Below are 53,515 nucleotides of genomic sequence, written 5' to 3'. Positions count from 1 at the left end.
CAGGTGAGTCGGGCGCCCCTTCGGCCACGATCCCGCTTTCAGGCCAGACCCCGTCGGGCGGCGCGAAGATCGCAGCCGTGCCGCAGTTTTCATCCACCGCCGGGCACCAGAGCGCTTCGCCCACGGTGGGGGCCTGCACGGTCACGCATTGGTTTTCCAACGCGCGCGCCATCGCACCGATCCGCACCCGATTAAAGCCCGCGAGCGTGTCGGTGCAGGAGGGCGCGAGGATGATCTCCGCCCCGGCCTCCGCCAGCGCGCGCGCCAGCAGGGGGAATTCGCTGTCGTAGCAGATTGTGACGCCGATCTTGCCGAGCGCGGTTTCGAAGAGCACCAGCCCCTCGCCCGCGTCGACATGCCAGATCTCGCGCTCGAAGCGCGTCATGATCGCCTTGTCTTGATGCCCGATCAGTCCGCCGGGGCCGAACAGGCTCGCCCGGTTCACGCGCTTGGTGCCGTCGATGACGGGTCCGGAGGGGGCGAGAATATGCAAGCCATGCTCCGCCGCGAGGCCTGCGAACAGCGTTTCCATGTCCGCCCGCAGCCCGGCCACATGGACCAGCGCGGCTTCCAGATCGCCCGCGACCTCTGCGCCGCCGAGGCTCGCCAGTTCCATTGCGCCATATTCGGGAAAGACCAGAAGCTGCGCGCCCTGCCCTGCGGCCTCGGCCACCCAAGCCGTGACCTTCGCCGCATAGCCCGCCCAATCCTCGAACCAGTCGAGCGGATAGGCCGCCGCCGCGATCGTCACCTCGCGGCTCACAGCGTGCGCCCCCAGAATTGCAGCGCCTTCTCGGTCTGCTGATCTTCACCGAGATCGGTCCATTTGAACCGCGCTACGACGCCCTCCATCGGCGCATAGCCGCGCTTGCGCCAGAACCCGTCGAACGGGCGGTAATCGGCGGGCTTGAGCGGATGATCGTCAGGACGGATCACAGAGCAGAAGACCGAATGGCGGCGCCCCAGCTCGCGCGCATGGGCCTCACGGTGATCGAAGAAGGCGTGCCCGAGCCCCTGCCCGCGATAGTCGGGCAGAAGAACCGACTCGGCACAGTAGAACACGTCCTGAAGCTTCAGCCCCGTGCCCGCGAACGGTGCCGCGAAATCGCCCGCGTGATCTTCCAGCGGCGTGCCTGTGGCCGCACCCACCAGCGTCGCCCCGTCGAACGCGCCGACGACCACGGCGGCCTCGCTTTCCCGGTAGCTCTGGACATATCGCCGCTCATACGCCAGCGACCCGTCGTAGATATATGGCCAGTCCCGAAACACCGCGATCCGCAGCCGCGCCACGTCGTCGAGCGCCGCATCCAGCGCCTCTCCGGTCAGCCGCCGCACCTCCATCATGAGACCTGCGCGATCCAGTCGGCGAGGTTGTAATAGGTGACGACGCGCGTGATCTTGCCCTCGTCGAGCGTGAAGAACGCCGCTTTCATGGACCTGATCTTTTCTGATCAGGTCCATTTTCCTGCTTCATCGTGGCCGGTTTCACGACAGGATCAGTCCCGCCGCCAGAGCCTTCCACTCCACAAGCTGACACCGGACGGACCTTGAGGTCCTCGCTACCGGCCAGATTCTTGAGGTTGATCGCCGCATTGATGTCGCGATCGTGCTGCGCGCCGCAATTGGCGCAGGTCCATGAGCGGACCGAGAGCGGAAGAACCTCCGCTTTGGTATGACATGCCGAACAGGTCTTGCTGGATGCAAAGAACCTGTCGGCGGCAACAAGAGTGCCGCCCAGACGTGCGAGCTTGTAGCTCAGCTGCCGACGGAACTCGAAAAACCCCATATCGGAAATGGCGCGGGAAAGATGCCGGTTCGCCATCATGCCGCGGACATTGAGGTCCTCGATGACCACTGTGCTGGCTTCACGCGACAGCTTGTTAGTGAGCTTGTGCAACCCATCGTGGCGGATGTTGCGGATGCGTGCATGGAGCTTTGCAATCCGGGCACGAGACCGTGCCCGATTTTTCCCGCCCTTTTGTTTTCGCGCATGAGATCTCTGCAGTCGTGCGAGCCGCTTCAGGTTGCGACCCAAGGATTTTGAACCGGAGAACTTGCGGCCGTCGCTCAAGGTGGCCAGATCCGTAACGCCGAGATCGACGCCGATGACCGCCCCTTCGGGGCGAGGTGTAAAGCTGTGATCGATCTCAACCGCAATCGCCGCGAACCACCGGCCCGCCTCCCGCGAGATGGTGACGGATTTCAAGGTTGGATTCATGTCGGAACCAAAGCGCAGGGCCTCCCGCATAGACACCCAGCCAATGCGCGGCAGTTTCAGGCGTCGCCCTTCGACACGGAATGTCCCGGGGCCATTGTCCGGCCGAAAGCTCTCACGACAGAGATCTTTTGCTTTGAAGTTGGGATAGCGGGAGCGCCCCTCGAAGAAACCCTTGAACGCGGCACCAAGATTCTTGATCGCCTGCTGTGGAACCGCTTTGGGCGCATGCAGCATCCAGGGGTATTCAGCCCGCTTGATGGCATTGAGTTCGCGTCGTAGCGCAGCCTCGGAAGGCTTGGGCAGGGAATTGTTTTCGCAATGCGCGGTATATTGGGATTTCCATCGGTCGAGAGCCCAGTTCCAGCTGAACCGGGCGATGCCGGCGCATTGCGCAAACAGTGCGTCCTGCGCCTTGTCTACATCGAGGGCGATGCGGTGAACTGTCATGATCCGGGTAGAGATCGCTGCTCCATCAAGCGCCATCATCGCCTCCTTCAGCCGCGGCCTTGATGTCGGCGATCAATTTCGCATTCTTGCGGGAGCGCGCACCGTAGAGCCGCGCACTGAAGACCGTGACGATCTCAAGCACGTCCCGGGCGAGGTCCTCTTCGAAGCTGGTATCTTCACCCTGGTTCAGGATCACAATCTCGACGTTCTTCGCCTCGCAGATCGCGAAGACGAGCTCGGCGCCGAAGCGCAGCAAACGATCCTTGTGAGTGATGACCAGTCGGCCGACGCGATCCTCGACAATGTCTTCGAGTAGGCGCTTGAGGCCCTTCTTGCGATAGTTCATGCCAGAGCCGAGATCGGTGAGCACCTCGTAGGTCCAGCCCTGCCCGGCGCAATAGGCCTCGAGAAGCTGCGCCTGGCGCTCCAGGTCAGGTTTCTGGTCATGGGAGGAAACGCGTGCGTAGGCAACCGTGCGCCGAGCAGCGTTATCCTGCTGCCGATGGAGCTCCGGCTGAAGTTTGGCGAGGTCATAGCGGCGCCGCCCACCCTCGGTTACGAGGTCGGGTTTGAGCTTGCCGCTCTCATCCCATCTGCGCAAGGTGAGCGGAGTCACGCCCAGGGCCTTTGCGGCCTCGCCAATACTTACAAGCCTCTTCATCATTTAGATAATATATGATGCGAAAAGCATAAGTCAAATGGAAGCTGTTAAAGCCCCCACCGGCAGAACATAGCTTTGCCCATGCGCCTCGGGCAGCCCGTCATCCGTCTCCAGATAGACGCCATTCACGATGAACTCCGCCGCCGCCCGCGTGCCTGAGTCATTGGCCATGATGACCATATCGGTCAGCTGCTCGCGATAGCAGCGGCTCATATGCTTGTTGAATTCGCGGAACGCCTCGATCCCGTGGCGGATCTTTCCCTCGTTCACATGATGCGCGAAAGGCTCGCCCAGCTGGGCCTCCATCCCTGCCGTATCGCCTGCATTGAAGGCATCGTAATAGCGGCTGATCGTGTCGAGAGTGCGGGCGCGCGGCATGGCCATTCTCCGTAAAGCTGTCTGGCCTTGAGTGCCACGCGCCACGCGCCGCGTCAAACGCGGTCAAAGGCGCCGTCGCGGGTCACCCCAATGCGGCTCGCACGATCCCGGCCAGCGGCGTGGTCGGGCGGCCGATCAGCCGCGACAGGTCGTGGCTGTCATCGAACAGCGCGCCATTGGCGGCCTGCGCATCCGAATCCGCGATGATCGCGGCGAAGGGGCCGGGCAGCCCCATCGTCTCGAGCAACGCGCGATACTCGGCCTCGGCGAGGTGCGAGACCTCGACCGCGCGACCGGCCTGCGCGGCGATCTCGGCGGCCAGCTCGTCGAGGGTGAAACCCGCATCGCCCGCCAGCTCATAGGTCTTGCCCTGCAAGCCGGGATCGAGCGCCACGGCGGCCAGCGCCTCGGCGTAATCCGCGCGCGCGGCTGCCGCGATCCGGCCTGCGCCCGACGCCCCGGCGATCGTGCCCGACTGCGCGGCAGAGGCGATCGCGCTGTCGTAATTCTCGCCATACCAGCCATTGCGCAGCAGCGTATGGCTCAGCCCCGATGCGGCCAGCGCCGCCTCGGTCGCCACGTGCTCTTCGGCGAGTTGCATTTTCGAACGGTCGGCATGCAGCAGCGACGTGTAAAGGATATGGCCGACCCCATGCGCCTTGGCGGCCTCGATCACGTTGCGATGCTGCGGCGCGCGCTGGCCGACCTCGCTCGACGAGATCAGGATCAGCGTGTCGATGCCGGCCAGCGCGTCGAAACTGTCGGGGTCGGAATAGTCGAACCGCCGCGCGGCGCCCGTCAGCTTTTCAGGGCTGCGTGCCAGTCCGATCACATCGGTCGCGCCGCGCGCGGCCAGTGCGGCAAGGGTGAGTTGGCCAAGATGGCCGGTGGCTCCGGTAACGGCGATGGTCATGGCGACCTCCTTTTGTCTTTCGCTGAAGTGAAAGCTGCGCTCTTTACTGCGCAAAAGGAAGTACCTACATTTTGGTAAGTGTTCAGCAGCCCCGCACAGGAGCCTCCGCATTATGCAACAGACCGACCCCGCACTGCCCGTCGCCGATGTGTTCAACGCCGATTGCCCCTCGCGCATGATCCTGTCGCATGTCAGTTCGCGCTGGGGCGGGCTGGTTCTGGTCGCGCTGCGCGACGGGCGGCTGCGCTTTTCCGAGTTGCGTCGCAGGATCGGCGGCATTTCCGAGCGGATGCTGGCCCAGACCTTGCAGGTGCTCAAAGCGGATGGACTGATCTCGCGGCGCGATCATGGCGAGGTGCCACCGCGCGTGGATTATTGCCTGACCGAGGCGGGAGAGGCGCTCGCGATCCGCTATTTCGAGCTTGCGCATTGGATCGAAGCGAACCTGAGCCGACTTGGCACGCAGCCTGCACAGTCTGGCAGCTGATCAGACGGTCGGCTCTCCGAAACGTTCAATGAGATGGCGACGGATCTGGTCGCGGGTGTCGCGATAGGCGGCGAGCTTGGCCTCGCGCGTCTCGCCTATCCCGGTCGGATCGAGGATCGGCCAATATTCCACATCGAGATGGAAGAACCGCGTCAGCTCCAGCGCCTGACGCTGCGAGGCAGGCGAGAGCGCGATCACCAGGTCGAAGGCCGACAGATCGTCGCCCCATTCCTGCAACTCGGTGAAAGACCGCGCGCGGTGACGCTCCAGATTGACGCCGATCTCGGCCATCACCGCGATGGTGAAGCCGTCGATCTCCAGATCGGCCTTCACGCCCACCGACTGCACGTAGCATTCGGTGCCGTAGAATTTCTTCATCATCCCCTCGGCCATCGGGGAGCGCGTGGAATTATGATCGCACGCAAAAAGAACGGAGTTGGGGATCTCGCCCATCCGTTTACCTCGGGGCGAGAACGGCAACGAGGGTGAAGAGGCGCCGCGCCGTGTCGATGTCGATCTCGGCCTTGCCTTCAAGGCGTTCCTGCAGAATGCGCGCGCCTTCGTTGTGGATACCGCGCCGGGCCATATCGATCGCTTCGATCTGGCTGGGCGGCAGTTTCTTGACCGCCTCGAAATAGCTCTCGCAGATCTGGAAATAATCCTTCACCGCCTGCCGGAACGGGCCGAAGGACAGATGAAATTCCGCCACTTTCGCGCCGCTCTCGGTTTCGGTGTCGAAGACCAGCCGCCGATCGCGCACGCCAAGCGTCAGCGCGAACGGCCCTTCTGGTGCAGGTTGCCCGTCGCGGCCCGGGATGTTGAAGCTGTTATCCTCGAGCAGATCGTAGATCGCGACCTTGCGCTCCTGCTCGATCTCGGGCGAGGGCGCGGGCAGCCCGCCCGTGTCCAGCTGGATATGCGAAATCCGGGCCATCACCCCTCCCCTTCGTCATTGAGCGCATCGAGCCGCGCACGCACCGACAGCCCATGCGCCTCTAGGCTTTCCGATTTCGCCAGAACCTCGGCCGAAGGGCCGATCGCCTTCAGCGCGCCGGGCGTCATCTTCGCCAGCGTCGTGCGCTTGATGAAATCCATCACCGAGAGGCCCGAGGAGAACCGCGCCGAGCGCGCCGTGGGCAGAACGTGGTTCGGCCCACCGATATAATCGCCGATCGCTTCGGGCGTGTAGGCGCCAAGGAAGATCGCGCCGGCATGGGTGATCGCCTCGGACAGCCAATCGGGATCGGCGACGCAAAGCTCCAGATGCTCGGGGGCGACCCGGTTCGACAGCTCGGCCGCCTCCATCAGATCGCGCGCGACGATCACCGCCCCGAAGTCGCGCCAGCTCGCGCCCGCAATCGCACGGCGCTCCAGCGTCTCGAGCCGTTTCTCGACCGCCGCAACGACTGCCTTGCCGAAGGCCTCGTCGGTGGTGATCAGGATCGCCTGTGCGCTCTCGTCATGCTCGGCCTGGCTCATCAGGTCGAGCGCGATCCAGTCCGGGTCGCCCGTGCCATCCGCGATCACGAGGATTTCCGACGGGCCCGCGATCATGTCGATGCCGACGCGCCCGAAGACACGCCGCTTGGCCGCCGCCACGAAAGCGTTGCCCGGCCCGGTGATCTTGTCGACCGCCGTGATCGTCTCGGTCCCGTAGGCCAGCGCGGCAATCGCCTGCGCGCCGCCCATCCGGTAGACCGTATCGACGCCCGCCAGTTGCGCCGCCAGCAGCACCAGCGGATTCACCGCCCCGCCCGGCGTCGGGCAGGCCACGACCAGGCGCTCCACACCGGCGACCTTCGCTGGGATCGCGTTCATCAGCACCGAAGAGGGATAGCTCGCCAGCCCGCCAGGCACATAGAGCCCCGCCGCCGAGACCGGCCCCCAGCGCCAGCCAAGCTCCGCCCCGCTCGCGTCGATCCAACGCGCGTCATGCGGCATCTGGCGTTCGTGATAGGCGCGGATGCGCTCTGCCGCCAGTTCCAGGGCCGCGCGCTCTTCGGCGGGCACCTTGGCGACCTCGGCCTCGATTTCCTCGGGGGAGAAAGCCAGCGTCTCCGGCGTCAGCTCCAGACGGTCGAATTTCGCGGTCAGCTCGATCAGCGCCGCATCGCCCCGTTTCCGGATATCCGCGATGATATCGGCCACGACAACATCCACATCGGGGCTGTCCTCGCGCTTCATCCCCAGAAGTTCGACAAACCGGGCCTCAAAGCCCTCTTCGCGCGTGTCCAGAAAGTGCGGCATCGACAGTCTCCTATTGCGCTCTTCGGATTAGAGACTCCCGCCCTGCCCCGCAAGCACGACACTGCCCGCAAGGGCAATTCCACTTCGACTTGGCGTAAATATCCCCGCCGGAGGCATCCCCCGCAGCAGAACGCGGCTTACTCGGGATGATGCGGCACCTTGCCGGAAGGCGCACGATAGGGCCGCTCGACATCACGCAGATCGACATCGAGACATTCGACATCCGCCGCCAGCGCGCCATCGCCCGCCAGCGTCAGGGTCACGCGACCCGCGCCGTCTTCGGTCTCTTCAAAGGTGATATCGAGGATCGAGAGCACCACGTCGCGATCCGAACGATCGATCCCCATGCTCGAAACATGGGTGACATCCGAGATCACCAGCAAGGACCGCACCCGCTCATAGGGGCGCTTCTCGGCCTCGGCCTGCGCCTTGTCCTCCCAGCGGAACCGGTTGATCAGCAGCGCGAGACGCCGGGACTTCGCCTCCCAGGCGATCTCGGTGATCGGCAGCACGGCATCCTGCACCAGCGCCGCGATCACGGAGAGGTCGTCGCGGGTCTCGGCGCGCAGCGCGATCGCGCCTTCGCCACCATCTTCGAATTTCGCGTCACGGGTCATTGGGTCACCTCTGCATTCGATATGGGGAAGACGGCGGGGATTGCCAGCCGATCAATTCGCTTTCACGCGCTCGATATGCGCGCCGACGCCTGCCAGCTTCTCCTCGACGCGCTCATAGCCGCGATCGAGGTGATAGACACGGCTGACGACGGTCTCGCCTTCCGCGGCCAGCCCTGCGAGGATCAGCGACACGGAGGCCCGCAGGTCGGTCGCCATCACCGGCGCCCCTTTCAGCTTCTCGACGCCGTGGACCGTCGCATGACCGCCATGGACGTCTATATTCGCCCCCATCCGCACCAGTTCGGGCGCGTGCATGAAGCGATTCTCGAAAATCTTTTCTTCCAGAACGCTGGTGCCCTCGGCGGTGCAAAGAAGCGCCATCATCTGCGCCTGCAGATCGGTCGGGAAGCCGGGGAACGGCTCGGTCGTCACGTCGACCGCGCGGATGCGGCCATTCTTGCGCGCGACCTTGAGGCCAGTATGGGTCTGCTCGACCGAGATGCCCGCCGCGTCGAGCTTCTCGCAGAAGCTCTCCAGCAGATCGATTCGACCGCCCAGGCACTCCACCTCGCCGCCGCAGATCGCGGGTGCGAGCATATAGGTGCCGAGCTCGATCCGATCCGCCACGACCGGGTGAGTCGCGCCGTGCAGGCGGTCCTTGCCCTCGATCACGATCTCGGAGGTGCCGTCGCCCTCGATCTGCGCGCCCATCGCGCGCAGGCATTTCGCCAGATCGACGATTTCCGGCTCGCGGGCGGCGTTCTTCAGCACCGAGGTGCCCTTGGCGAGTGAGGCGGCCATCAGGAAGTTCTCGGTCGCGCCAACGGAAGCAAAGCGCATCTCGTGGGTGGCGCCTTTCAGCCCGCCCTTCGCTTCGGCATGCAGATAGCCGTCCTTCAGCTCGATCTCCGCTCCGAGCGCCGCGAGCGCGTCGACATGGATATCCATCGGGCGCGCGCCGATCGCACAGCCGCCGGGCAGCGACACGACCGCATGGCCCAGACGCGCCAAGAGCGGCCCCAGCACCAGATTCGAGGCGCGCATCTTGCGCACGATTTCATAATCCGCGACCGGGTTGATCTCGCCATGACACGAGGTCGCCAGAACCTTGCCGTCCTGCAGTGCGGTCACTTCCGCGCCGAGGCTCGCCAGCAATTCGGTCATCGTGCGGATGTCCGACAGGCGCGGCGCATTGGTCAGGGTCAGCGGCTCGTCGCTGAGCAGCGTGGCCGGCATCAGCGCGAGACAGGCGTTTTTCGCCCCCGCGATCGGGATTTGGCCGGAAAGTGGCCCGTTGCCGCGTACGACGATGCTGTCCATGTCAACTGCCCTCGGATTCGTTGTTATTCGGCGGCTTGGATTCGGATTTGCGGGCGCGCGCCTGCGCCTTGCGCCGCTGCAGATTCGCGCGCAGCGCCTGCGCCCGACGCTCTTCGCGGCTCAATTCCGCATCGCGGGACGTGCCCGATCCATCTTTCTTTCCGCCTGTCATGGCGCCTCGTTTAACCCGCCTGTGAAATCCTGTCGAGAGAGAGCAAGATTTGCCCTTGCACCCCCGCGCGATTGCGTCTAAATCCCCGCCACGGTCGAAGCGACGGACCGAAACCGGCGCTGCTGTAGCTCAGCGGTAGAGCACTCCCTTGGTAAGGGAGAGGTCGAGAGTTCAAGTCTCTCCAGCAGCACCACAACTTACCGGATTTCGAGGCAATCGCCCGCACAGTTATCCGCACAGTTATCTCCTTTCGATGATTTCAAGCGCCCGCTCTTGGTGGTGCGGGCTATGGTGCCAGTAGTGCTTTCGAATCGTCTCAGGCGACGTGTCGAAATACTCGGCAGCATCTTCAACGCTCAGCCCCTTCATCACCGCCCAAGTGATCGCGGTATGCTTGAGAACGTGAGGTGTTACGCCTTCAATCCCAGCCCGCTCAGCAGCGCGCCGGATACCTGTCTTGATGCTCGCGATCGGCTTCCCTCGGAATGAAACGACATGCGTTCCACGGTAGCCTTTCCATCGCAGCAAATGGCCGCGCAACTGACGCGGCGCACGGATGCGACCGCGCCGCTTGTTTGTCTCGGCTTGCCCCTCAGCGCGAAAGCGGATCACTCCGGTATCGAGGTCAACGCGGGTCCAGATAAGCTCTAGGATCGCGCTCGCGCGCCGCCCGGTGTAAATACTCAGAATGATGAAGCGGCGCACATGAGGCTCAGCGCACCAGATCAGCGCCGCCACCTCTTTGCGCGTCAGCCACCGATCACGCGGTTCGCCAGCTTCGGGCAAGGTGACTGCAATCGGATGGATCAACAGGCCTTCGGAGTGCGCGTGATTGAGTGCCGCTTGCAAAACGCCCAGTTCGCGCCGGACGGTTGAAGGACTAGCGGAAAGCGTCCGCGTGATCGTCTTCCCTGTCTTCGTGGTTGTCGTGGTGGTGCGAGGCTTCGCGCGCTCGCGCTCGTAAAGGCGGCAGGTCGAGCCTTTCACTGCGTCACAGGTCAGATCCGCCCAAAACGGCGCGAGAGCTTGGACGGAATAGGCGAGCGTTCCCGCCGCGCCAATTTTGGCCCCCTTGTCGTCAACGTATCGAGCCAGCACCTCACCCACGGTTAATTCGCCCGGATGGGCAGGACCGCGCCGGGCTTCCGGCTGCCTTCCGGTGAGGTATTCAGCGAGTGCCTTTTCAGCCTCTCCACGCTGGCCAAAGCTAAAGCCTGTCCGCTGCATCCGGCTTCCGTCTCGGATGATCCATTGCCCTTCATCCTTTCGGAAATAGAGGCGCGCGGGCTTTCGTTGTCTGGGCATTGCAGAAACTCCTCAATAGCCTGACGGTTCGTCAGGTAGTTCCGGCCAACCTTCACCGCCCACAACCGCCCATCCCGGCGAGCCTTCCGCAGCGTGTTTACCGTAACGCTGGAATGAACCTTGGCCGCCGCTTCGGCCAAGGTCATCATTTCAAGATTGTCGGGATGAGGATCGTGCATCAGGCCGCCTTCTCCGCGCGCTCAGCACCTCGCGCCTCGATCATCTCAGCTTCGGTGAGCTGATCGCCAGCAGAGCCGCCGATGCCGACCCACTCCATCGCATGGTGATGGTCGATCGTATCGAGCTTCGCGAGAGCCATCCGGGTCAATGCGATGGTCCAAATCCTGTCCGGGTGTTTCGCGTCTAGGTCATTGAGGTTGTCAACGGCCACGAGAAGCGCTCGCAGTTCGGTGAGCTGTTCGTCGGTGCGCTCGTAATTGTCGCGTTGGTTCGGGGGGATCATGCCGCGCTCTCCGCAGCCTCAGTCAGTTCAACCGAGGGTTTGAGCCGCTGCAAAATCTCGCTGTTGAGACTGCGCCCGTTCTGGGCAGCAGCAGCTTTCAGCGACGAGCGCCAGCCATCCGGCAAGCGGAGCATAAATTTAACAGTCGTGTCTTTTTCCTGAGCCATGATACCTCCGATGTGTCGAGTCGATATCATCTATATGTAGCGACTCGACATCATTGCGTCAATGCGCTTAAGCTGGCAACTCGACACCATAGTCAAAATGAGGCGTGCAGTGGCTGAGTATCCGAGCGACAAACAGGACAAGTTCATGCTCCGCCTGCCCGACGGACTGAAGGACAGGATCAAGGCTAAAGCGGACGAACACGGTCGCAGTATGAACGCGGAAATTGTCCAGCTACTTGAGAACGAATATCCGGCTCCAACGGATGTATTGCATTTGCACGTGGACGATATTCGGAAGCTTCTCGATATCTACGAGAAAGAGACTGATCCCAAAAGGAGACTGTACCTACAGTTGGTCATCTCTGATTTGGTTACCGCAGGAAACGACTTCCAAATTGTCTTCGATGAAGACGGAAATTTTTAATTCGGAATTGGAGAGACCACTTGAAACCAGTCACTATTCCGCAAGAACGCCGAGCAGAGTTCGAGAAACATCTAGCGCGGCTTGAATGGCTCAACGGCGAGATGGATCGCCTCGCTAGCTCCTACAAAAACGGCGACATAGACGCCGAAGTGTGGTTCAATCAAAATCAACCGTTGCTTCACGAGCAGTGGGAAATCATTGAGAAGATCAAAGCCTTTAACGATTAAGGCGGGAAGACCGCCCCAGACATTTCGGGAGCTATTACATGATTACGCAAGATTATAAGCTCGCCCGGTCCATTCTCAATTTCATCGCTTTCGTTGGGTGGTTCGGCCTTCTCATGGGGGTGGCGCTCGTATTCATCGCGTTCGCCGCGTCTGACGGTGAGGTGATTTATTCAATCTATGGCGGCAGCGTGGCGATAGCCGGTCTCGGGCTTGTCCTTGCCGCGCAGATCGCAAGCGCACAGATCGACACCGCCGAGAACACCCGGAAGCTGGTCGAGCTTCTGTCGGCAGAGCGCGGCGCGTAGACCGACTTGGATAAGGGGCGGGGTGCTCTCCCAAGTTGGGATTGCGTTGCGCCCACGCGCGCGTGGGTGCAACTCCTGTGTGCCAACTTGACACACGGAGCGTCCAACGCGCGCGGGTCAGCCTTCCAAGTTGGAAGAGAGGCTTCCCGCCAAGTTGTCGGAAACCGGTTTGTGCCAAGTTGCCACAAACGGCTGATCGACAAGTTGTCGGAGAGCGTGAGTATCAAGTTGCTACTCAGCGCGCGGCTCAGCCCCCACGCTTCCGCAGCCGATACGCGCGCGCTTTGCACACGTCCGAGCAATACTTGCGCTGAGGGATCGGGTTCGGAATCAATGTCCCGCAAATCTGGCAGGGTCGAGGCTCAGCCGCGCGCTTGCTGTTGATCGCGCACGATATGCTGCAATGAACCTGATCGCGGTTCTTCGGACGGAACACCTTGCCACATGCGCCGCAGGTCCGCCTCTCAGCGTAGAGCTTTGGGTGACACCTCGGGCCGCAATATTTCGCATCCTTGCGCGTCTCCACGGGGATAGGCTCGCCGCACCGTTCGCAGCACCGGCCCGCTAAAGCCTCGTGCCTCGCTTCGCGCTCCACTCTGTTTTCGTCGGCCTTCTTGCAGCGCCGAGAACAAAACTTCTTATCCGACCGGCGCTTGCCCATATCGACGCCGCACACGACGCAGAGCGCCCTCATATCGAGCGGGTCGCCATCCTTATTGCCGTGTCCTCGTTCGCCCGTCTCAGGTTTATCAGCCTTTGATGGTGAGACGCTTTGCACAGGTCGCTGCAAAACTTCGGCCTGCCATCTGGCAGAGGCTTGTGACAGCGAGCGCAGGAAGCCCGCTCGATTATCGTTCCTGCCTCCACGGTCCATTCCGGTTGCCCCTCATTCCAAGTTGGACGCTTCGCGCCAGCAGCGCGGAACGCCTCGGCCAGTATCTCCCGCGCGATCAGATCAGCGCTTTCCCATCCCCAGCCCTGCAAACACAGATCGGAGCGCAGGCCCGCCCGCAACGGCCCTTCCAGCCCCCAGAGCGAGCCGGTCGCCCCCGCCTCGAAAGCAAGGCGGATCACGTCCACAAGCTCTTTGACGATGTTGTCATATCGCCCGCGCCCGAGCTTGCCGCGCCGAGCGTCCCGCGCCTGCCGTTCAAGTTTGCGCTGTTGGACCAGAGACACCAGCATCACGCGGCCCCGTCGTCTTTCCCCCAGTTCACCAGCTTCAAAGCTTGGTCAGGGTCAACGCCCGCTTCCTTCGCCATGCCGAGCGCCTGCACCACGGTTGCGGCCGCACGCGCCCGCCCGCCTGCGTCATAGGCTTGGAGCGGTCGCAGCGTGTCTATGTCCACCACCGCGCCGAGCTTCTCGGTCGCTTCCTCGGCCATCGACATTGCCAGCGGTTGCAGGGTCCATTGCGCGAGGTGGCGCTGCGCCTCCCTCACCATCGGCCCGGTTGTCGCAGAGCTGGCCAGCCCCGGCAGAACGCCGAAGGCCATCTGCACCGCGTCCCGCGCCGCCGAGAGGGTTTCGCGGGTCATTGCTTTGGAAAGGTCGGGGGTCACGTCCGAGGCTTTCCAATCCTGCACCGGCGCAGGCCCGCCCGCCGCCGAGACATTGACGCTTTCACGGATCAGCACATTGCCCCGGTTGCCCCGGAAGCTGCCCGCCATCGTGTTCATGTCCGTATCGGGCATTTCCGGCATAGGCACGATTTGCGAGCCGAGCGGCATATTCTGGAACGCCTCGGCCAGCGCGGTTTCAACGTGGTGCAACAGTCCCGCCGTGAGGCCCGAGCGGCGCAAGGGTGCCTGCCCCGAGTAAGGCGCGTTCACGTCGCTGCCGATACGGAAGTGCAGAACCTCGCCCGCAAGGGCGGTCATGGTCCGCCCGCCCCCGGTATCTGGCAGGGTCAGGCGATAGGCCACCGGCTGCGCAAGGCGGGTCGTCAAATCCCAATCGGTCGCCGGGATCAGCCGATCTTCCGCGATATAGAACACCGCTTCACCGCGTAGCGCCAAGGCCCGCGCCGCAAGCGCCAGATTGCGCCGGGTCAGAACGTCCGTTCCCTGCACGTCCGCGAGGCTCAGCCCGCTTTCCCAGAGAGACACACAGCCCTGCACCGTCGCGGTGAGTTCCGCCGCGCCATCCCGGCCCGTGATGTAAGCCGCGCGCGAGGTCATTACCTGCGACGTGTAGCCCGTGCCGGTCGCCCGCGTCTCAGCCTTTCCGAAGATCCGTTGCAAGAGGCCCATGTCATGCCCTCCGATATGCGCGCAGCAGGTCAGCCGCGCCGCTGAATTGCATCGCCCGCGCGATATGCGAGGGGGTGAGCGTCACCGCTTCGGATAGCTGCCCGACAGTGACGGTTTGCGCGCTGGCCCCGGTCGGAGCCGGAGCGGTTGCCAGGTATTCAGCCAAGCGCCGGAACGCTTCGGAGACAGCCGCAGGAAGATCGCCGCCGCCCACCGTTGCCGTGATCCGATACGGCCCCGAGCCGCGCAGGTCATAGCCGCCGAAGGGTGACGCGCCGGGGGTGAAGGCCACCCACTCGCCCGCCTGCCATTCCTCCACCGTGTCGAGGGTCGCCGGGGTCAAAGGCGGTTGCCAATCCCCTGCCCCTTCCACGATCCAGACCACGCCGCGCACGGTCCAGCGATGCGCGCAATACGCCTCGATCCGTTGCCAGAGCGCCGCCGCGTCGAGCGCCTGCGCCGCGTCCGACAGCCCGGAAACAGTCGGATAGCTCGCCGGGATTTCTTCGGTTTGTCTCAGCGTCACCGCCATCAGAGCCTCCACCGGTTAAGGGTGCGTTGAAGCCCTGCGCCCTCGGGCAGCCAAACTGCCGAGCGCCCTTCGGGCTTGTCTTGCGGTTGGTCTTGTGGCTTGTCGCCGGTGAACAGCTCCAAGAGCGTTTCCTGATACGCGGGCTGAGTCACAATGCTCAGCTCAAAGAGCAGAGCCTGAAATACCGTGCGGATCATCGCGCGGCCTTGGCTCGGGTCTTCCGCCACGATCTTCTCAGCGTTTGGCACAGTCACCGGGGGCGGGATGCGAAAGCCGGGGGAAATGCCCCCGACCAAGCCCGCTTCATACTGCGCCAGAAAGTCTTTCCACCACGTCGAGGCTTGAATTTCGGGCAGGATTTCCGCCTCGAATGTCAGCGCCTCGTCGGTATCGGTGAGGGTCAAGCTGCCCGCCCCTTTCGAGGCGAGCGGCTTGTCATAGCTATGACCGATCAGCAGGTGAATTTCGGCCTTGGGATCGTTCACCCGATAGCCGAAAGCCTTGGGGGCGAAGACTTCCTTTTGAGGTCGCCCCCGCTTCCCGCCATCGCTCAGGACGGCGCGTTTGCCGTAGGGAAAGCGGCCATGCAGCGCCATTGCGCCAGATGCCCGCTTGCGGATTTCCAGCCCGCCGCTATGGCCGCCCCAGTCCATTACGCCGCCGCCAAGCCGGTGAGGATGCGCAGTTGCGAGCCGCGCGCGACGGTCACGTCAGCCGTGACAAGCCCGGTCAGCCGCAGCCCGCCCGACTGTGCGTCGGAATACGGATCACGGATCAGGTCCACCGCGCCCCAGATGCCGAGGAAGGCCGGAGCAATGCCGCCCGCCGAGGTCGTCAACACCGCCGTTGTGTCGAGGGTGTTCGACAGCGCCGGGTTCCCCACCTTCGCGACCAGCCGGTCAAGCTCGGTAACTGCCGTGCCGGTGACGAATTGGTCATCCAGATCAGCCCAGACACTCGGGCCGAAACCGATCTTCACATCGGTCGGAGCCGATGCCGCGTTGCCCTCCATGAAGGCCACCACCTCGGCCCGGATCGCCGCCCACGTCGCCGCCGCGTCAATCGCGGTCGAGGTGATGCCGTAGGTCGCGGCCCCAGCCACCACGCCGAGCGGTTCGCCGTCCGCGCCGGTGCCGGAGAAACAGGCCTTGTCCAGCTCCACGCCGATCACCGAAGCGAGGTCGCGCCGGATTGCTTGCTCCAGCCCGCTGCCGGTCTGTTTCAGCGCCTTGCGGGTGATCCGCATATGCGCGCCTAGGGTGTTGTTCGGAGCGAGCGATTTTTCCGCCGTGGCAAATGCCGAGGGTCCGGCCACGTTGCCGCCTTCGGTCGCAGCCCAGCCCGCCACCGCGCCAGCGGTCGCCACCGGCCATTCGGTCGAGCCGTGGTCAATGTTGATCGTCTGGAAGCCAAGACGCGCGGCCACCGAAGCCGGGAACAGCCGGTCGATAATCGGGCGCGTGTTCATCGGGTCAGGGGTGCCGGTCGAGACGGTTTCGCCTGCGCGCTGTTCCAGAGCCATGAGAGGCACGGGAACGCCGCGATAGCCGCCAGCGTTGCGCAGCTCTTGCACCACCTCAGCCGTGCGGCCATCGAGGGCGCGGCCTTCATCGAGGGCCAGCACCGCTTGGCGCAGCTCATAGCCCGACACCAGATCAGACCATTCACGGCCCGAACGGGTCTCGAGTTCTTCGCCAGCCTCGCGCCGCTCGCTGTCCTCAGCGATCAGCGCTGCGCGATAGCGGGTTTCGTTGCTCCGATATTCCACGTCGAGGTCATTCATCGAACGCAGTTCGGTTTCGTCGGGGGTTTCCTTCCCCGACAGTTCGGCCAGCTTTTGGCGGATTTCCGATTGCCGCCGCTGGATCTTCACAGAATCAAGCATGTTTTACCTCTTTGCTCGAAGGGTTGCGCTGCATGTCCCGCAGCAAATCGCGCCACCGTTGACGCTCGGGGGATAGTTCAGGATGCCCAGCCTCGATCCGGGTCTTCGCGCCGTGGCACGGGCCGCAGAGCGTTTGCAGATTTTCGAGGTCGAACGCCTTTTCAGGCGCATCACGCACGGGCCGAATGTGATCCACTTCCAGCCGGTAACGAGAGCCGCATTTGACGCATTGGAAACCGTCGCGCCGCTTCGCCATCAGGCGCAGCGCAGGCCAGCGCCGATCGCGATAAACCCATGTGCCGTATCGTTTGAAGGTTACGCCCACATCACCCTCCCCGCTCTTGGAGCCGGTCGGCTGAGCATCCGCGCGCCTTCGGAGACGGCCAGCATTGCCGCGCAGGCCGCATCAATCCGGCCCATGCTGCGCCCCTTGGCGGGCTTCGCATTGCCCGCAGGGTCGGTCAGCACCACCGCTTCCGCGAAGGCGTGGCGCAACAGGTAGCTTTCGGGAGACTTCACGCGCCCGTCGAAGACATGCCGCCGCAGCCGTTCCACGTCTTCCGAGCCATCCTTAAATCCCATGCCCCGCCAGACCACCGGTGCACGGCTTCCGGCCTTGTCCAGAGCCTCGCCCATCTCAGCCGCCTTGAAGCGGTCGCAGACAATGCAGGCGACATTCTCGGCCACGGCACGGCGCAAGACGCCTTCGATCCATTCGACAATCGGCACAGTCCTATCGCCCAAGGTGAACAGCTCATGCCGCTGCGCCATCTGGCAATAGAGGTCGCCCACCGCGTCGGATTGCCCGCGCGCGTCCAGCCCCGGCGCACCGGGAAAGGTGCCGTAAGCCTCAAGCCGCCCCGTCTCGGGCCAGAAATAGGCCGCTGCCGACATGGACGCAGAGCCGCCCAGGTCGAGGCCGATCACGCATGGCCCCTCTTTCGGGGGCAGGTCCGTCACCTCGCACTTGAGCCAATCATCAAGGCCCAGCAGCACGTCGCGGTTGTCTTCCTGCACTCGCTCATTGCGCGACAGCAGCCGGAAGCGCGACAGCGCAGAGCCGCCCCGCTCAAGAGCGAGCGCCGCGTCAGCCTTGAGGCGGTCGAGGCTCGGGCCGATGCCGTATTTCGTGCCGGGGTTCGCGACGATCAGCGAGGCCACATCATCCGCAGGCAAGCCCTTTTCGGGCCGGTGTTCCTGCCGATAGACGCCCGGCGCGTCACGGTCGAGCCAGAGGCTAAACGGGTGCGCGTCAGAGCTTGCCGAGGTCGAGATAATCAACGCCCGCCCGTCACGCTTTGACAGGCCGGTGAGCAAGGCCGCTTCCAGTTCGTCACCCTGAGCCAAGGGCCAATGGCCCCGCTCATCGAGAATTGCCAAGGTCGGAGAAGTGCCGAGGGCTGATTTGCCATCCGCCGAGATAGCCCGGAGAATGTGCGGCCCCCGTTCGTCGTCATACTGTATCTCAAACCGGGGCTGACGCCGGATCGTGATTGCCGCCTGCATATCTTCGGGCAGGGTCCGCGTCAGGCTCGCGACGTAGTGCCAGCAGATTTGCGCCTGTTGCTGCGTCTTGGCAGCGATCAGGATTTCGCGCTCCGCCGCATCGCTCCACGCGCCGACCAGCTCGCCCAAGGCCAGCACCGCCGACAAGGTGGATTTACCATTGCCCCTGCCAACGCTCAGGACGCCCACATTGATTTCGGGCGCGAAGGCCCCGTCAATGAATTGGCGCTGATAGGGAGCCAGCTTGATAGGCTCACCCGCAAGACGCCCGGTCGGAACGCTCAGAGAGGCCGCAAAACGCTTGGCGAGGGTCGAGGGTTTAGCCATCTGCGCCCCCCGTGTGTGTAGAATGGCTACCCCGCTCCGCGAGAGCCCTCCCCCAACTGAAACCGGGGCATTGGGACCGCTCACCACGCATCAGGCAACCGCGACGATTTCGTATGCCGCGACCTGATCGGGATCAGCGCCGAGCCGCTTCACATCGGTGATGGAATAGGTCTTGCCGCCCACCGTGAGGTCATCCACCGGCAGCGGCACAACACCCTCGGCCACCTGCATGACGCCAATCCATTCGCCACCTTGCAGCAACAGCGGGTTGGTGAGGTTCGCATTGAAGCCCGTTCGCGCGACCTGCACCTGCGTGTTCGTGATGGTGGTGGTGCCGGGGTCATAGGGGCTACTCGCCGTTGTCTCGCTATGCGTCAGCGTGGCAGGCCCACCGTGCGCAGCGATGAGGCGATCAGCAGTAGCTCGGGCGGATGCGTTGAGGGTCATGGGGCTATGTCCTGATTTGGGTCAGTTTAGCTTACCTATTATCACCGGTCAATATTGGGTCAGCATTGCTTACATATGTGCGCAAGATAGACTCCGGCCACCCGCTCCTTCCCCCCGCTTAAAGCACGATCAGCGTTTGCCGATCTTGGGTGAAGGCCCGACGCTTCCCCGATCCGTATCCACGTGATGCCACATATCGAGGGCCAGCCGCTTCCCCGCAGGCTTCTCACCTGCCCCGCCCTTTGCAGCCTTGCGCCGGTGCGGTCCCCGATCGTCTTCCCTCGCCTTCCTTGGCTCGGTATCCCGCCGGTGGGTTTCGTTGTCACGTTTCTGAGCGTCCTAGTCGGAGCCGGTTGCGCTCGGAGTGGGTTAAAAGTTCCCGGATCGTCTTTTCCCGTTGATCTGGCTCAGCGGTCAAAAGCGAGGGCGGGTGAAGGGATATGCCCGGATCGAGGCCGGTTTGCTCCGATGAATGAAAGCCCCCGCACCGCGCCCGAGGCACGGGGGCGAGGGTTCATCAGCGGGCGTCAGCTACCAGCCCGACCATGCCCTTATCGGTGAGCCGCTGGCGCACCTGATTTGCATGTCCGGGGGAAGTGCAGACGATGGTTTCGTCGTCCTCTCCGAAGCGGTGAACCACGATCACGGTTGCCCCGTGTTCGGCCCTCACTTCAAAGACGCCATCGGGCTTCAAAAGCAGCAGGTCTTCGAGGTTGTTCGGGTCAAATCTCAGCATTGCGCAGCCTCCCGAGCGTGAAGGCGTGCGTGATGCTTTCGGCAGAGCCATTGAACGGCCAGCGGGCGCGAATAGTCCTCGTGGTGAGCGTCCACCTTGTCGCAGCCACAGACCGCGCAAGGCTCCTTAACAAGCTCCCCGTGACGGAGGGCGCGTTGCACGTCGAGGTGCGCGCGATAGCGGCGCGGATGCTTTGCACGCCACGCCTGTTGCCGAGTGCGTTTCTCGTTCATTGCGCCCCCTCCAAGTGAGAGTGCGCCCGCACAGAAACCGCACAGAAACCCGTGAACGCCGGGAGAACATCGGCCAATTCAGGGAATGCGAAATTGCGTGATTTACGCGGTTTCGAGCGTGAACAAGTGTCTTGGTAAGGGAGAGGTCGAGAGTTCAAGTCTCTCCAGCAGCACCACTTCCCCCTCCCCGATTAAAACCACCGCCTAATCGGCGCGAATCCCGTAGCGGCTGATCTTGTCGTTGAGCGTGCGCCGCGCGATGCCGAGCGCCTGGGCGGCCCGTTCGGTATTGCCCCGGCAGCGTTCGAGCGTGGCGCTGATCTCGCGCGCCTCATAGGCCGCGACCTTGTCGGCGAGGCTTTGCGGAGCCGAGGGTGCCTCGGTCGGCGCATCGGGCAGATCAAGGCCTAGCGCGAAGCGTTCCGCCGCCGCTTTCAGTTCGCGGACATTGCCGGGCCAGGGGCGGCGCTTGAGCTGTTCGCGCAAGCTATAGGGCAGGTCCGGGAGATCACGGCCATAGCGGCGCGCGGCAAGCTCGGCGAAATGGCGAAACAGCAGAACGATATCCTCGCCCAGAGAGCGCAGCGGATCGAGCGTGATCTCGGCCCCGGCGAAGCGATAGAACAGATCGGCGCGGAAGCTGTCATCGAGCGTGCGCGCGCGCAGATCCGATTTCGTCAGAGCGATGATCCGCAGGTCGAGCGGGCGCAGACGGTTTTCGCCCAGCCGCTCCACCTGACGTTCCTGCAAGGCGCGCAGCAATTTCGGCTGCACCGCCGCCGGCATAGCCTCGACCTCGTCGAACACCAGCGTGCCGCCCGAGGCCGCCTCCAGCTTGCCGGGCTTGTCCTGAGCGCCAGGGAAAGCGCCCGCGACATGGCCGAAGATCTCGATCTCGAACAGCGTCTCAGGCAGCGCGGCGCAATTGAGCGCTACGAACGGCCCCTGCGCGCGCGGGCTGGCCGCATGAAGCGCACGGGCGACGAGTTCCTTCCCCGTCCCGGTTTCCCCCGTCACCACGAGGTCGATCTCCAGCGGGCCGAGCGCCGCGATTCGCGAGCGCAGCGCCGCGATCGCCGCCGACTGACCAAGGATCTCCGCCCCGTCGCGCCGCGCGATCTCGTCTTGCAGCCGCCCCAGCTCGGCCCGGGTCGCGCGGGCCCGAAGCGCCCGGTCGACCACCGCCAGCAGATGTTGCGCGTCGTAGGGCTTCTCGAGAAAATCCTCCGCCCCCAATTGCATCGCCTTCACCGCATGCGAGACATCGCCATGCCCGGTTATCATCAGGACCGGCAGATCGGGGCTGCGCGCCTTGAGCGCCTCGAGCAGGCCGAACCCGTCGATGCCAGGCATCCGCAGATCGCTGACCACCAGATCGGGCAAAGCGGGCGCATCGAGCGCCGCCTGCGCATGGGCGAACCCCTCGCAGTCATAGCCGCCCGCCTCGATCAGATCGGCGAGCGCCGCGCGGTGGTCGTCATCATCCTCGACGACATGGATCAATGCGGTCATACCGGCTCCTTCTCGCGCACCCGTGTGAGCGTCACGATCATCTGCGTGCCCGCCGCCGGCGTCGAGCGGATATCGAGGCGCCCACCGATCTCGGACAGGATCGCCTGTGAGATCGCAAGGCCGAGGCCAAGTCCCGACCCCTCCTCCTTGGTCGAGAAGAATGGCTCGGTCACGCGCGGCATGTCTTCCGGCGCGATGCCGGGGCCGTTGTCACGGACGCTCAGGTGCAGTTCTTCTTCCGCGCCCTCCAGACGCAGCTCGACTTCGGGCGCGGGCTGGCCCTCGACCGCATCGAGTGCATTCAGCAGCAGGTTCACCAGGACCTGTTCCAGCCGCACCCGTCCCGCATTGGCGAAAAGCAGACCATCGGGGACAACCACGCGCGGCTTAATCCCGAGCGCTCTAGCCCGCGGCGCAACCAGTTCCAGCGCGCTTGCCGCTACGGCGCCGATCTCGATCCGCTCCAGCGCGGCGGTGTCTTTGCGGGAGAAGCTTTTCAGGTGCTTGATCGTGCGCTGCATCCGGCGGATCAGGTTGCGCGCAGTCTCGATGCGGGCGACCGTCTTCTCGGTGCTGCGCGCGGCGCCCATCTCGGCGGCGGCAAGGGTTGCCTCCATCGCGGCAAGCGGCTGGCTCACCTCATGCACGATCGCGGCCGACATCCGGCCAAGCGCGGCCATCTTCTCGGAATGGATCAAGCCTTCCTGGGCGGCGCGCAATTCGGCTTCGGTCTGGCGGCGGGCCTCGATCTCGCGGCCAAGAGCGCGGGTGCGCTCGGCCACCTTGCGCTCCAGCATCTCGGATTGGCGCAGGCGCAGCGCCACGAGCTGCCGCCGCTGCGCCTGCGTTTTCGCCAGCGCCAGACCGAGCACCGAGGCCAGCGCCGCCGTCACCCCCGCGATCAGCGCCGAGAGCATCGCGGGCTGCACCGGGGCTGCGGCCACCACCGTCCAGCCATCGCCAAACGCTGCGGTCTGGCTGCGCAGCCGCGCGCCGCTCGCATCGAACATCCACGCGGCGTTGCCTTGCATCAGCGGCCCCTGTGTCGCCGGATCGCGCCCGGGATAGGTCTTCAGATCCGCCAGCCGCGCGCGCGCCTCGGGGGCGAGCGGATGGAGCGGGTGATAGAGCCAGTCGGGATTGCCCGAGAGGAACACCACCCCATCGGGATCGGCCACCGCCACCGCCTGCCCCGCCTGCGCCCAGGCCTGTTGCAGCGGGTCGAGATCGACCTTCACCACCACCACACCGGGCGGACCGTCGCGATCTCCGATCCGCGCAGAGAGGAAATAGCCCGGAACCCCGGTCGTCACGCCGATCGCGTAGAAGGCGCCCTGCCCGGTGGCGATCGCATCGCGGAAATAGGGACGGAAGCTGTAATCGTGGCCTACGAAAGAGGCCGGGCTGTCCCAGTTCGACGCCGCAAGCGTCACCCCCTGCCCGTCCATCAGGTAAAGCTGATCGGCCCCCGAGAGCCCCAGAACCTCGGCAAGGTAGCGGTTCGCCGCGAGATCCGCGCCGGGCGCATCGGGCGTGCGGATCACCGCGCGGATGCGGGCATCCTGCCCGACCACGGCGGGCAGGTAGCGGAAGCGGTCGATCTCGGTTTCCAGCGCGCGCAGGGTCAGGATCAGGCTGCGATCGAGCCGCGCGTCGATGCCCGACAGCGCGATGCGCCATGCGCCCACCGCCGCCGCGACGGAGATCGCGCAGACCGCGATCACCCGCCAGAATGTCATGCGCGCGGCAGGCTTGGCCATGCGCCCTCCCTCTCGATCGCTCTTAGCCGTCGCCCGGCTCGGCGGGGCAAGGCGCGATCCGGATCGGTGCCTCGCGCACGGCTCCGATCACCTGACAATCGACCGAGCACAAAGTCCAGCCCGAGACCGTCGCCCCCGAGGCTGCCAGTTCCAGATCGGGCACTTCGGGGCCGGTCGTGTTCCAGACCCACCAGCCATCCTCGAAATGACCGCCCGGGCCCGGCTCCATCCCCGCGCCCGATCCTTTCACCGCCGCGCCGACGAGGCGCAGCGTGTCGTGGTCGGTCACCTGCCAATGTTCGCGCCAGCCCTCTTTCTCGACCGAATGGGTCCATTCCAGCGAAAACTGGCCCGAGGGCGCCAGCGCGATCATCGCAGCCCCGACCATGAGGCAGGTCGCGCTCATGCCGCCGCCCGCGTGCGGCGCAGCCAGAGGGTCGCGCCAAAGCCCGCGACCAGCGCGAAGCCGATCTCATCGGTCAGCGGCAGCGCCGCGATCAGGGTGAAGCCCGCGACCATGGCGAGTGCCCGCTCCCAAAGAGCCAGCGGACGGCCCAGCCAACCGATCACCGCGACACCCCAGAGCGCGAGCGCCAGCAGCGCCTTGATGATGACATAGGCGACCGCGGGCCAGTAGCCGATCTCGGCGGCGAGCGGGCCGCCATCCTGCAGCATCAGCGCGGGCGTATAGACCGCCATGAAGGGCACGACGAAGCCTGCGGCGGCGACCTTGATCGCCTCGAAGCTGATACGCAGCCCGCTTTCCTTCGCGATTGGCGCAGCGGCAAAACAGGCAAGCGCGACGGGTGGTGTGAGATCCGCGAGAATGCCGAAATAGAAGACGAACATGTGGCTCACGATCAGCGGCACGCCGAGATCGAGCAGCGCCGGACCCGCGATCGAGGAGGTGATGATATAGTTCGGGATCGTCGGGATCCCCATGCCGAGCACGATACAGGTGATCATCGTCAGGATCAGCGACAGGAACAGGCTCGACTTGCCGACGCCCACGATGAACTGGCCGAAGGTCGTGGCAGCCCCCGTCAGCGTCATCACCCCGATGATCACGCCGACCAGCGCGCAGGCGATACCGACGGGCAGCGCGGTGCGTGCGCCATCGGCAAGGCTGTCGCGGCAGATTGCCAGCGTCTCGCGCCCGCCCTTGTTGAAGGCGTTGATCGCGACCAGAACGGCCACCGCGCCCAGCACCGCCCAGATGCCGATCTCGAAAAAGGCGGCGGCGACCAGCGCAATCACCACCCAGAAAATCATCCGCAGCACCTGGTTCGGCAGCCCCAGCGCGACCGAGCCGCCGAGGATCAGTAGACCCGTCAGCGACAGGCCCACCGTGCCCGCGAACAGGGGCGTGTAGCCCGAGAACAGCAGGTAGACGAGCACCGCCAGCGGCAGCAGCAGATACCAGCCTTCCTTCAGCGCCTTGCGCGGGGAGGGCAGCTCGGATTTGGCAAGGCCGCGCAGGTCACGCTTGCCCGCCTCCAGATGCACCATCCAGAAGGCGCCCGCGAAATAGAGGATCGCCGGGATCAGCGCGGCTTTCACTACCTCGACGTAATCGACGCCCAGCGTCTCGGCCATGATGAAGGCGACCGCCCCCATCACCGGCGGCATGATCTGTCCACCCATCGAGGAGGTCGCCTCGACGCCCCCCGCGAAGGCCGGGCGATAGCCGAAGCGCTTCATCAGCGGGATGGTGAACTGCCCGGTGGTAACGACATTGGCCACGCCCGAACCCGAGATCGTGCCCATCAGCCCCGAGGACAGCACCGAGACCTTCGCGGCCCCGCCCATCTTGTGGCCGACCATGCCAAGCGAGACATCGGTGAAGAGCTTGATCATCCCGGCCTTCTCAAGGAACGAGCCGAAGAGGATGAAAAGGAAGATATAGGTCGCCGAGACATAGGTGGGGATGCCGTAGATCCCTTCGGTGCCGAAGCTCATCTGCTCGATCACCTGCTCGAACGCGTAGCCGCGATGGTTGAGCGGCGAGGGCAGGTATTGCCCGAACATCGCATAGGCGAAGAACGTGCCTGCGATGATCGGAAGCGCCGGGCCCATCAGCATCCAGGCAGCGGTGAAGACGGTGATCAGAAGCACCACGCCGACCACGAGATCGAGCGTGTTCGGATCGCCCGCGCGCAGCAGGAGCGGCGTGTATTCGATCCATTGATAGGCGGCGACGGCGACGCCACCGGCAGCCAGAAGGTAGGCGACGGAACGCCCGAGCGGGCCATAGCCCTTGGCAAGCGAGAGGAGCGGGAAGCCAAGCGCCAGCAGGAAGCCCACATGGACCGCCCGCGCAATCTGGCTCGAGGGGTTGATTACATGCGCGGCGAAGGCGATCTGCCAGACCGAGAAGGCCACCGCGAGCCAGAACAGCACGCGCCCCTCGCGGCTATGCGGGAACCCATCTGCCAGCGGGTCATGCACCACGGCATCGACCGCCGCTTCCTTATCCATATCCATCACTCTCTCCTCCCTCGAAAGGCGAGGGCGACCCGCCCGAGCGCGCCGCCCTCCCCATGTGTCTGCGCGGCGTTACTTCAGGATACCGATTTCCTTGTAGTAACGCTCGGCGCCCGGATGCAGCGGGATCGGAAGCCCCTGCACCGCCGCCTCGGCCGAGATGCCATTGGCCGCCGAATGCGCCGCCTTGAGCGTGTCGAGATGCTCGAAGAGCTGCTTGGTCATCTGGTAGGCTTCCTCATCGGACACGCCTTCGCGGGTCACGAGGATATTGGTGATCGCCACGGTCGGCACGTCCGCGTCCTGGCCCGGATAGGTGCCCGCCGGGATCACGCCCGCCTTGTAGGGCGCGCCCAGTTTCTCGGCGATATCGGCCGGGATCGCGACGAAGGTCACGTCCTGCGTCGTCGAGAGGTCCTTCAGCGCCGCGTTGCCGAGACCCGAGGACTGGAAGGTCGCGTCGAGCTGGCGGTTCTTCATCAGTTCGACCGATTCCGAGAACGGCAGATACTCGACCTTGCCCAGATCGTCATAGCTCATGCCCGCCGCGTCGAAGATCTTGCGCGCGTTCAGCTCGGTGCCCGATTTCGCGGCGCCGACCGAGAGGCTCTTGCCCTTGAGGTCGGTGATCGTGGTGGCACCCGCGTCCTTGAGGGCCGCGACCTGAATGAAGTTCGGGTAGATCGCCGCGATGGCGCGCAGCTTGCCCAGCGGCGCCTTGAAGCCCGCCTCCGGGTTGCCCTCCCACGCATCCTTCACCGAGTCGCCCAGCGCGAAGGCCAGCTCGCCCCGGCCCTGCTGGAGCAGGTTGAGGTTCTCGACCGAGGCCTTGGTCGACTGCACCTGCACGCGCGCGTCGGGCATGGTTTCGCCATAGACTTCCGATAGCGCCACGCCGAGCGGATAGTAGACGCCCGAGGTGCCCCCGGTGAGGATATTGATGAAGTTTTCGGCTTTCGCGACGGGCGCGCTCAGCGCCACTGCCCCGGCGATCAGCGCGCCGAGCTTGATGTTCTGGAACATCCTTTCCTCCCATATGTCATTGCCCGCATTGAAAGCGGGACTGGCTCTAGGGTGCCCGGTTTCGCGCAGGGATCAATTCAACTCACACCGCTGCGACAAGAAAGCTGGCAGATCTCTGCGCGGGCTCTGGCGGGGTTCTGCCACGAGCGCCGCGCAAAGCCGATATGCCGGGCAATTTCCGCCCCTATTTCGCTGGGCGCTTGACGCAACGAGCCCTATCTGCTCGGAAGCACCTGATTTCCGTCTTCAAAGCCCCCTATGCGCTCATTGCCTCCCTTCCGATACGCCCCCGACCGCTGGCCTCCTGCATTGCGCTGGACCGTCCTCCTCGCGGGCTCTGCGCTTCTGGCCTTCGCGCTGAGTCTCGCGCATCTCTCGGCGGCGCTTCTTCTGGGGCCGATGGCGGTCGCGATCGCGCTTGCCGCGAGCGGCGGGGCGGTGCGGCTGCCGCCTCTGGGCTTCATCGCGGCGCAGGGTGTCGTAGGCGTGATGATCGCCTCGAAGCTTCCCGCCTCGATCCTGCCCGAGATCGCCCGCGACTGGCCGATCTTCCTCGCCGGGACGCTCTCCACCGTGCTCGGCGCAAGCGCGCTCGGCTGGGTGATGGCGCGGGCGGGCGGCTTGCCGGGCACGACGGCGATCTGGGGTTCCTCCCCCGGCGCGGCGACCGCTATGACGCTGATGTCGGACGACTACGGCGCCGACATGCGTCTTGTCGCCGTCATGCAATATACCCGCGTCGCCTGTTGTGCGATCGCCGCCACCGCTGTCGTGCAGATTTTCGGCGTGGCGCAGGCGAGGGATGTCGGCGCGGCACTCGCCGAGCAAGACCCGATGGACGTCGTCGCCGCAGTCGAGACGCTCGCGCTCGGGATCGGGGCGGCGTTTCTGGGCGTGCGGCTGCGCATTCCGGGCGGCGGGCTGCTGCTGCCGATGGCCTTCGGCTTGATCGCCAGCGCCACGGGCCTTCTGGAGATCACCCTGCCCCAGACCGTGCTCGCGATCAGCTATGCGGTCGTCGGCTGGGGGATCGGGATGCGCTTTACCCGCGCCGTGCTGCGCCATGCCGCAAGGCTGCTGCCCCGCATCCTCGGCTCGATCATCGCGCTGATCGCGCTCTGCGCGGCCTTCGCGATGGGATTGGTCTATTTCGCCGGGATCGAGCCTGTGACCGCCTATCTCGCCACCAGCCCCGGCGGGGCGGATTCGGTCGCGATCATCGCGGCGGGCACGCAGGTCGATGTGCCCTTCGTCATGGCGATGCAGATCGCCCGCTTCCTGCTCGTGCTGGTCGCGGGCCCCGCACTCGCCCGCGCATTGTCACGCAGGCGAGGCGATGTCTGAAGACCCGTTCACTCTCTGAACTGGGTGTCCCCGTGATTATAGGGCTGCTGCTGGATCATCAGCACGCCGGAATTGTCGTCGGGATCGTTGTCGTAGTGATCCTTCTCGGTCACGCCCGGCAGCTGCCCGAACGCCTTCGACAGTTTCAGCGGCGAGAAGGTGAAGGGCGCCTTGTCGTGCAGCCACGGCATGTCGCGCAGCGCGCTCGATACCGAATCCGCGCACATCATCTTGTTGACCGAGCCGTTGCGCTCCACGCGGGCCATCAGCTGATCGGCCTGCGCCATCGTGATCGGAAGCTTCTGGGCGCGGACATACCAGCTCTCGCGGGCATGGTAGTCGATGTAGAATTTCCGCATCTTCTCGGTAATGCCGAAATGCACATCGTGGCGCTCGGGCGCCCAGGGATGATTCCAGGTGCCTGCCGGATCGAAGATGATCCGCTCGCGCCCGTTGATCAGCAGCGCCGAATGCCCGCCCGAGCCGGTATTGGTCGAGATCACGGTATAGAGCGTGACCGAAGGCGGCTCGTCGGAAACATAGCGATATTTGGCGACCTCGGCATCCGAGGCATAGATGTTATCCGCCCCGCAGCCAGCCAGAAGAAGCGGCAGCATCAGGCAGACAAGAAGCACGCGCATCATCTGCCCGATCTCCCGTTCCCAAGCGTGTCTTTTTCAGCCGCCGCCGGTCGCGTCAGCCGCCTACGAGAGCGAGAAACACCAGAAAGCAGATGATCACAATCACCGAAATCGTGACGAAGCGAACAAAACCGCTGAATGTTCTCTCCTGGTCACGAATGTCCATATTGCCCGGTTTATACTCGGCCATTGCGCGTTCTCCCTTTTGCGCTGTCTCCCAGAGGGAAAACTAGCCGAGCCGCGACAAGCTGTCACGCCTCGTCTTGAGGGTTCGCACTGTCAGACGCATTTTCTTCCTCCAGCGCGCGGGCGAGCCGGAAGCCGATCCGGCGCGGCGCTTCGTCTGCGACCGGTTTCGGCTGCGCGATCAGCATCACGTTGAGCTGGTTCACCCAATGCCCGGGAACCCCGTCCTTTAGGGCGGGGAGGGATAAGGCAGTTTTATGCCGTCGGCGTTCTCTGTTTCCGCACATAGTCGCGGATGACATCGAGGGGCGGCCCGCCGCAGCTGGCGGCAAAGTAACTCGGCGACCAAAGGCCCTTCGGGCTGCGGCGCCGCAAATCTTCACGGTCGCGCAGCAATAGCCGCGACCCGACCCCTTTCAATGAGTTGACAAGCTTCGCAACCGGCACTGTTGCTGGATACTCCAGCAACAGATGCATGTGATCGTCCTCGCCATCGCATTCAACCACAGTGGCGCCGAAGCCTGCGGCGACTTTCTCGAAGGCACCTTTAAGACGCTGATGAGCATCAGCGTCAAGAAGACCACGCCGGGACTTGGTTACAAAGACCAAGTGGACATGAAGGTAGCTAACAACTTGTCTTCCCGATCTATATTCCATATTGAGAACCCTAAGACCAAATGTTATAATTTGACTATGCAGACGATCCGTGGCCATGTCTACCGGCTCAAGCCGACGCCGGAGCAGGAAGTCCTGCTCGCGCAGACGGCTGGCGTCACGCGCCTAGTCTACAATCTGGCGCTAGAGCAGCGGCGAACATGGGGCGGTCGGCCTTTTGCCGGCGGCGATCCAAGGAATTTCGGTGCGAAAGGTCTTTCGCGCGAGCTTTCAGAGCTTCGTAGCGACTTCGACTGGATCCGTGCCATCAGCCAGACTGCGCAGAACCAGGCCCTGATCGATCTCGATCGAGCCTATGCGAATTTTTTCGAGGGGCGGGCCGGATATCCGCGCCCGCGCAAGCGGGGCGCGGCGGACAGTTTCCGCCATGTTGGCCGCGAGATCGCGCTGCGAAAATTGAACGCAAAATGGTCAGAGGTCCGCATCCCGAAGATCGGCTGGATCCGCTATCGCGACACCCGTCCGCTGCGCGCCCGGGCCGATGGCACGGTCGAGATCCGCAACGCGACGCTCCGGCGCCGCCCCGACGGCGGCTGGGAGATCTCGATCGCAACCCGCTGCGAGATCGAAGAGCGGCTGGTTCCGGCCGCCGCCGTGGGCATCGATCGCGGCGTGGCCGTGCCCTACGCGCTTTCGACCGGGGAGATGGTCCATCTTCCGAAGACGGTGAAGCGGCGCCGGGCCGCGATCCGCCGCGCCCAGAAGACGCTGTCGCGCCGCAAGCGGGGATCGGCCCGCTATGCGCGGGCGCGCCGCCGCCTGGCCACCCTGCGGGCGCGGGACGCCCGGGCCCGGGCCCACCTGGCCCATGTGCTGTCGCGCCGATTGGCGCGGGGTCATGGGCTGGTGGCGATCGAGGATCTCAAGATCGGCGCCATGACCCGTTCAGCGCGCGGCACGGCGGAGGCGCCGGGGCGTAACGTGGCGCAAAAAGCCGGGCTGAACCGGGGGATTCTGAACGTCGGCTGGCATGCGCTGGAGCGCATGCTCGACTACAAGCTCGAGGAAACGGGAGGGATCCTGATCAAGGTCCCGGCCGCTTACACCAGCCAGACCTGCGCCGTATGCGGCCATGTGGATGCGAGGAGCCGCGAGAGCCAAGCTCTCTTCGCATGCACCGCCTGCGGCGCGCAAACCAATGCCGATATCAACGCGGCGAAGAATATCCTGGCCCGGGCCCTCGCCCGGGACGAGGATCGACGGGGGAACGCTCCGTTGCTGGACGTGGAGGCTCAGGCATCAGCCGCCCATGAAGCGTCAACTCATCTCGGCCCGGAGCGGTTCGATGCCGCATAGGGCCGAAGTGGAAATCCCCGCCCTTCAGGGAGGGGAAGATGTTAAATGCTGGATGAGCTGCGTGCGCGCGCCGTATTCGTCGGTGCCGTCGAAAGTGAGGATGTCGGGGTCGAAAAAGCCGATCCCCTCGATCTGCAACACCCCCGCCTCGCCGCCGGTGAGACCAAGCACGACCTCCTCGTCTTCCTGCAACTGCTCTTCGAAGTTCTGGATATAGAGCAGGACCCGCTCATAGGCCCATTGCGCCGGGCTCTTATCCTCGGGCCGTCCGCGCGCCAGTTCGGGCGGAAGCGGTTTGACCTCGGCGGTCTTGGGCGCGTTCTCCGAGGTATGCACCACCTTCGCGTTCGGAAGGGCGGCTTCCTCATGGGCTTCGGCGGTGGTGCGTATCTCGGTCATTTCAGGCTCCAGAGCCAGGCGCCGTCCTCTCGCAAGGTGCGGCTCACCTCCCCTTTGTGCCAAAGATGGTTGAGATGCGCCATCGCTTCGACCATCGCGAGCCCATGGGTGCTCTCGTCGATCTGGCGTTTGAACAGCGGCGGGAAGCACTCGCAGGCGGTGCGCGGGGTCTCAAGGTGCTTGCGCAGACGTTTCAGCGCGCCCTCGTGGTTCTCGATCATCTGGCGCAGGCGCAACGGCAGCCCGGTGAAGGGCAGCTTATGGCCGGGCAGCACGAGGTGGCGATCCTCCGCGATCTCGGCAAAGCGCGCGCAGGAGGTCAGCCAATCGGCCAACGGATCGGCCTCGGGTTCGGTCGCATAGACGCCGAGATTGGCCGAGATCGAGGGCAGAAGCTGATCGCCGCCCAGAACCAGATCGTCGTCAAAGCTCCAAAGCGTCGCATGTTCGGGCGCGTGCCCGTCGCCCATCTTCACGGCCCAGCGCCGCCCGCCGAGGGTGATCTCATCGCCCTCCACGATCCGGGTGAAGCCAAGCGGCAGCGCATGCACGCAATCGGCGAAGTTGAAGGGCCGTTCATTGGCGCGCTTGTCCAGAAGCGCCGGACTCATTCCGGCGCGCCGGTAATAGGCAAGCGTTTCCGCCACGGGCCGATCCTGCGGGTCGAGTTGCAGCATCCGCGCAAACAGCCACGAGGTCCGGGTCGTGATCAGCTCCGCGCCCTGCTCTTGCAGCCAGCCCGCCAGCCCGATGTGATCGGGGTGGTAATGCGTCACCAGAACCTTGGTGATCGGCTTGCCGCCCAGCGGACCATCCATCGCCGCCTGCAGCGCCGCGCGGCATTTGCGCGTGTCGATGCCGGGATCGACCAGCGCCCAGCCATCGCCCTCATCGAGCGCAAAGCAATTGACGTGATCGAGAGCCATCGGCAGCGGCAGACGGATCCACATCACCCCGGGCGCGACCTCGATCGCCCCGCCCGGCTCGGGCGGCTCCGCCCAAGGGTAGCGGATGCCATTCGTCGACACGGGAGCGCCGTCGCCCCTCATGCCTCGAGATCTTCGACGCTCAGCGCGTAGAGCCCTTCGGCTCCTTCCTTTGCCTCGGCCAGCGAGGCCGCATAGGCAGGCATCAGGCGGCGGATATAGACGGCAGCCAAGTGACCACGCGCGGAATCGCGGCCCTCGGCCATCGCGGCGCGCAGGTGGTAATAACCACCCAGCACCCGCGCGAAGGCGTCGAGATAGGGCACGGCCCCCGCGAAGCGGTCCTGCATGCCTTGGCTGACCATCCATTCGGTGTGCTCGCGCAGTTCCTCAGCGGCCTGCCAGACGTCTTCGGCCAGCACCGGGAAGGCCTCGCGCGCACCCTGCGCCTCGTCCTCGATCTCCTGCAGCAGACGGAAGGCGGCCTTGCCCTCGTCCATCATCTTGCGGCCCACAAGATCCATCGCCTGAATGCCGTTGGTGCCCTCGTAGATCGTGGTGATCCGCACATCGCGGAGATATTGCGCCGCGCCGGTTTCCTCGATGAAGCCCATGCCGCCATGCACCTGCACGCCGGTCGACGCCACGCGAATGCCCATATCGGTGCCGTAAGCCTTCGCGATCGGCGTCAGCAGCGCCGCGCGGGCCTGCCAGTTCGCATCATTCGTCGCGCGCCCCATGTCGATCGCGACGCCACAGGCCAGCGCGATCGAGCGTGCCGCGAAAATCTCGGCCTTCATGCCCGCCAGCATCCGGCGCACATCGGCATGCTCGACAATCGGCGCAAACTGCACCCGGTCCTTCGCATAGGCCAGCGCCTGCTGATAGGCGGCCTCGGCCACGCCGATGCCTTGCGCACCCACGTTCAGACGCGCGTTGTTCATCATCGTGAACATCGCGGCCATGCCCTTGTTCTCTTCGCCGACGAGCCAGCCGGTCGCGCCCTCGTAGCTCATCACGCAGGTGGGCGAGCCGTGGATGCCCAGCTTGTGCTCCAACGAGACCACTTTCAGCGAGTTCGCCACGCCGGGCTTGCCCGCGTCATCCGGGATCAGCTTCGGCACCATGAAGAGGCTGATCCCCTTCGTGCCGGGGGCCGCATCGGGCAGCCGCGCCAGCACCAGATGACAGACGTTCGAGACGCAATCATTGTCGCCCCAAGTGATGTAGATCTTCTGGCCCGAGATCGCATAGGTGCCATCATCGTTCGGCACCGCCTTCGTCTTCAGCGCGCCCACATCCGAGCCCGCCCCCGGCTCGGTCAGGTTCATCGTGCCCGACCATTCGCCCGAGATCAGCTTGGGCAGATACAGCGCCTTGATCTCGTCGGAGGCGTGATGCTCCAGCGCCTCGATCTGGCCCTGCGTCAGCAGCGGGTTGAGCTGCAGCGACAGATTCGCCCCCGACAGCATGTCGTTGAAACCGACGTTCAGCGCCTGCGGCAGCCCCATCCCGCCATGCTCCGGGCTTGCCGCGATACCGATCCAGCCGCCCTCGGCCAGCGCCGCGAAGGCCTCCTTGAAGCCGGCGGGCGAGCGCACAACGCCATTCTCCAGTTTCGCGGGCGTCAGATCGCCGTCGCGATTGGTCGGCGCGATCACCTCGTCGCACAGTTTGCCGCCTTCGGTGAGGATCGCTTCGACCATATCGGGGGTCGCCTCGGCGAACATCTCGGTTTCGGCCACCGGTGCGAGCGGCACGACGTGGTCGAGGATGAAGCGAATATCGGTGACGGGGGAACGGTAAGTCATGGGTCTCCTCCGGGCAGCTTGGCAATTGCCGCGCGCGCGTCTATGTCCTGTCGGGTTGCCGATACCCTACCGCAAGGGCAGCCCCCTTCAACTCCAACGCTGCGTCACGACTGCATGAGCCAAGACACGAAACTCCTTTCCGCCGATGCCGAGGGCTATGCGCAGGCAGCCGCCCTGCTGCGCGCGGGCGAGCTGGTCGCGATGCCGACCGAGACGGTCTACGGGCTTGCAGGGGACGCGCGCAACGACCGCGCGGTGGCGGCGATTTTCGCGGCGAAGGGGCGTCCGAAGTTCAATCCGCTGATCGTGCATCTGCCGTCGATCGAGGCCGCGGAAGAGATCGCCGTGGTCTCCGACGATGCACGCCAGATCGCCGCGCGCTACTGGCCGGGACCGCTTACGCTGGTCCTGCCGCTGCGCCCCGAGGCCGGGCTCTCCGATCTTGTGACGGCCGGGCATGACACGGTCGCGATCCGCCTGCCCGCGCATCCGGTCGCCCGCGCGTTGCTGACCGAATTCGGCGGGCCGCTGGCCGCGCCCTCGGCCAACCCATCGGGCAAGATCAGTCCGACCACGGCGCAGCATGTGATGGACGGGCTTGGCGGCAAGATCGCGGCGGTGATCGATGGCGGCCCCTGCGAGGTCGGGGTGGAATCCACCATTCTCACGCTCGATCCGCCCGCGCTGCTGCGCCCCGGCGGGGTCGCCGCCGAAGAGATCGAGGCGCTGATCAGCCAGCCCCTGCCCACCGGCGGCGACGCGGCCAAGCCCAACGCGCCGGGGCAACTCAAATCGCATTATGCGCCGGGCGCCGCCGTGCTGCTGGATGTGACCGCCCCGCACCCGGATGCGGTCTGGATCGGCTTCGGCGGCGATTGCCCGACCGCCGATCTGAACCTCTCGCCTTCGGGCGAGCTGACAGAGGCGGCGGCGAACCTCTTCGCGATGCTGCGCAAGGGCGATGCGCTCGCCCAGACGCGCGGCCTTTCCACACTCGCCTTCGCCCCGATCCCGGAGACCGGCCTCGGGCGCGCAATCAACGACCGCCTGCGCCGCGCGGCTGCCCCGCGCGACTGATCGCCTCTTCGTGTTGGCTTAAATATCCCGGGGGTGAGGCGCGGACGCGCCGAGGGGGCAGAGCCCCCTACCCAATCAACCCTCAAGCATGACCAGCAGCTGCCGAAAGCGTCCGGGGGTCGATCCCCATACCTTCAAGCGCGCGCACCCATTTCGTCTCATGCTCGGCATCGAGCGCGAGGTCGGCATCGCTGTCGGCGGTGAGCCAGCCATTGTCGAGGATTTCCTCCTCCAGCTGCCCCGGCCCCCAGCCCGCATAGCCCAGCGCCATCAGCGCCTGGTTCGGGCCGCGCCCCATCGCGATATCTTCGAGAATGTCGCGCGTGCCAGTCATCCGCAGCCGGTCGGTGACCTCCATCTGCCCCTCGCCGGTCGTCCAGTCGGGCGAATGCAGCACGAAGCCGCGCCCGGTTTCGACCGGACCGCCAAAAAGGATCGGCTGATCGAAACGGATATCCGCACCGGGCCGTTCGATATCGAGGCTTTCGAGAAGGTCCGAGAAGGCGGGCGTCGGCAAGGGCTTGTTGATGATCAGCCCCATCGCACCCTCGTCGGAATGGGCGCAGACGGCGATCACCGAATGCTCGAATCGCGGATCGCCCATACCGGGCATCGCGATCAGAAACTTGCCTGTCAGGTCCATCTCGCTCCCCTTCGCAGTTGCATCCCATCTCTTTTCAAGGTGGCGCGAGCGGCGCGTCTATTCAAGCCAGACGCAGGAATTGTTTCGCATTGCGGCGCGCCGGGACAATATGTTGCACGCTTCTGTCGCGTTTGTGACTTCTGAACGTGCAGGGAAGCGACTAGGTAAAATATATGACACGTTTGTTACCAGTCATGGGGATTCTGCTTGGCTGCTGCCCGCTCGGCGTGGCGGCGCAGGAAGCTGTCGCGCAGATCGCCGCGCAAGAGCAGGTCACGCCGCAAGACGCGTCGATGCCCGCACTGCCGACGCCTCCGGGGCTGGAACAGGCGCAGCTGCGCGCAGGCGGAAAAGGCGCCAACGGCACCCGCATGGCGGCGCTGGAGATTGCGCTCGCGCCCGGCTGGAAAACCTATTGGCGCTCGCCGGGCGATGCGGGCATCCCGCCGCAGATCCAGTTCACCGGGTCGAGCAACCTCGCCTCGGCCGTGGTTCACTGGCCCGCGCCGGAAGTCTTCCTGTCCTCCGGCATGCGCACCGTCGGCTATCACGACGGCGTCGTGCTGCCGATCTCGGTGACGCCGAAGGATCCGGGCAAGCCGGTGCTGTTGAAAGCCGATGTGATGATCGGGATCTGCGACAATATCTGCGTGCCGGTCAGCCTGCAGCTGCAGACCGAGGTCTCGGGCGACGGCGCGCCCGATCCGAAAATTCAGGCGGCGCTCGCGCGTGAGCCGCGCAAGATCGACCCGCAGACGCGCTGCGAGACGGAGCCGACGCGCGATGGGGTTCGGTTGACGGCGCGGGTCGATTTGCCGCCCGCGATCGGCACGGAAAACGCGCTTCTGGAACTCGCCTCGCGCCCGGTCTGGGTCTCCGAGGCCGACAGCCATCGCGAGGGCGGTACCCTCGTGACCAGCGCCGACTTCGTGCCGCCGGACGCGAAGCCCTTCGACCTCGACCCCAGCGATCTGCGCATCACCGTGCTCTCGGATCGCGGCGCGGTCGAGATCATGGGCTGCACCGAATAATCAGCTCTCTCGAAGTTCGGGGGCGTCAGACTTCCGGCGGCGGTCGGTGGCGGATATGGCCGCGCAGCAGCCGGGGCGCGATCAGCCCCGCCCCCATCGCCACCATTCCCGCGATCAGCGCGAAGCCTCCGAAGGCGGGCATCAGCGCCTGACCCTCCCACATCGCGCGGCCCAGCGTGAGTGCGAAGCCCACGGCCATCAGCGTCGCGACGCCAGCCAGCACAGCGCGCAGCCGCACGACCCGCACGCCGTGACGCACCGCCTGCACCTGCCTGCCGAAATCGAGCTGCACCGCGAGCACCGCAGGCACGACCAGCAGCACGATGACCATCCCGAAGCCCAGCCCGTAGACCAGCGTGATCACCGTGGATTTCAGGAACAGGGCCGAACTGGATTGCTCGTAGAGAAGCGGCGCGAGGCCCAGAACCGTCGTCAGCGTCGTCAGCAGCACGGGGCGCAGGCGATCCGCGACCGCATCGACGATGGCGGGCACGATCCCCCGCTTCTCGGCATATTCGTCGACCGTGGAGATCAGCACGATCGCGTCGTTGATGATGATCCCGATCATCCCGATCCCACCGACCACGGCGAACATCGACATCGGCAGGTTCCAGACATAGTGACCCCAGATCGCGCCGACCGCGCCGAAGGGGATCACCGACATCACCACGATCGGCCGCGTCCAGCTCGCGAAGATCCACGCGAGCACGATGTAGATGCCGATCAGGCACATGATCAGACCGATCATCGCGTCGTTCATGAAGTCGCGTTCCTGCTCGGCCTGCCCGGTGAGCGTATAGGCCACGCCGCGTTCTTCGGAAATGCGGGGCAGGATCTCGTCGGAGATGCGCGCCAGAATTTCGTTGGCCCGCGCGGGATCGTCCTCGGAGACATCGCCCGTGACAGAGACCTGCCGCACGCCATCCTCGCGCCGGATCGTCGAGAAGCCGGTCTGGCTGCGCACCGAGACGATATCGGCCAGCGGCACCCATTCGCCGCCGGGCGCGCGCAGCTGCATCCGGTCGATGAAATCGGCGGCCAGCTCCTCCTCGGGCAGTTCCACACGGATCGTGGCCGAGCGCACCCCGTCGGGGAAGCTCGCAGCCTCGGTGCCGTTGAGACGCGCGCGCAATTCGCGGCCAAGCGTCGCGATGTCGAAGCCCAACGCCTCGCCCTGCGGGGTGAGATCGAGGATCAGCTCCTGCTTGTCATAGGCGAGGTTGTCCTCGACTGCCGATACTTCCGGGAATTGCGCAAGCTGCGTCTTCAGGTCTTCGGCGGCGTCTTTCAGGATGCGCGTCTCGTTGCCCGAGAACTGCACCGCGATCCCGTCCCCAGCCCCGCCGGAGCGGAAGCGGCGGAAGCTGATCTCTTCGACCAGCGGCAGGCGCGGGGTTTCGGCCTGCAGCCGCGAGACGAAATCGAAGCTGGAATAAGGCCGGTAATCGGGATCGATCACCTCGATCGAAAGCGAGCCGAGAAGATCGGCATCCTTGGTATCGGCAGAGGCCAGCCCCCGCCCCGACGCGCCGCCGATCTGCCCGATCGCGTATTCGACGGGGTTCACGCCGTATTCGTCCTCGAATTCCTTGGCAACCTTGGTCACGGTCGCCTGCATCGTGCGCATCATCTCTTCGGTATCGGCCCGGGTCGCGCCTTCGACCATCGAGAAGGCGCCGTTCACCGTCGATTGCTCGGGCGGGTTGAAGAAGCGCCATTGCACCTTGCCCGACATCACGAAGCTGACCTGCCATAGCAGCAGCGCGATCGCCGCCGCGATCACCGGGTAGCGCCCGATGACGATCAGCCGGGTGAGCGGCTTCATCACCACGCGGCGGAACCAGTCGAGCCCGCGATTCACCTGCCGCGAGGGCCAGTCGTACCACTTGCCCTCGGAGGTATGGCGCAGCGCGTGGCTCATGTGGTTGGGCAGGATCACGAAACACTCGATCAGAGAGGCGGCGAGCACCGCGATCACCGTATAGGGAATGTCGACGATCATATTGCCCATGCGCCCGCCGATCACGGTCAGCCCTGCGAAGGCGATTACGGTCGTCAGGGTCGAGGCGAAGACCGGCGCGGCCATGCGCCGCGCGCCGTTCTCGGCGGCGAGCACCGGATGCTCGCCCAGATGACGCGCACGGAAATCGGCGTGCTCGCCCACGACAATGGCGTCATCGACCACGATCCCCAGCGTCAGGATAAGCGCGAAGATCGAGATCATGTTCAGCGTCATGCCGGTGAAATACATCACCGCCAGCGCCGCAGCCATCGAGGTCGGGATCCCCATCGCCACCCAGAAGGCCGTGCGCGCGTTGAGGAAGAGGAACAGCAGCACCAGAACGAGGCTCAGCCCCAGCACCCCGTTGCCCACCAGCAGATCGAGGCGCTGCGTGATGGCGTCGGACCGGGTGCGCACCAGATCCATCGAGGTGCCCGCGGGCAACGTCGGCTGCATCTGGTCGATCACGCCTTCGACCTTGTGCTGGATCGCGATCGCATCGCCCGCCGCCGAGCGTGCGACATTGATCACCACCGCCGCGTTGTCGCCGACGAAATAAGCGCGGTTCCGGTCGCCGCCTTCGACGCGGATATTGGCGACATCGCCCACGGTCAGCTGCGAGCCGTCCGGTTCGGTGCGGATCACGAGGTTCTCGATCTCGGGCGCGGAGCGGCGTTCTTCGCCCGTGCGCACCCGTGTTGCCCCGCCCGCCACCTCGCCCGCCGGATCGGTATTCGCCTCGGCGGAGATCACATCGATGATCTGGGTCAGCGTCACATCATGCGCCATCATCGAGACGGTTGGCACTTCGACGACCGTCTCCGGCGCGGCGATCCCGGCAAGCGAGGTGCGCGTGACGCCCTGCTGATAGAGCCGCACGACGGCCTCGTCGCCCAACCGGCCCAGCTGCTCCGGCGAGAGCGGCCCGGTGATCACCAGATCGGTCACCGTGTCGCGCCAGACGCCGCGCGCCACTTCGGGTTCCTCCGCGCCTTCGGGCAGATCGCCTGCCGAAGCCAGCGCGTTCTCGACATCATTGACCGCGCGGGACATGTCCCAGTCGGGTTCGAAATCGAGACTGATGCGCGCCGAGCCTTCCGAGGCGCGGCTGTCCGAGGCTTCCACACCCTCGACCGAGATCAGTGAGGGCTCCAGCACCTGAACGATGGCCCGGTCGACTTCCTCCGCGCCTGCCCCGTCCCATTTCACCGAGACGGTGATCGATTCCTCGACCGAGTCCGGGAAGAACTGCGCGCGCATCCGCGGTAGGGCGACGAGCCCCGCGCAGATCATCACGACCAGCACGATATTCGCCAGCGTCGCGTGGCGGGTAAAGAGACCGATCAGCCCGCGGCCGGGCGGCAGCTCTCTGGGATCGAGGCCAGACGCCATCTCAGCCTCCGATCCGGGATTCGAGCTTCTCGACGGTCGCGACGGGCACCTCGTCCTGCTTCAACTCGGCAAGAAAGCGTTTCTTGGCGTTGTCGGGCATCGCGGTATTCGTCTCGACGAAGCTGACCAGCTTGGCGCGGCGCTCGGGATCGAGATTGATCGTCTCGGGCTCGGTGGCCGCCTGCGGCTGACCGGGGCGCATCGGGCGCAGCTTGATCCCGCGACCCAGAAGCGGCGTGCGCTCGGCCACGATCTCGGTGCCGGGCGCGAATTTGGCACGGATGATGACAGCGTCGCCCTGACGGCGCAGCACGGTGACATCGGCGCTTTCCAGACGGTCTTCCGGACCGAGCACCAGAACCGTGCTATCCGCATCGACCGCCGCGGCGGGTATCTCCGCGACATTCTCGAGCGCGGGCTCTTTCAGCCGGACGGTCACGAAATCGCCCGGACGCAGATTGCCGAGACCTTCGGTGACGCGCGCAAACAGCAGGCGCCCCGTCACCCCGTCATCGACCGCCGCTGAGACGCGCGACAGCTCGGCCTTGGCGGTCAGCGTCTCCTCGCCCGCGACCAGTTCCACGCCCACGGGCAGATCGCGCAGCGCGCCCCGATCATCGATCAGGCGCGCAAATTGCGCGGTGGAGACGCGGAAGGCGATTTCCAGCGCGTTGGGGTCGATCAGCTTGCCCAGCATCTCGTTATTCGACACCAGCCCGCCCGCGACCGCGTTAACCTCGGCCAGACGGCCCGAGAATTCGGCGCGAATTTCAGTATCAGCCAGTTTGCGATCGGCTTCGGTCAAGCTGATCTTGGCGCGGGTCAGCGAGGTGCGCGCGGTATCGAGCTGCGCCTGCGCGGTCGACAATGCCGAGCGGCGGTTTAGGACCGCCTGATCGGCCGCCGAGGCCGCCAGTTCCGAGGTTTCCAGATTGGCCGCCGAGCCGACGCCCCGCTCCGAGAGCGAGCGCTGCCGGTCGAGCGCCTTGAGCCGCAGGTCCGCCTGCCGCTGCGCCGCTGTCACATCGTCCTTCGATATGGCCAAAGCGCGCTCCGCCTGCGCAAGCGCGGCCTCTGCCTCGGCCACGGTCGCCGCGGCGCTGTCGCGCGCCGCCTGCGCCTCCGCCGGGTCGAGCTTGACCAGAAGCTCGCCCTTCTCGACCTCCGCGCCATCCTCGAAATCGGAGGCAAGCTCGACGATCGTGCCCGCCGCCGAGGCGCGCAGCTCCAGCTCGCGGGTCGAGCGCACCTCGCCATAGGCGGTCAGCACCGGCGACATCGTCTTGAAGGTGACCGGGATCACATTGGCCGCAAAAACCCGTTCGCGCGCGGTGGGCGCGCGCCCGCTCTCGGCATTGCGGGCCTGCATCGCCTGAAAGATCGAGAAGCCGCCGATCGCCAGCAGGCCGACGGTCAGCGCCAGAAGAAACAGCCCCATCAGGGAGCGGGTGAGAAAGCGCATGGCGTCTCCGATCTGTCGTCAGTGCTGCGGGCGCTCGCAATTGCCCACGGTCGCGCGATTTCCATGTTACCTTGCCGAAATAGGTGCAGGGAATGGTTATCTCTACGCGTCACGGCGCCACGTCCGTCACTTTTTCACGAAAGCGCGACCGTTTGGCGCGGTTTACGCTTGGTCGAGACGGGCCCGAATTTGCAGAAGATCGGCCCAGGCTTCGCGCTTGGCGGCCGGGTTGCGCAGCAGATAGGCCGGGTGCGTCATCGGCAGCGTGGGCCGCCCGAAGGCCTCGGCCCAGGTGCCGCGCAGCCGCAGGATGCCGCGCTTGCCCAGCGCCGCCGCACAGGCGGCATTGCCCATCAGAACGATCAGGTCGGGATCGGCCAGATCGACATGGCGGGCGAGGAACGGCAGCATCTGCGCGATCTCGGCAGGCGAGGGATCGCGATTGCCCGGCGGACGCCAGGGCAGGACATTGGTGATATAGAGTGCCGCCTCGGCATCGGGCGATTGCCGCGAGAGGCCGATCGCGCCGAACATCTTGTCGAGAAGCTGACCGGCGCGGCCCACGAATGGCAGGCCTTTCTGGTCCTCCTCGCGCCCCGGCGCCTCGCCGATGATCATTACCCGCGCGGCGGGCTTGCCATCGGCAAAGACAGTGTTGCGCGCGCCGAGCTTCAGATCGCACATCTCGTAGGAGTCGATGGCGGCGCGTAGCGCCTCGAGCGTGTCGGCCTTACCCGCCGCATCGCCTGCGACGACGACCGGATCGGGACCCTCGATTTTCGCCATCTGCGCGACCGGCGGCAATTCCCGGTCCGGCGCGGGCGCGGCCTCGGGGGCCTTCGCCTTGGCCTGCGCCGATTTGTCGGGCAACGCGTAGCAATCGACAGGCGTATCGCCGATGACCGTATCGACGCCCATTTCCAGCTGCCATTCGAGGGCGGCCAGAGCGGCGTGATAGTCGAGTTCCGGTGTCGGCTGAGTCTCCATTGCGCGACCCTACCTCATGGGTGCTGCGACGGTAAAGCGGCTGGACGCCCGCCCCCCCGTTTGCCATAAGCATCGAAGTCTAACCGGAGCATCGCGCAATGGCTTTTCGCCCAAGGCACCTGCTGGGGATCGAACATCTGAGCCCCGAGGATATCCTCACCGTTCTCGACCTCGCCGAAAAATATGTGGATCTGAACCGTCGCACGGTGAAAAAGACCGACGCGTTGGCGGGGATGACCGCGATCAACATGTTCTTCGAGAATTCGACGCGGACCCAATCCAGTTTCGAGCTTGCGGGCAAGCGGCTCGGGGCGGACGTCATGAACATGTCGATGCAGACCTCGTCGGTGAAGAAGGGCGAGACCCTGATCGACACCGCGCTGACGCTGAACGCGATGCACCCGGATCTTCTGGTGGTGCGGCATGGCTCGTCCGGCGCGGTCGATCTGCTGGCGCAGAAAGTCGAATGCGCGGTGATCAATGCGGGCGACGGCAAGCACGAACATCCCACGCAGGCGCTTCTGGATGCGCTGACGATCCGGCGCGAGAAGGGCCGGATCAAGCGCCTGACGGTGGCGATCTGCGGCGATGTCGCCCATAGCCGCGTCGCTCGCTCCAACCTGATCCTGCTGGGCAAGATGGAAAACCGCGTGCGCCTGATCGCGCCGCCGACCCTGATGCCCTCGGGCGTTCAGGAGTTCGGCTGCGAAGTCTATCACGACATGCGCGAGGGGCTGCGCGACGCCGATGTGGTGATGATGCTGCGGCTTCAGAAAGAGCGGATGGATGGTGGCTTCATCCCGTCCGAGCGCGAATATTTCCACCGTTACGGGCTGGATGCCGAGAAGCTCGCCTATGCCAAGGAAGACGCGATCGTGATGCATCCCGGCCCGATGAACCGCGGCGTCGAGATCGACGGCACGATCGCCGACGACATCAACCGCTCGGTCATTCAGGAACAGGTCGAGATGGGCGTGGCGGTGCGCATGGCGGTGATGGACCTGCTGGCGCGCAACCTGCGGGCCGAGCGCGGGCGCGCGCTCACGGAGGGCACCTATGTCTAAGATCGAGCGCGACGAAGTTCTCAACTACCGCCCCGGCCCCGAAAGCGAATTGCCGCTGGACGAGGGCGAGAAGGTTTTGGCCGTCTTTACCGCAGACAAGAAACGCTACTGGACCGATCACGCGGTGCTGGCGGTGATCGGTGCGGTGCTGATCTCGACGGTGCTGTTCTGGCTCGGCAAGCCCGATCAGGTGGTGATCGCGAGCTTCGCCGTCGTGGTCGGCATGGCGGCACGCGGGCTCTATTTCCGCTCAGAAGCCTTCGCGCGGCGCTGGCAGTTGACGGACAAGCGTCTGATCGGGCCGCAGGGCAAACAGGTGATGCTGCTGCAAATCTCCGGCGTGCGCTCGCTGATGGGCGATGTGCAGGTCGTGACGACGGCGGGCGACAAGCATCTGATCCGCCACCTCGCCGATGCGGGGCCCGTGGTGCGCGAGATCGAGAGCGCGCAGGCCGCGCGCAAACTGGTGGCGAAGTGAGGCACGACGCATGACCCTATTCCTCGAAAATGCCAAGCTGATCGACCCCGAAGCGCTGACCGAAACCACCGGCAACGTGGTGATCGACGGAGGCCTGATCGCGGCGATCGGCGACATGTCCGCTCCCGCCGATGCCGAAGTGATCGATTGCGGCGGCAAATACCTCGCGCCCGGGATCGTCGATCTGGGCGTGAAGATCGGCGAGCCGGGCGAGCGCCACATGGAAAGCTTCCGCACGGCGGCGCTGGCCGCCGCAGCCGGGGGTGTGACCACCATCATCGCCCGTCCCGACACGCAGCCCGCCATCGACAATCCCGAGACGCTGGAATTCGTCACCCGCCGCGCGGCGGATGCGCCGGTGCGCATCCTGCATATGGCGGCGCTGACCAAGGGCCGCGACGGGCAGGAGATGACCGAGATCGGCTTTCTGAAAGATGCGGGCGCGGTGGCCTTCACCGATGTCACCCGCGTCTCGGATCAGACCAAGGTGCTGCAACGCGCCTTCACCTATGCGGCCCATCTGGGCGCACTGGTGATCGGCCATCCGCAAGAGCCGGTCCTGTCGAAAGGCACCGCGGTGACTTCGGGCAAATTCGCCTCGCTGCGGGGTTTGCCGGGCGTATCCCCGATGGCCGAGCGGATGGGGCTCGACCGCGATCTGGCGCTGGTGGAGATGACGGGCCTCGCCTATCACGCCGACCAGATCACCACCGCGAAGGCCCTGCCCGCGCTGACGCGCGCGAAAGAAGCCGGGCTCGATGTGACCGCCGGGGTCTCGATCCACCACCTGACGCTCAACGCGCTCGACGTGGGCGATTACCGGACCTTCTTCAAACTGACGCCGCCGCTGCGCGACGAGGAAGACCGGCTCGCGGTGATCGAGGCGGTGGCCGACGGCACGATCGACGTGATCTGCTCGCTGCATACGCCCGCTGATGAGGAATCCAAGCGCCTGCCCTTCGAGGAAGCGGCCTCCGGCGCGGTCGGGCTCGAGACGATCCTGCCCGCCGCGATGCGCCTTTACCATGCCGGTCAGCTGACGCTGCCGCAGCTGTTCCGGGCAATGTCGCTGAACCCCGCGAAGCGTCTGGGACTGCCGCAGGGACGGCTTTGCGAAGGGGCTCCGGCAGACCTCGTGCTCTTCGATCCGGACGCGCCTTTCGTGCTCGATCGCTTCAAACTGCGCTCAAAATCGAAGAATACCCCCTTCGATACTGCTCGAATGGAAGGCAAAACGCTTGCCACATTCGTCGCGGGGGTGCAGGTTTATGACAACAATAACGACTCATAAATGAGGCGAGGGCAGGCTTATGCCGGGAATTGAGAACGGGTCAGCATGGCTCGGGCTGGTGGCTGCACTGGGCTACCTGCTCGGATCTGTGCCGTTTGGGCTCGTTATCACCAAGCTTTTCAAACTGGGCGACCTGCGCAAAATCGGCTCCGGCAATATCGGCGCGACGAACGTTCTGCGCACCGGCAGCAAGAGCGCGGCCCTTGCGACCCTGCTCCTCGACAGCGGCAAAGGCGCGATTGCGGTTCTCATCGCACGCTACACGCTGGGCGAAACCGCCGCGCAGGTGGCGGGCGCGGCGGCCTTCATCGGCCATATCTATCCGGTCTGGCTGCGCTTTCAGGGCGGCAAAGGGGTTGCGACCTTCCTCGGCACGATGATCGCGCTGGCTTGGCCCGTCGGCCTTGCGACCTGCGCCGTCTGGCTGGTCACGGCGCTGCTGACGCGGATTTCCTCGCTCGCGGCACTGGTTTCGGCGGCGGCGACGGTGCCGCTGGCCTATTTCCTCGGCTATCGCGAATTGATGATGCTGGCGGCGGGCCTGTCGGTGCTGATCTTCTGGCGGCACCGCACCAATATCGCGCGTCTCGCGATGGGCACGGAGCCGAAAATCGGCAAGAAGACCTGAGCCGTCCCGGACGCGACCTCAGACGTGCTGACCGGCATTCACCTCGATCTCGGTGCCGGTGACGTAGCTCGACGCATCAGAGCACAGGAACCAGATCACATCCGCCACCTCCGACGGCTGACCGAGCCTGCGCAGCGGCAGTTTCTCGACGATCTTCTCGGTGCCGGGACTGAGAATCGAGGTTTCGATCTCGCCCGGCGCGATGGCGTTCACACGCACCCCGAGCGGCCCGAAATCATGCGCCATTTCGCGCGTCAGCGCCTTCAGCGCAGCTTTCGAGGTCGAATAGGCCGCCCCCGCGAAAGGATGCACCCGTAGCCCGGCGATCGAAGTTACGTTGACCACCGCCCCCTGCGCCGCCGACAGCTCCTCGACCAACCCGCGCGCGAGCACGATGGAGGCGAAGAAATTGACGTGGAACACCTGCCCCCAGGTGCGCAGATCGGTGTCGAGCGTATTAAGCCGCTCGCCCTCGGGCCCTTTCGGCGAGATGCCTGCATTGTTGACCAGCGCATGCAGCCGCCCGTCGATCCGGCTGCGAATATCGGCAATCGCATCGATCACCTCGTCGGGCTTGGCGAGATCGACCTGGATATGATCCTCGCGCCCGCCGCCCCACGGGCATTGCTCGGGGAAAGGCTGGCGCGAACAGGTGATGACGCGCCACCCTTCGGCGGCGAAGCGTTTCACCGTGGCGTGGCCGATGCCCCGGCTCGCCCCCGTCAGCAGCATTACTTTGCGATCATCCATCACTCGAACTCCCCGTCAGCGCGCTCCCGACCCTAGTCGGTTTTGTTCCGAGCGCAACGGCCCCGATTGCGCCCTTCCAAACCCGGCGCGAACGGTCTAGCAAGATGGGACCACCCTGCCCGAGGACCAGCCAGATGAGAAAGCAGACCATGGATCGTGACTGGATCGCCACCGCCCGCACCCTCTCCGAAGCCTTGCCCTACCTGCAACGCTATACCGGCGCCGTGGTCGTGGTGAAATTCGGCGGCAACGCGATGGGCGACGAAGAGGCGATGGCCGATTTCGCCCGCGATATCGTGCTGATGCGTCAGGTCGGCATCTTCCCGGTCGTGGTGCACGGCGGCGGACCGATGATCAACGAGATGCTGGGCAAGCTCGGCATCGAGAGCCAATGGGTGCGCGGCAAGCGCGTCACCGACAAGGCCACTGTGGAAGTGGTCGAGATGATCCTCTCGGGCCTCGTCAACAAGCGCATCGTGCAGGCGATCAACGATCAGGGCGGCCGCGCGGTCGGCATCTCGGGCAAGGATGACGATCTGATGGTCTGTGAGGCGGACGATCCCGAACTGGGCTTCGTCGGGCGTCCGGTCGAGATGAACGTGCAGGTGATCCGCGACCTTTATAATGCGGGCATGATCCCGGTGATCGCGCCCGTCGCGACCGGCATGGCCGATAACGAGACCTTCAACGTCAATGGCGACACGGCGGCGGGTGCCATCGCCGGCGCGCTGCGCGCCGATCGCCTGCTGCTGCTGACAGATGTGGCGGGCGTGAAGAACAAGGCGGGCGAGGTGATGACCCAGCTCACCCCCGAGGACGTGACCGCCCTGATCGAAGACGGCACCATCGCGGGCGGCATGATCCCGAAGGTCGAAACCGCGCTGAAAGCGGTCGATGAGGGCGTGCGCGCGGTGGTCATCGTCGACGGGCGCGTCGCCAATGCCTGCCTGCTGGAGCTGTTCACCGAACATGGCGCGGGTTCGATGATCCGCTCGACCGAGCCGCGCGTGAAACCGCGCAGTGAGTGAGACGCCGCCGGTAATCGCGCCCCTCGCCGCGGCGCTGGCCCCGCACCGGCTCTTCGTGTCGGGGCTGCTGCATGAGGATGGCGAGACGATCGCGCTGATCTCGCCCGATGAGCCGGGCTTCTGGGATCACGTCACCGCTCAGCCGGAATTCGCCGAGGACGCGCCCGATCCGCTGGACCGCTGGTCTGCGCGGGTGATCGGCGCCCTCGCACGGCAATTTGAAGCCCGCGCGCTCTTTCCCTTCACCGGCCCGCCCTGGCAGCCTTTCGTAAGCTGGGCCGTGAAAAGCGGCCAGAGTTTCGCCTCGCCGGTCCATCTGATGTGCCATGCGCATATGGGCCTCTGGGCCTCGGTGCGGGGCGCGCTGGCCCTGCCTGGCTTGCTTCCCCTGCCCGCGCCCGCCGCCAATCCCTGCATCGGATGTCCTGCGCCCTGTACCACCGCCTGCCCGGTCGATGCGCTCAAACCCGACGGTTACGACACGCAAAGCTGTCACGCGCATCTCGACCGCCCCGAAGGCGCGGCCTGTCGCGATCACGGCTGTCTTGCAAGACGCGCTTGCCCGGCAGGTGAAAGCTATGGCAGGCTGCCTCAGCAATCCGCATGGCATATGAGGCAGTTCCACCCATGACACCGCTCGGCTATCGCCGCCTGATCCTGACCCGCCATGCCAAATCCAGCTGGGACGACCCGGCGATGGAAGATCGTGATCGCCCGCTCAATGCGCGCGGACGCGCGGCTGCGCTTGAACTGGGCGATTTCCTCGCGTCGCGCGGGCTGGAGCCGGAAGAGGTGCTCTGCTCCTCGGCGACTCGCACCCGCGAGACATGGGACCGGGTAGAGCGCGCCGTGATCGAGACGCGGCCGGAGGTTAGCTATGTCGAGGATCTCTACCACGCAGCCCCCGAGATGATGCTGCAGGTCCTGCGCACCGCCTCGGCGCCGACGGTGATGATGCTGGGCCATAACCCGGGCATCGCGGAATTCGCCCATCGTCTGCCCGCACGCGCGCTGCATGATCCCGATTTCCGCCGCTTCCCGACCTGCGCGACGCTCATCGTCGATTTCCAGATCGACAGCTGGGACGAGGTGCAGCCGGGACAGGGATCGGTGCTCGATTTCTTCACGCCGACCCGGCGCGGCTGAACACAGCTTTTCCCTCCCGTGATCGTGACGTTAGGGCACGGTTTTCTATGGCCAGCCGCGCGCCTGTGCCCTATCTCTCTGGCGTAATCATCACAGGAGGGTTTCCATGTCCGCTCAAACGCCGAAACGCATCGCCGTCACCGGGGCTGCCGGTCAGATCTGCTACGCGCTGCTGTTCCGCATCGCCAAGGGGGATGTCTACGGTCCCGATCAGCCGGTGATCTTGCAGCTTCTGGACCTGCCGCAGGCGCTCGACGCGGTGCGTGGCGTGGTGATGGAGCTGGAAGACTGTGCTTTCCCGCTGCTCGCCGGCACCGTTGTGACCGATGATCCGGTGACCGCTTTCACCGATATCGATGCCGCGTTCTTCGTGGGCTCGCGCCCACGCACCAAAGGCATGGAGCGCCGCGACCTGCTGTCGGCCAATGCCGAGATCTTCCGCGTGCAGGGCGAAGCCCTCGACAAGGCTGCCAAGCGCGACGCGCAATGCGTGGTCGTCGGCAACCCGGCCAACACCAACGCGATGATCCTTGCGGCCAACGCGCCGAACTTCCCGACCGAGAACATCACCGCGATGATCCGGCTCGACCATAACCGCGCGCTGACGCAGTTCGCGTCGAAAGCCGATCTGCATGTCGACGACATCGAGCGCTTCGTGGTCTGGGGCAACCACTCGCCCACCATGTTCGCCGACTGGACCGAAGCCGAAGCGAAGGGCCGCAAGCTCTCCGAGATCATCGGCGACGAGACCTGGTATCGCGAGACGCTGATCCCGCAGGTCGCGACCCGTGGCGCTGCGATCATCGAAGCGCGTGGCGCCTCTTCGGCCGCCTCCGCCGCCAACGCCGCGATCGATCACATGTATGACTGGATCCACGGCACCGACGGCAAATGGGTGTCGATGGCCGTGCCGTCGACCGGCCTCTACGACATCCCCGAGGGGCTGATGGTGGGCCTGCCGGTGATCTGCAAGGACGGTCATTACGAGCGCGTCGAAGGTCTGGAATTCAACGATTTCCAGAAAGAGATGATGGCGCGCACCGTCGGCGAGCTTGAAGAAGAACGCGAAGCGGTTTCCGACCTGCTTTAAATCAGACCCGAATATAGAAAAGGGGCGGCACGAGTATTCGCGCCGCCCCTTTTTTAATTCTTCGCCTTGGCGGAAATATCCCACGGGGGTCTGGGGGTGTGAAACCCCCAGCTTGCCCTCAGTGCCCGAGAATCTGGCTGAGGAACTGCTGGGTCCGCTCGGATTTCGGGTTGTTGAAGAAGTCATGCGGGTTGTTCTGCTCGACGATCTGACCGTCGGCCATGAAGATCACCCGGTTCGCCACCGCCTGCGCGAAGCCCATCTCGTGGGTCACGCAGAGCATGGTCATCCCCTCTTCCGCCAGCTCGATCATCGTGTCGAGCACTTCCTTGATCATCTCCGGATCGAGCGCCGATGTCGGCTCGTCGAACAGCATGATCCGCGGCTTCATGCACAGCGAACGCGCGATCGCCACACGCTGCTGCTGACCGCCCGAGAGCTGGCCGGGATACTTGTCGGCCTGCTCGGGGATTTTCACCTTCTCGAGGTAATGCATCGCCGTCGCTTCGGCTTCCTTCTTGGGCGTCTTGCGCACCCAGATCGGAGCCAACGTCAGGTTCTCGAGAATGGTCAGATGCGGGAACAGGTTGAAGTGCTGGAACACCATGCCGACTTCGCGGCGGACCTTGTCGATGTTCTTCAGGTCGTTCGTCAGCTCGATCCCGTCGACGATGATCTTGCCCGCCTGGTGTTCCTCCAGACGGTTGATGCAGCGGATCAGCGTCGATTTCCCCGAGCCCGAAGGCCCGGCGATCACGATACGCTCGCCACGCTGCACGGTCAGATCGATGTCGCGCAGGACGTGGAACTGGCCATACCACTTGTTCATGTTCTCGATCTGGATCGCGACCTCGTCGGAGACCTGCATATGGCTGCGGTCGACCTGACGTTCGAATTGCGGTTCGGTCATTGTGTCTAGTCCCCGATTAATGGTTATCACGCTGCAGTCGACGCTCGAGAGACATCGAGTAGCGCGACATGGCGAAGTTCAGGATAAAGAAGATGGCGCCGACGAAGATGAAGGGCTCCCAGTAGATGCCTTTCCAGTTGAAGTCGGCGCGGATGAAGTCCGGGATGCCCTTGAGCGGGTCGAAGAGACCCACGAACACGACCAGCGTCGTATCCTTGAACATGCCGATGAAGGTGGAAACGATGCCCGGGATCGAGATCTTCAGCGCCTGCGGCAGGATGATCAGCCGCTGCGCCTTCCAGTAATCGAGACCCAGCGCATCCGCCGCCTCGTATTGGCCCCGCGGAAGTGCTGCCAGACCGCCGCGGATCACCTCGGCGATATAGGCCGCGGCAAAGAAGGTCACGAGGATCATCACCCGCAGGATGATGTCGAAATTCGTGCCCGGCGGCAGGAAGTAGTTCAGCAGCAGCGAGGCCACGAACAGCAGCGTGATCAGCGGCACGCCGCGGATGAACTCGATGAAGACCACCGAGAAGCCTTTGACCAGCGGCATGTCCGATTGCCGCCCGAGCGCGAGCACGATCCCCAGCGGCAGCGACATCATGATGCCGCCCACGCCCAGCGTGATCGCCAGCAGGAAGCCCCCGAACTTGGCGGAGTCCACCGATTCCAGCCCCCAGGGCAGGATCGCCTGCAACCCGCCGATGAGCAGGCCCACCACGAAGAGGAAGTAGAGGATCGCGACGAAAGCGCCGATCGAGAAGGCCATGATCGAGCCAAGCCGCGGTGACAGCAGCAACAGGATCGCCGCGCCCAGCACGAAGCCTGCGAAGATCATGATCGGCGTCCAGCCGGACCCGCCCCAGAGCAGCCAGACGGCGAGGAACGGGTAGACCGGTGTGAACCAGGCCAGCACGCGCGGCACCCAGGTGAAGAGAAGCGGGCCAACCGCCACGAAGAGCAGCAGGAAGGTCAGGATCGGGCGCCAGTAAAGCTCCGGCGGGTAGAAGCCGAAGATGAACTGGTGCCAACGCTCGCGGATCACCGCCCAGCAGGCGCCGGTCGCGCCCTCGCCGTAACGGTCGGTGATGATCGTGCGGCATTCCTTGATCGAGTTGGCGTCCCAGACGCCATGCAGGAACCAGGGAAGGAAATGCATGACCAGCGTGTAGATCAAGGCCACGCCCAGAAGGGTCAGCAACGTGTTCAGCCAGCCCGAGAACAGGTTCTCGCGCAGCCATTGGACCGCACCGGACTGCCCTGCCGGGGCAGGCTGCTGCGGCAGCATCGTGTCGCGGACATAGGCGACGGAATGGGCTTGTGTATCGCTCATCTCACCGCTCCTTCAGCTTCACGCGATTGTTGTAGACATTCATCACGCCCGAGATCGACAGCGAGATCGCGAGGTAGATCAGCATCATCAGCGTGATCGCCTCAAGCTCGCGCCCGGTCTGGTTCAGGGTGATGCCGCCCAACGTTCCGCGCAGTTCCAGATAGCCCACGGCGATCGCGAGCGAGGAGTTCTTCGTCAGGTTCAGATATTGCGAGATCAGCGGCGGGATGATGACCCGCAGCGCCTGCGGCAGGATCACGAGGCTCATCGTGCGATTGGCCCGCAGACCCAGCGCGAAGGCGGCCTCGGTCTGGCCTTTCGAGATGGCGAGGATACCGGCGCGGACGATCTCGGCGATGAAGGCCGCCGTATAGAGCGACAGGCCGAGCCAGAGCGCCACGAAGGAGTTCGACACGTTCGTGCCGCCTGTGAAGTTGAAGCCCTTGATCTGGGGCTCTTCGGGATTGATCCCGAGCGCAATGGCGAGGATCACAACGGGCGCGATCAGCACGAGCGCGCTCTTCCACCACATTGTAGGTCGGACCCCGGTCGACTCCTGCACTTTAGCGGCATGGGTCAGCATCCGCTTGTTCACCCAGATCGAAGCAATCAGCACGATCACCAGCGCAAGGAAGTTGAGCGAGATCGGTGCAAGCGCCGTGTCGAGCGAACCGAGCGAGCGATCGAAATGCACCGACGGGATCGCGGTGTAGCGGTTGGTGAAAGCGACCGAGTCGAGCAGCATCGAAGCCTGTGCCTCGCCCGTCTGCTGGTTCACCTTATAGGCGTTGGGCGACGGGGCCACATCGGTCAGCAACGCGATCGCCACCAGGATCCACAGCAGCACCGGAATGTTGCGGAAGACCTCGACATA

The 53,515-nt window shown here is 64.9% G+C and carries 60 protein-coding genes, 1 tRNA gene and 2 pseudogenes (2 of these 63 running past the window's edge); 17 read left to right on the top strand and 46 right to left on the bottom strand.

The genetic code is table 11. The features are described from left to right. The 7 genes and pseudogenes from AKL02_RS03140 to AKL02_RS03110 form a co-directional block, all read right to left on the bottom strand. Positions 1 to 751, bottom strand: the 5' portion of a protein-coding gene (locus AKL02_RS03140; protein WP_083077780.1) for a carbon-nitrogen hydrolase family protein. Its footprint begins 143 nt before the window's first position; only the first 751 of its 894 coding nucleotides appear in the window; the start codon lies at positions 749 to 751; its stop codon lies off the left edge, out of view. An 8-nt stretch (positions 752 to 759) separates the two neighbouring features. Then, positions 760 to 1,341 (bottom strand): GNAT family N-acetyltransferase, encoded by a 582-nt coding sequence (locus tag AKL02_RS03135; protein WP_108722367.1) that lies wholly within the window; start codon positions 1,339 to 1,341, stop codon positions 760 to 762. Next, positions 1,341 to 1,424: pseudogene (locus tag AKL02_RS03130) on the bottom strand (isopropylmalate/homocitrate/citramalate synthase); the annotation flags it as partial. The pseudogene AKL02_RS03130 and the gene AKL02_RS03135, both read right to left, overlap by 1 nt. Before the next feature lie 5 nt (positions 1,425 to 1,429). Beyond that, a complete protein-coding gene (locus tag AKL02_RS03125; protein ID WP_198453241.1) occupies positions 1,430 to 2,701 on the bottom strand; it encodes an RNA-guided endonuclease InsQ/TnpB family protein in 1,272 nt (423 codons plus the stop codon). After that, positions 2,691 to 3,326, bottom strand: a complete 636-nt coding sequence (locus AKL02_RS03120) for an IS607 family transposase (protein ID WP_083077782.1) — start codon at positions 3,324 to 3,326, stop codon at positions 2,691 to 2,693. The genes AKL02_RS03125 and AKL02_RS03120 overlap by 11 nt, the downstream gene beginning before the upstream one ends. A 51-nt stretch (positions 3,327 to 3,377) precedes the next feature. After that, a pseudogene (locus AKL02_RS03115) lies at positions 3,378 to 3,704 on the bottom strand (nuclear transport factor 2 family protein); the annotation flags it as partial. Between the two features lie 82 nt (positions 3,705 to 3,786). After that, entirely contained in the window at positions 3,787 to 4,617 is an 831-nt protein-coding gene (locus AKL02_RS03110) for an NAD(P)H-binding protein (RefSeq protein WP_083077635.1), read from the bottom strand. 112 nt (positions 4,618 to 4,729) lie between these two features. On the opposite strand from AKL02_RS03110, the gene AKL02_RS03105 reads away from it, so the two are divergent. After that, a complete protein-coding gene (locus AKL02_RS03105; protein WP_083077638.1) occupies positions 4,730 to 5,104 on the top strand; it encodes a winged helix-turn-helix transcriptional regulator in 375 nt (124 codons plus the stop codon). Here AKL02_RS03105 and AKL02_RS03100 read toward each other — a convergent pair whose 3' ends face one another. From AKL02_RS03100 to AKL02_RS03075, 6 genes are all read right to left on the bottom strand, one after another. Then, a complete protein-coding gene (locus tag AKL02_RS03100) occupies positions 5,105 to 5,557 on the bottom strand; it encodes an arsenate-mycothiol transferase ArsC (RefSeq protein ID WP_078604260.1) in 453 nt (150 codons plus the stop codon). A 4-nt stretch (positions 5,558 to 5,561) separates the two neighbouring features. Further along, positions 5,562 to 6,038 carry a UPF0262 family protein gene (locus AKL02_RS03095; RefSeq protein ID WP_078521735.1) on the bottom strand — a complete coding sequence of 159 codons (477 nt, stop codon included), beginning with the start codon at positions 6,036 to 6,038 and terminating at the stop codon, positions 5,562 to 5,564. After that, the gene (gene hisD / locus AKL02_RS03090) at positions 6,038 to 7,351 is read right to left on the bottom strand and encodes a histidinol dehydrogenase (RefSeq protein WP_083077641.1); all 1,314 of its coding nucleotides are present in this window, start codon (positions 7,349 to 7,351) and stop codon (positions 6,038 to 6,040) included. The genes AKL02_RS03095 and hisD overlap by 1 nt, the downstream gene beginning before the upstream one ends. Before the next feature lie 137 nt (positions 7,352 to 7,488). Beyond that, a complete protein-coding gene (locus tag AKL02_RS03085; RefSeq protein ID WP_083077644.1) occupies positions 7,489 to 7,968 on the bottom strand; it encodes a DUF2948 family protein in 480 nt (159 codons plus the stop codon). Between the two features lie 51 nt (positions 7,969 to 8,019). After that, positions 8,020 to 9,288 carry a UDP-N-acetylglucosamine 1-carboxyvinyltransferase gene (gene murA / locus AKL02_RS03080; RefSeq protein WP_083077647.1) on the bottom strand — a complete coding sequence of 423 codons (1,269 nt, stop codon included), beginning with the start codon at positions 9,286 to 9,288 and terminating at the stop codon, positions 8,020 to 8,022. Between the two features lies 1 nt (position 9,289). Then, positions 9,290 to 9,460 carry a hypothetical protein gene (locus tag AKL02_RS03075; RefSeq protein ID WP_165756964.1) on the bottom strand — a complete coding sequence of 57 codons (171 nt, stop codon included), beginning with the start codon at positions 9,458 to 9,460 and terminating at the stop codon, positions 9,290 to 9,292. Between the two features lie 118 nt (positions 9,461 to 9,578). On the opposite strand from AKL02_RS03075, the gene AKL02_RS03070 reads away from it, so the two are divergent. After that, a tRNA-Thr gene (locus AKL02_RS03070) sits at positions 9,579 to 9,653 on the top strand. 47 nt (positions 9,654 to 9,700) lie between these two features. Here AKL02_RS03070 and AKL02_RS03065 read toward each other — a convergent pair. From AKL02_RS03065 to AKL02_RS03050, 4 genes are read right to left on the bottom strand one after another with little or no spacing between them, the layout of a single operon-like run. Continuing rightward, the gene (locus tag AKL02_RS03065; protein WP_165756965.1) at positions 9,701 to 10,567 is read right to left on the bottom strand and encodes a tyrosine-type recombinase/integrase; all 867 of its coding nucleotides are present in this window, start codon (positions 10,565 to 10,567) and stop codon (positions 9,701 to 9,703) included. 2 nt (positions 10,568 to 10,569) lie between these two features. Then, the gene (locus AKL02_RS03060) at positions 10,570 to 10,944 is read right to left on the bottom strand and encodes a helix-turn-helix domain-containing protein (RefSeq protein ID WP_165756966.1); all 375 of its coding nucleotides are present in this window, start codon (positions 10,942 to 10,944) and stop codon (positions 10,570 to 10,572) included. Further along, positions 10,944 to 11,228: a hypothetical protein gene (locus AKL02_RS03055; protein WP_083077652.1), complete on the bottom strand. Its 285-nt coding sequence runs from the start codon at positions 11,226 to 11,228 to the stop codon at positions 10,944 to 10,946. Before AKL02_RS03055 ends, AKL02_RS03060 begins: the two co-directional genes overlap by 1 nt. Next, positions 11,225 to 11,395 (bottom strand): Arc family DNA-binding protein, encoded by a 171-nt coding sequence (locus AKL02_RS03050; RefSeq protein ID WP_165756967.1) that lies wholly within the window; start codon positions 11,393 to 11,395, stop codon positions 11,225 to 11,227. Before AKL02_RS03050 ends, AKL02_RS03055 begins: the two co-directional genes overlap by 4 nt. Positions 11,396 to 11,504: 109 nt before the next feature. Between AKL02_RS03050 and AKL02_RS03045 the strand changes: the two genes are divergently transcribed. From AKL02_RS03045 to AKL02_RS03035, 3 genes are read left to right on the top strand one after another with little or no spacing between them, the layout of a single operon-like run. Beyond that, the gene (locus tag AKL02_RS03045) at positions 11,505 to 11,819 is read left to right on the top strand and encodes an Arc family DNA-binding protein (protein WP_198453240.1); all 315 of its coding nucleotides are present in this window, start codon (positions 11,505 to 11,507) and stop codon (positions 11,817 to 11,819) included. A gap of 20 nt (positions 11,820 to 11,839) precedes the next feature. Beyond that, positions 11,840 to 12,046, top strand: coding sequence for a hypothetical protein (locus AKL02_RS03040; protein WP_083077660.1), 207 nt, complete (start codon positions 11,840 to 11,842; stop codon positions 12,044 to 12,046). A gap of 38 nt (positions 12,047 to 12,084) precedes the next feature. Next, complete coding sequence (locus AKL02_RS03035; RefSeq protein WP_083077662.1) at positions 12,085 to 12,351, top strand: hypothetical protein; 267 nt, start codon at positions 12,085 to 12,087, stop codon at positions 12,349 to 12,351. Positions 12,352 to 13,041: 690 nt separating this feature from the next. On the opposite strand, the gene AKL02_RS03030 is transcribed toward AKL02_RS03035, so the two are convergent. The 14 genes from AKL02_RS03030 to AKL02_RS02965 form a co-directional block, all read right to left on the bottom strand. After that, entirely contained in the window at positions 13,042 to 13,536 is a 495-nt protein-coding gene (locus AKL02_RS03030) for a hypothetical protein (protein ID WP_083077665.1), read from the bottom strand. After that, positions 13,536 to 14,603 carry a phage portal protein gene (locus AKL02_RS03025; RefSeq protein WP_083077668.1) on the bottom strand — a complete coding sequence of 356 codons (1,068 nt, stop codon included), beginning with the start codon at positions 14,601 to 14,603 and terminating at the stop codon, positions 13,536 to 13,538. Before AKL02_RS03025 ends, AKL02_RS03030 begins: the two co-directional genes overlap by 1 nt. Before the next feature lies 1 nt (position 14,604). Next, entirely contained in the window at positions 14,605 to 15,135 is a 531-nt protein-coding gene (locus tag AKL02_RS03020) for a hypothetical protein (RefSeq protein ID WP_083077669.1), read from the bottom strand. Further along, a complete protein-coding gene (locus AKL02_RS03015; protein ID WP_051693701.1) occupies positions 15,135 to 15,788 on the bottom strand; it encodes an HK97 family phage prohead protease in 654 nt (217 codons plus the stop codon). Before AKL02_RS03015 ends, AKL02_RS03020 begins: the two co-directional genes overlap by 1 nt. Continuing rightward, positions 15,788 to 17,020: a phage major capsid protein gene (locus tag AKL02_RS03010; RefSeq protein ID WP_083077670.1), complete on the bottom strand. Its 1,233-nt coding sequence runs from the start codon at positions 17,018 to 17,020 to the stop codon at positions 15,788 to 15,790. Before AKL02_RS03010 ends, AKL02_RS03015 begins: the two co-directional genes overlap by 1 nt. Further along, a complete protein-coding gene (locus tag AKL02_RS03005) occupies positions 17,013 to 17,345 on the bottom strand; it encodes an HNH endonuclease (RefSeq protein ID WP_038069618.1) in 333 nt (110 codons plus the stop codon). Before AKL02_RS03005 ends, AKL02_RS03010 begins: the two co-directional genes overlap by 8 nt. Next, positions 17,336 to 18,853 carry a terminase large subunit domain-containing protein gene (locus AKL02_RS03000; RefSeq protein WP_083077671.1) on the bottom strand — a complete coding sequence of 506 codons (1,518 nt, stop codon included), beginning with the start codon at positions 18,851 to 18,853 and terminating at the stop codon, positions 17,336 to 17,338. Before AKL02_RS03000 ends, AKL02_RS03005 begins: the two co-directional genes overlap by 10 nt. Positions 18,854 to 18,943: 90 nt before the next feature. Continuing rightward, positions 18,944 to 19,300 carry a hypothetical protein gene (locus tag AKL02_RS02995; protein WP_083077672.1) on the bottom strand — a complete coding sequence of 119 codons (357 nt, stop codon included), beginning with the start codon at positions 19,298 to 19,300 and terminating at the stop codon, positions 18,944 to 18,946. 517 nt (positions 19,301 to 19,817) lie between these two features. Then, positions 19,818 to 20,036: a hypothetical protein gene (locus tag AKL02_RS02990; RefSeq protein WP_083077673.1), complete on the bottom strand. Its 219-nt coding sequence runs from the start codon at positions 20,034 to 20,036 to the stop codon at positions 19,818 to 19,820. A 437-nt stretch (positions 20,037 to 20,473) separates the two neighbouring features. After that, positions 20,474 to 21,781: a sigma-54-dependent transcriptional regulator gene (locus AKL02_RS02985; protein ID WP_083077675.1), complete on the bottom strand. Its 1,308-nt coding sequence runs from the start codon at positions 21,779 to 21,781 to the stop codon at positions 20,474 to 20,476. Then, positions 21,778 to 23,541: a sensor histidine kinase gene (locus AKL02_RS02980; protein ID WP_083077676.1), complete on the bottom strand. Its 1,764-nt coding sequence runs from the start codon at positions 23,539 to 23,541 to the stop codon at positions 21,778 to 21,780. Before AKL02_RS02980 ends, AKL02_RS02985 begins: the two co-directional genes overlap by 4 nt. Before the next feature lie 22 nt (positions 23,542 to 23,563). Further along, positions 23,564 to 23,947 carry a DUF1850 domain-containing protein gene (locus AKL02_RS02975; RefSeq protein ID WP_083077677.1) on the bottom strand — a complete coding sequence of 128 codons (384 nt, stop codon included), beginning with the start codon at positions 23,945 to 23,947 and terminating at the stop codon, positions 23,564 to 23,566. Then, a complete protein-coding gene (locus AKL02_RS02970) occupies positions 23,944 to 26,025 on the bottom strand; it encodes a TRAP transporter permease (protein ID WP_108722363.1) in 2,082 nt (693 codons plus the stop codon). The genes AKL02_RS02975 and AKL02_RS02970 overlap by 4 nt, the downstream gene beginning before the upstream one ends. Before the next feature lie 72 nt (positions 26,026 to 26,097). Then, entirely contained in the window at positions 26,098 to 27,048 is a 951-nt protein-coding gene (locus AKL02_RS02965) for a TAXI family TRAP transporter solute-binding subunit (protein ID WP_078521742.1), read from the bottom strand. A gap of 309 nt (positions 27,049 to 27,357) precedes the next feature. Here AKL02_RS02965 and AKL02_RS02960 point away from each other — a divergent pair, with 309 nt between their 5' ends. Then, positions 27,358 to 28,392, top strand: coding sequence for an AbrB family protein (locus tag AKL02_RS02960; RefSeq protein WP_232621704.1), 1,035 nt, complete (start codon positions 27,358 to 27,360; stop codon positions 28,390 to 28,392). Positions 28,393 to 28,400: 8 nt separating this feature from the next. Here the strand turns inward: AKL02_RS02960 and AKL02_RS02955 are convergent, their stop codons facing one another. The 4 genes from AKL02_RS02955 to tnpA form a co-directional block, all read right to left on the bottom strand. Continuing rightward, complete coding sequence (locus AKL02_RS02955; protein ID WP_232621703.1) at positions 28,401 to 29,036, bottom strand: hypothetical protein; 636 nt, start codon at positions 29,034 to 29,036, stop codon at positions 28,401 to 28,403. A gap of 52 nt (positions 29,037 to 29,088) precedes the next feature. Then, on the bottom strand, positions 29,089 to 29,223 hold the full coding sequence (locus tag AKL02_RS02950) for an aa3-type cytochrome c oxidase subunit IV (RefSeq protein ID WP_078521743.1): 135 nt from the start codon (positions 29,221 to 29,223) through the stop codon (positions 29,089 to 29,091). Positions 29,224 to 29,284: 61 nt separating this feature from the next. Then, positions 29,285 to 29,425 carry a hypothetical protein gene (locus AKL02_RS02945; protein WP_165756968.1) on the bottom strand — a complete coding sequence of 47 codons (141 nt, stop codon included), beginning with the start codon at positions 29,423 to 29,425 and terminating at the stop codon, positions 29,285 to 29,287. 49 nt (positions 29,426 to 29,474) lie between these two features. Further along, complete coding sequence (gene tnpA / locus AKL02_RS02940) at positions 29,475 to 29,876, bottom strand: IS200/IS605 family transposase (protein ID WP_078571636.1); 402 nt, start codon at positions 29,874 to 29,876, stop codon at positions 29,475 to 29,477. Between tnpA and AKL02_RS02935 the strand changes: the two genes are divergently transcribed. Beyond that, the gene (locus tag AKL02_RS02935) at positions 29,778 to 31,190 is read left to right on the top strand and encodes an RNA-guided endonuclease InsQ/TnpB family protein (RefSeq protein ID WP_332836461.1); all 1,413 of its coding nucleotides are present in this window, start codon (positions 29,778 to 29,780) and stop codon (positions 31,188 to 31,190) included. The genes tnpA and AKL02_RS02935 overlap by 99 nt on opposite strands. A 24-nt stretch (positions 31,191 to 31,214) precedes the next feature. Here the strand turns inward: AKL02_RS02935 and AKL02_RS02930 are convergent, their stop codons facing one another. The 3 genes from AKL02_RS02930 to AKL02_RS02920 are packed head-to-tail and all read right to left on the bottom strand — an operon-like array spanning position 31,215 to position 34,326. Continuing rightward, positions 31,215 to 31,589 carry a hypothetical protein gene (locus AKL02_RS02930; RefSeq protein ID WP_078521745.1) on the bottom strand — a complete coding sequence of 125 codons (375 nt, stop codon included), beginning with the start codon at positions 31,587 to 31,589 and terminating at the stop codon, positions 31,215 to 31,217. Next, positions 31,586 to 32,638 (bottom strand): MBL fold metallo-hydrolase, encoded by a 1,053-nt coding sequence (locus tag AKL02_RS02925; RefSeq protein ID WP_083077680.1) that lies wholly within the window; start codon positions 32,636 to 32,638, stop codon positions 31,586 to 31,588. The genes AKL02_RS02930 and AKL02_RS02925 overlap by 4 nt, the downstream gene beginning before the upstream one ends. Next, positions 32,635 to 34,326 (bottom strand): acyl-CoA dehydrogenase, encoded by a 1,692-nt coding sequence (locus tag AKL02_RS02920; protein ID WP_083077681.1) that lies wholly within the window; start codon positions 34,324 to 34,326, stop codon positions 32,635 to 32,637. Before AKL02_RS02920 ends, AKL02_RS02925 begins: the two co-directional genes overlap by 4 nt. 114 nt (positions 34,327 to 34,440) lie before the next feature. On the opposite strand from AKL02_RS02920, the gene AKL02_RS02915 reads away from it, so the two are divergent. Then, positions 34,441 to 35,403, top strand: coding sequence for an L-threonylcarbamoyladenylate synthase (locus tag AKL02_RS02915; protein ID WP_083077682.1), 963 nt, complete (start codon positions 34,441 to 34,443; stop codon positions 35,401 to 35,403). Positions 35,404 to 35,485: 82 nt separating this feature from the next. Here the strand turns inward: AKL02_RS02915 and AKL02_RS02910 are convergent, their stop codons facing one another. Then, entirely contained in the window at positions 35,486 to 36,046 is a 561-nt protein-coding gene (locus tag AKL02_RS02910; RefSeq protein WP_078521749.1) for a YqgE/AlgH family protein, read from the bottom strand. Between the two features lie 173 nt (positions 36,047 to 36,219). Between AKL02_RS02910 and AKL02_RS02905 the strand changes: the two genes are divergently transcribed. Then, positions 36,220 to 37,077, top strand: a complete 858-nt coding sequence (locus tag AKL02_RS02905; RefSeq protein WP_083077683.1) for a protein-disulfide reductase DsbD domain-containing protein — start codon at positions 36,220 to 36,222, stop codon at positions 37,075 to 37,077. A gap of 25 nt (positions 37,078 to 37,102) precedes the next feature. Here AKL02_RS02905 and AKL02_RS02900 read toward each other — a convergent pair whose 3' ends face one another. From AKL02_RS02900 to AKL02_RS02890, 3 genes are all read right to left on the bottom strand, one after another. Next, positions 37,103 to 40,471 (bottom strand): efflux RND transporter permease subunit, encoded by a 3,369-nt coding sequence (locus AKL02_RS02900; RefSeq protein ID WP_083077684.1) that lies wholly within the window; start codon positions 40,469 to 40,471, stop codon positions 37,103 to 37,105. Position 40,472: 1 nt separating this feature from the next. Then, positions 40,473 to 41,933: an efflux RND transporter periplasmic adaptor subunit gene (locus tag AKL02_RS02895; protein ID WP_083077685.1), complete on the bottom strand. Its 1,461-nt coding sequence runs from the start codon at positions 41,931 to 41,933 to the stop codon at positions 40,473 to 40,475. A 162-nt stretch (positions 41,934 to 42,095) separates the two neighbouring features. After that, the gene (locus AKL02_RS02890; RefSeq protein ID WP_083077686.1) at positions 42,096 to 42,920 is read right to left on the bottom strand and encodes a uracil-DNA glycosylase; all 825 of its coding nucleotides are present in this window, start codon (positions 42,918 to 42,920) and stop codon (positions 42,096 to 42,098) included. A gap of 98 nt (positions 42,921 to 43,018) precedes the next feature. Between AKL02_RS02890 and AKL02_RS02885 the strand changes: the two genes are divergently transcribed. The 4 genes from AKL02_RS02885 to plsY are packed head-to-tail and all read left to right on the top strand — an operon-like array spanning position 43,019 to position 46,381. Further along, on the top strand, positions 43,019 to 43,984 hold the full coding sequence (locus AKL02_RS02885; RefSeq protein WP_083077687.1) for an aspartate carbamoyltransferase catalytic subunit: 966 nt from the start codon (positions 43,019 to 43,021) through the stop codon (positions 43,982 to 43,984). Next, on the top strand, positions 43,977 to 44,462 hold the full coding sequence (locus AKL02_RS02880) for a hypothetical protein (protein ID WP_078540184.1): 486 nt from the start codon (positions 43,977 to 43,979) through the stop codon (positions 44,460 to 44,462). The genes AKL02_RS02885 and AKL02_RS02880 overlap by 8 nt, the downstream gene beginning before the upstream one ends. A 10-nt stretch (positions 44,463 to 44,472) precedes the next feature. Next, positions 44,473 to 45,753, top strand: a complete 1,281-nt coding sequence (gene pyrC / locus AKL02_RS02875) for a dihydroorotase (protein ID WP_083077688.1) — start codon at positions 44,473 to 44,475, stop codon at positions 45,751 to 45,753. Between the two features lie 19 nt (positions 45,754 to 45,772). Then, positions 45,773 to 46,381: a glycerol-3-phosphate 1-O-acyltransferase PlsY gene (plsY, locus tag AKL02_RS02870; protein WP_078521757.1), complete on the top strand. Its 609-nt coding sequence runs from the start codon at positions 45,773 to 45,775 to the stop codon at positions 46,379 to 46,381. Positions 46,382 to 46,399: 18 nt separating this feature from the next. Here the strand turns inward: plsY and AKL02_RS02865 are convergent, their stop codons facing one another. Next, positions 46,400 to 47,131, bottom strand: a complete 732-nt coding sequence (locus AKL02_RS02865) for an SDR family NAD(P)-dependent oxidoreductase (RefSeq protein ID WP_078521758.1) — start codon at positions 47,129 to 47,131, stop codon at positions 46,400 to 46,402. Positions 47,132 to 47,280: 149 nt separating this feature from the next. On the opposite strand from AKL02_RS02865, the gene argB reads away from it, so the two are divergent. From argB to AKL02_RS02845, 4 genes are all read left to right on the top strand, one after another. Beyond that, on the top strand, positions 47,281 to 48,159 hold the full coding sequence (gene argB, locus AKL02_RS02860; RefSeq protein ID WP_083077689.1) for an acetylglutamate kinase: 879 nt from the start codon (positions 47,281 to 47,283) through the stop codon (positions 48,157 to 48,159). Beyond that, positions 48,152 to 48,790, top strand: coding sequence for a ferredoxin (locus tag AKL02_RS02855; protein ID WP_083077690.1), 639 nt, complete (start codon positions 48,152 to 48,154; stop codon positions 48,788 to 48,790). The genes argB and AKL02_RS02855 overlap by 8 nt, the downstream gene beginning before the upstream one ends. Next, positions 48,787 to 49,305 (top strand): SixA phosphatase family protein, encoded by a 519-nt coding sequence (locus AKL02_RS02850; RefSeq protein ID WP_078521763.1) that lies wholly within the window; start codon positions 48,787 to 48,789, stop codon positions 49,303 to 49,305. Before AKL02_RS02855 ends, AKL02_RS02850 begins: the two co-directional genes overlap by 4 nt. Positions 49,306 to 49,411: 106 nt before the next feature. Continuing rightward, entirely contained in the window at positions 49,412 to 50,395 is a 984-nt protein-coding gene (locus tag AKL02_RS02845) for a malate dehydrogenase (protein WP_083077691.1), read from the top strand. A gap of 118 nt (positions 50,396 to 50,513) precedes the next feature. Here the strand turns inward: AKL02_RS02845 and AKL02_RS02840 are convergent, their stop codons facing one another. The 3 genes in view from AKL02_RS02840 to AKL02_RS02830 are tightly spaced (at most 16 nt apart) and all read right to left on the bottom strand, a layout consistent with a single transcriptional unit that may run on beyond the window. Further along, positions 50,514 to 51,305 (bottom strand): amino acid ABC transporter ATP-binding protein, encoded by a 792-nt coding sequence (locus AKL02_RS02840; protein ID WP_083077692.1) that lies wholly within the window; start codon positions 51,303 to 51,305, stop codon positions 50,514 to 50,516. A gap of 16 nt (positions 51,306 to 51,321) precedes the next feature. Continuing rightward, entirely contained in the window at positions 51,322 to 52,641 is a 1,320-nt protein-coding gene (locus tag AKL02_RS02835) for an amino acid ABC transporter permease (RefSeq protein ID WP_083077693.1), read from the bottom strand. Between the two features lies 1 nt (position 52,642). Beyond that, positions 52,643 to 53,515: the 3' portion of an amino acid ABC transporter permease gene (locus AKL02_RS02830; protein WP_083077694.1), read on the bottom strand. 390 nt of this gene lie beyond the right edge of the window; only the last 873 of its 1,263 coding nucleotides appear in the window; the start codon falls outside the window, past its right edge; its stop codon occupies positions 52,643 to 52,645.

The organism is Thioclava electrotropha (assembly GCF_002085925.2).
Lineage (GTDB): Bacteria > Pseudomonadota > Alphaproteobacteria > Rhodobacterales > Rhodobacteraceae > Thioclava > Thioclava electrotropha.
Note: the sequence above shows the minus strand (reverse complement) of the source record. Positions and strands in the feature narration are given on the sequence as shown.

Coding starts and splice junctions, on each gene's coding strand:
- AKL02_RS03135 (WP_108722367.1), bottom strand. CDS start 1,341: ATGGAGGTGCGGCGGCTGACCGGAGAGGCGCTGGATGCGGCGCTCGAC.
- AKL02_RS03125 (WP_198453241.1), bottom strand. CDS start 2,701: ATGGCGCTTGATGGAGCAGCGATCTCTACCCGGATCATGACAGTTCAC.
- AKL02_RS03120 (WP_083077782.1), bottom strand. CDS start 3,326: ATGAAGAGGCTTGTAAGTATTGGCGAGGCCGCAAAGGCCCTGGGCGTG.
- AKL02_RS03110 (WP_083077635.1), bottom strand. CDS start 4,617: ATGACCATCGCCGTTACCGGAGCCACCGGCCATCTTGGCCAACTCACC.
- AKL02_RS03105 (WP_083077638.1), top strand. CDS start 4,730: ATGCAACAGACCGACCCCGCACTGCCCGTCGCCGATGTGTTCAACGCC.
- AKL02_RS03100 (WP_078604260.1), bottom strand. CDS start 5,557: ATGGGCGAGATCCCCAACTCCGTTCTTTTTGCGTGCGATCATAATTCC.
- AKL02_RS03095 (WP_078521735.1), bottom strand. CDS start 6,038: ATGGCCCGGATTTCGCATATCCAGCTGGACACGGGCGGGCTGCCCGCG.
- hisD (WP_083077641.1), bottom strand. CDS start 7,351: ATGCCGCACTTTCTGGACACGCGCGAAGAGGGCTTTGAGGCCCGGTTT.
- AKL02_RS03085 (WP_083077644.1), bottom strand. CDS start 7,968: ATGACCCGTGACGCGAAATTCGAAGATGGTGGCGAAGGCGCGATCGCG.
- murA (WP_083077647.1), bottom strand. CDS start 9,288: ATGGACAGCATCGTCGTACGCGGCAACGGGCCACTTTCCGGCCAAATC.
- AKL02_RS03075 (WP_165756964.1), bottom strand. CDS start 9,460: ATGACAGGCGGAAAGAAAGATGGATCGGGCACGTCCCGCGATGCGGAA.
- AKL02_RS03060 (WP_165756966.1), bottom strand. CDS start 10,944: ATGCACGATCCTCATCCCGACAATCTTGAAATGATGACCTTGGCCGAA.
- AKL02_RS03055 (WP_083077652.1), bottom strand. CDS start 11,228: ATGATCCCCCCGAACCAACGCGACAATTACGAGCGCACCGACGAACAG.
- AKL02_RS03050 (WP_165756967.1), bottom strand. CDS start 11,395: ATGGCTCAGGAAAAAGACACGACTGTTAAATTTATGCTCCGCTTGCCG.
- AKL02_RS03035 (WP_083077662.1), top strand. CDS start 12,085: ATGATTACGCAAGATTATAAGCTCGCCCGGTCCATTCTCAATTTCATC.
- AKL02_RS03030 (WP_083077665.1), bottom strand. CDS start 13,536: ATGCTGGTGTCTCTGGTCCAACAGCGCAAACTTGAACGGCAGGCGCGG.
- AKL02_RS03025 (WP_083077668.1), bottom strand. CDS start 14,603: ATGGGCCTCTTGCAACGGATCTTCGGAAAGGCTGAGACGCGGGCGACC.
- AKL02_RS03020 (WP_083077669.1), bottom strand. CDS start 15,135: ATGGCGGTGACGCTGAGACAAACCGAAGAAATCCCGGCGAGCTATCCG.
- AKL02_RS03015 (WP_051693701.1), bottom strand. CDS start 15,788: ATGGACTGGGGCGGCCATAGCGGCGGGCTGGAAATCCGCAAGCGGGCA.
- AKL02_RS03010 (WP_083077670.1), bottom strand. CDS start 17,020: ATGCTTGATTCTGTGAAGATCCAGCGGCGGCAATCGGAAATCCGCCAA.
- AKL02_RS03000 (WP_083077671.1), bottom strand. CDS start 18,853: ATGGCTAAACCCTCGACCCTCGCCAAGCGTTTTGCGGCCTCTCTGAGC.
- AKL02_RS02995 (WP_083077672.1), bottom strand. CDS start 19,300: ATGACCCTCAACGCATCCGCCCGAGCTACTGCTGATCGCCTCATCGCT.
- AKL02_RS02990 (WP_083077673.1), bottom strand. CDS start 20,036: ATGCTGAGATTTGACCCGAACAACCTCGAAGACCTGCTGCTTTTGAAG.
- AKL02_RS02985 (WP_083077675.1), bottom strand. CDS start 21,781: ATGACCGCATTGATCCATGTCGTCGAGGATGATGACGACCACCGCGCG.
- AKL02_RS02980 (WP_083077676.1), bottom strand. CDS start 23,541: ATGGCCAAGCCTGCCGCGCGCATGACATTCTGGCGGGTGATCGCGGTC.
- AKL02_RS02975 (WP_083077677.1), bottom strand. CDS start 23,947: ATGAGCGCGACCTGCCTCATGGTCGGGGCTGCGATGATCGCGCTGGCG.
- AKL02_RS02970 (WP_108722363.1), bottom strand. CDS start 26,025: ATGGATATGGATAAGGAAGCGGCGGTCGATGCCGTGGTGCATGACCCG.
- AKL02_RS02965 (WP_078521742.1), bottom strand. CDS start 27,048: ATGTTCCAGAACATCAAGCTCGGCGCGCTGATCGCCGGGGCAGTGGCG.
- AKL02_RS02955 (WP_232621703.1), bottom strand. CDS start 29,036: ATGATGCGCGTGCTTCTTGTCTGCCTGATGCTGCCGCTTCTTCTGGCT.
- AKL02_RS02950 (WP_078521743.1), bottom strand. CDS start 29,223: ATGGCCGAGTATAAACCGGGCAATATGGACATTCGTGACCAGGAGAGA.
- AKL02_RS02935 (WP_332836461.1), top strand. CDS start 29,778: ATGAGCATCAGCGTCAAGAAGACCACGCCGGGACTTGGTTACAAAGAC.
- tnpA (WP_078571636.1), bottom strand. CDS start 29,876: ATGGAATATAGATCGGGAAGACAAGTTGTTAGCTACCTTCATGTCCAC.
- AKL02_RS02930 (WP_078521745.1), bottom strand. CDS start 31,589: ATGACCGAGATACGCACCACCGCCGAAGCCCATGAGGAAGCCGCCCTT.
- AKL02_RS02925 (WP_083077680.1), bottom strand. CDS start 32,638: ATGAGGGGCGACGGCGCTCCCGTGTCGACGAATGGCATCCGCTACCCT.
- AKL02_RS02920 (WP_083077681.1), bottom strand. CDS start 34,326: ATGACTTACCGTTCCCCCGTCACCGATATTCGCTTCATCCTCGACCAC.
- AKL02_RS02915 (WP_083077682.1), top strand. CDS start 34,441: ATGAGCCAAGACACGAAACTCCTTTCCGCCGATGCCGAGGGCTATGCG.
- AKL02_RS02910 (WP_078521749.1), bottom strand. CDS start 36,046: ATGGACCTGACAGGCAAGTTTCTGATCGCGATGCCCGGTATGGGCGAT.
- AKL02_RS02905 (WP_083077683.1), top strand. CDS start 36,220: ATGACACGTTTGTTACCAGTCATGGGGATTCTGCTTGGCTGCTGCCCG.
- AKL02_RS02900 (WP_083077684.1), bottom strand. CDS start 40,471: ATGGCGTCTGGCCTCGATCCCAGAGAGCTGCCGCCCGGCCGCGGGCTG.
- AKL02_RS02895 (WP_083077685.1), bottom strand. CDS start 41,933: ATGCGCTTTCTCACCCGCTCCCTGATGGGGCTGTTTCTTCTGGCGCTG.
- AKL02_RS02890 (WP_083077686.1), bottom strand. CDS start 42,920: ATGGAGACTCAGCCGACACCGGAACTCGACTATCACGCCGCTCTGGCC.
- AKL02_RS02885 (WP_083077687.1), top strand. CDS start 43,019: ATGGCTTTTCGCCCAAGGCACCTGCTGGGGATCGAACATCTGAGCCCC.
- AKL02_RS02880 (WP_078540184.1), top strand. CDS start 43,977: ATGTCTAAGATCGAGCGCGACGAAGTTCTCAACTACCGCCCCGGCCCC.
- pyrC (WP_083077688.1), top strand. CDS start 44,473: ATGACCCTATTCCTCGAAAATGCCAAGCTGATCGACCCCGAAGCGCTG.
- plsY (WP_078521757.1), top strand. CDS start 45,773: ATGCCGGGAATTGAGAACGGGTCAGCATGGCTCGGGCTGGTGGCTGCA.
- AKL02_RS02865 (WP_078521758.1), bottom strand. CDS start 47,131: ATGGATGATCGCAAAGTAATGCTGCTGACGGGGGCGAGCCGGGGCATC.
- argB (WP_083077689.1), top strand. CDS start 47,281: ATGGATCGTGACTGGATCGCCACCGCCCGCACCCTCTCCGAAGCCTTG.
- AKL02_RS02850 (WP_078521763.1), top strand. CDS start 48,787: ATGACACCGCTCGGCTATCGCCGCCTGATCCTGACCCGCCATGCCAAA.
- AKL02_RS02845 (WP_083077691.1), top strand. CDS start 49,412: ATGTCCGCTCAAACGCCGAAACGCATCGCCGTCACCGGGGCTGCCGGT.
- AKL02_RS02840 (WP_083077692.1), bottom strand. CDS start 51,305: ATGACCGAACCGCAATTCGAACGTCAGGTCGACCGCAGCCATATGCAG.
- AKL02_RS02835 (WP_083077693.1), bottom strand. CDS start 52,641: ATGAGCGATACACAAGCCCATTCCGTCGCCTATGTCCGCGACACGATG.